This is a genomic window from Paraburkholderia silviterrae, from assembly GCF_004353915.1.
Classification (GTDB): Bacteria; Pseudomonadota; Gammaproteobacteria; order Burkholderiales; family Burkholderiaceae; genus Paraburkholderia; species Paraburkholderia silviterrae.
On sequence record NZ_SMRP01000001.1, the window covers coordinates 647,672 to 689,297 of the forward strand.

The following is a 41,626-nucleotide window of genomic DNA, read 5'->3' on the forward strand; positions in this document are numbered from 1 at the left end:
GCCCCACAGACACGCGATACCGGCCGCGATACATGCGAACGGGTTCGCGCCCGACGAGCCCGACAGACGCACCGTCGAGGTCGAAGCGTTCTGCTCGTGGTCGGCGTGCAGGATCAGGATGCGGTCGAGTGCGCGCACGAGCACGTCGTTGACCTTGTACTCTTCGCACGGGTTCGAGAACATCATGTGCATGAAGTTCGCGCTGTACGAGAGCTCGTTGCGCGGGTACACGAACGGCTGGCCGATCGAGTACTTGTACGCCATCGCCACCAGCGTCGGCAGCTTGGCGATCATGCGGATTGCCGAGATGTCGCGGTGACGCGGGTTATTGATGTCGAGCGAATCGTGGTAGAAGGCCGAGAGCGCGCCCACCGCGGCGACCAGAATCGCCATCGGGTGTGCGTCGCGGCGGAAGCCACGGAAGAAGAAGTGCATCTGCTCGTGCACCATCGTGTGCTGCGTGACGGTCTTCACGAACTCGTCCTTCTGGGCCTGGTTCGGCAGCTCGCCCTTCAGGAGCAGATAGCAGGTTTCGAGGAAGTCGGCGTTCTGCGCGAGGTTGTCGATCGGGTAGCCGCGGTAGAGCAGCTCGCCCTTGTCCCCGTCGATGTACGTGATCGCCGAGTTGCATGCCGCCGTCGACATGAAGCCCGGGTCATACGTGAACTTGCCGGTCTGACCGTACAGTTTGCGGATGTCGATCACGTCCGGGCCCATCGAGCCCTTGTAGATCGGCAGTTCGACGCTCGGCGAATTGTCGCTGAACGATAGCGTGGCTTTTACATCAGACGGGGTCATAGCACATCCTCAATCGAAGATAAACACGGGATTCGATAGTGTCGTCCGGCGCGGTGGCCTGCCGCTCATGCAACTGCAGCAACAGCGGCAACAGCGGGCACCGCCGCATCTCAGACGTTGCGAAGCAGCTCCAGCACCCGCTTCACGTCCGGGTCGGCAAGTTCGCCTTCTGGTTCCTTGCGGGCAAGCAGCAAGTCCATCAGGTCGTTATCGCTCAGCTCGAGCAGGCGCGTGAGAGCGCCCACGTCGGCGTCGCTGAGGTCATGCTCGTAGCGGTCGAAAAAACGCTCGAAAATCAGGTCGTTTTCGAGCAGACCGCGCCGCGCGCGCCAGCGAAGGCGCGCGCGGCGATGGGGATCAGACTGATGTGATTCCATTTCGCCAATTTCGATAGCGCAACATCAAACCGCGCGGCGAACCATCAGTTCCTTGATCTTGCCGATCGCCTTCGTCGGGTTCAGGCCCTTCGGGCAGACGTCGACGCAGTTCATGATCGTGTGGCAACGGAACAGACGGTACGGGTCTTCGAGATTGTCCAGACGCTCGCCCGTGGCTTCGTCGCGGCTGTCCGCGATGAAGCGGTAAGCCTGCAGCAGACCTGCCGGGCCGACGAACTTGTCCGGGTTCCACCAGAAGCTCGGGCACGACGTCGAGCAGCTCGCGCACAGAATACACTCGTACAAACCGTCGAGCTCGTCACGCTGCTCGGGCGACTGCAGACGCTCCTTCTCGGGCGGCGGCGTGTCGTTAATCAGGTACGGCTTGATCGAGTGGTACTGGTTGAAGAACTGCGTGAAGTCGCAGATCAGGTCGCGCACGACGGGCAGGCCCGGCAGCGGACGCAGCACGATCTTCGCCGGCAGGTCGTTCAGGTTCGTCAGGCACGCGAGACCGTTCTTGCCGTTGATGTTCATGGCGTCCGAGCCGCACACGCCTTCACGGCACGAACGGCGGAACGACAGCGTCTCGTCCAGTTCCTTGAGCTTGACCAGCGCGTCGAGCAGCATGCGCTCGTGCGTGATTTCCAGCTCGTACGACTGCATGCGCGGCGCCGCGTCCTTGTCCGGATCGTAGCGGTAGACTTCAAAAATTCGTTTGGCCATTTCCGATTCCTTTTGACTGGCTTTGCCTTAGAACGTACGCGCCTTGGGCGGCACGGACTCGACGGTCAGCGGTTGCATGTGAACCGGCTTGTAGTCGAGACGGTCGCCCTCGCTGAACCACAGCGTATGGCGCAGCCAGTTTTCATCGTCGCGGTGCTCGAAGTCGCTTTGAGCGTGCGCACCACGGCTTTCCTTGCGGGCTTCAGCCGAAACCATCGTTGCGCGCGCAACTTCAACCAGGTTCGCCACTTCGAGCGCTTCGACGCGCGCCGTGTTGAACACCTTCGACTTGTCCTTCAGGTGGATGTGCTTCGCGCGTTCGGCAACTTCGGCGATTTCCTTCACGCCTTCAGCCAGCAGCGCCGAGGTGCGGAACACGCCCGCGTGCTTCTGCATCGTGCCGCGGATGTCGTTCGCCACGCTCTGCGCGTACTCGCCCGAGGTCGACTTGTCGAGCTCGGCCAGACGTGCGAGCGAGAAGTCGCCTGCATCGGCCGGCAGCGGCTTGTGATCGCGCTGTTCCTTCACGTGCTTGACGATGTGGTTGCCGGCCGCACGGCCGAACACCACGAGGTCGAGCAGCGAGTTCGTGCCCAGACGGTTTGCGCCGTGCACCGAGACGCACGAGCATTCGCCCACGGCGTAGAAGCCGTTGATCGGGTCTTCGTGGCCTTTCGACGTGCCCACGACCTGGCCGTGGATGTTCGTCGGGATGCCGCCCATCTGGTAGTGGATGGTCGGCACGACCGGGATCGGCTCCTTGATGCAGTCCACGTTCGCGAACTTAAGCGCGATTTCGCGGATCGACGGCAGACGCTTCATGATCGTCTCGGCGCCGATGTGCGAGAGGTCGAGCAGCACGTGGTCCTTGTGCGGACCCACGCCACGGCCTTCCTTGATTTCCTGGTCCATCGAGCGCGAGACGAAGTCGCGCGGCGCGAGGTCCTTGAGCGTAGGCGCGTAACGCTCCATGAAGCGCTCGCCGTTCGAGTTACGCAGAATGCCGCCTTCGCCGCGCACGCCTTCGGTGATCAGCACGCCCGCGCCGGCCACGCCGGTCGGGTGGAACTGCCAGAACTCCATGTCCTGCAGCGCGATGCCCGAGCGGGCCGCCATGCCGAGGCCGTCACCGGTGTTGATGAACGCGTTGGTGGATGCCGCGAAGATCCGGCCTGCGCCGCCCGTGGCGAACAGCGTGGTCTTGCCTTCGAGGATGTAGACGTCGCCCGTCTCCATTTCCAGCGCGGTCACGCCGAGCACGTCGCCTTCGGCGTCGCGGATCAGGTCGAGCGCCATCCATTCGACGAAGAACGTGGTCTTCGCCTCGACGTTCTGCTGATACAGCGTGTGCAGCAGCGCGTGGCCGGTACGGTCAGCAGCAGCACAGGCGCGCTGAACCGGCTTTTCGCCGTAGTTGGCCGTGTGGCCGCCGAACGGACGCTGGTAAATCGTGCCGTCAGCGTTGCGGTCGAACGGCATGCCCATGTGTTCGAGCTCGTACACGGCGTTCGGCGCTTCACGGCACATGAACTCGATCGCGTCCTGGTCGCCGAGCCAGTCGGAGCCCTTGATCGTGTCGTAGAAGTGATAGTGCCAGTTGTCTTCGCTCATGTTGCCGAGCGAGGCGCCGATGCCGCCTTGGGCAGCGACCGTGTGCGAACGCGTCGGGAACACCTTCGAGAGCACGCAGACCGACAGGCCCGCACGCGCCAGTTGCAGCGACGCGCGCATCCCCGAGCCGCCCGCGCCGACGATGACCACGTCGAACTTGCGACGCGGCAGAGAATTCTTGATTGCAGCCATTCTTTTACACTCTCCAGAGAATCTGAGCGGCGTAGCCGAGGCTGCCCAGCAGCCAGGCGATCGTCAGCACGTCCAGCACGATGCGCAGGCCGACCGGCTTGATGTAGTCCATCCAGATATCGCGCACGCCAACCCACGCGTGATAGAACAGCGCGACCAGCATGACGAACGTCGCGAGCTTCATCCACTGTGCGGAGAAGATCGAGGCCCAGCCGTCGTACGAAAAATCGTGCGCGCCGAAGAAGAGCGCGAGCAGCACGATCGTGTAGATCGCCATGATCACGGCGGTGGCGCGCTGGGCCATCCAGTCGCGCAGGCCGTAGTGAGCGCCAACGACGAGGCGCTTCGGACCGATACCGTTTTTAGCCGACATTATTAGAACGCTCCGAAGAGTTTGGCCGCGAAAGCGATCGTGAGGATCGTGGAGATGACAACGACGACGATCGAGGTCGACTTGCCTTTTTCTTTGCTCACGAGGTCATGGCTGAAGTCCATGAACAGGTGGCGCACGCCAGCGCAGAAGTGGAAGAGGAACGCCCATCCGAGGACCAGCACGATGAGCTTGACAATGATGTTGGAGAGGAAGCCCTTGAAGACCTCGAAGCTGAGTTCCGAGGTGAGGCTCTGATCAAACAGGAACAACAGGAAAGGCAGGAACAGGAACAACAGCACACCGCTGATGCGGTGGCCGATCGATACGCGACCTGCCAGAGGCAGGCGGTATGCGAACAAGATCTGCCCAAGCCCGATGTTCCGGTATTCCGGCCTCGGTTTTTTTGCGGCTTCTGCCATGCTAGACCCCTACTATGTGTTAACACTAATACGCGATTTTAGCGCCTTTTCATATCGCGCTGCAGCGAAATCCGCCTCTGGAACCGCGGATGCGCGCGCGATGCAAGCGCCTCGGAAGTGCCCGCGCGCCTCGCGCGGGCAGCACTTCAACTCAAGTCATTCTGATAGTAGTACCCGGTTGTGACATACCAACCGCGACGCACTTCGACCGGGCGGTCTCCATAGGTATAGGACACGCGCTCGACGGAAAGCAATGGGAAACCCGCGGGAACATTGAGCAGGTCGGCCACGGAGGGGTCGGCTGCAACGGCGCGAATCTTCTCGCTCGCCCGGATCATGCGCGTGCCGAAGTCCGCTTCGAACATGGCGTAGAGCGGCCCCTTGTATTCGGCGAGCCGCTCGGCCGTGAGGCCGCGGAACACGCCGCCGGGCAGCCAGATTTCGTCGAGCACCGTGCTCTCGCTGTCGAACTGCAAGAGCCGCTTGATGAGCACCACCGGGTCGGCGGGTTTAAGATCCAGTTGTCGCGCGATTTCGGCCGAGGCGCGCAGGCGCCGGCACTCGAGCAGCTTGCTTACGTGCGGATGCTCCGCGCCGTCATCCGCCAGCAATCTCAGGAAGCGAAACTGGGCGCGCTCTTCGTTGTGCGTTGCAACAAACGTGCCCTTGCCCTGACGGCGCACCAGCAGATTCTCGGCGGCCAGTTCGTCGATCGCCTTGCGCACGGTCCCCTGGCTCACCTTATAGCGGGCGGCCAGTTCGACTTCGCTGGGGATAATTTCGCCGGGCTTCCATTCGCCGGACACGAGGCTCTGTGTAATGAGCCCCTTGATCTGCTGATAGAGCGGACTGAAGGTAGGAGACGTGGCAGTCGCGGGAGTGGACGCGGACGCGCGGGCCCCGCTCTCAGGAGCGGAGGAATTCGCGGAGGAATTCGCATTGCTGACCGGGTTCGCACTCATGGCGCGCATTTCAACATAAAGCCCCCCGGAAATCTACCCTTTTGGCAGCAATAGATATGTCTTATATAAGACATAAGATACTGTTGACTTTGCCCTTCCCGGCTCCTACACTGCCGATCGAGCAAGGGTTTGCGGGCGACTTGAAGGGTCTGCCGGCAGCATCCACCTCGTGGCGGAATGCGCCGCAGGGCCGCCTTGGCAATCATGCTGTTCCTCCAGGATGTTCCCTACCCGGGCGGCCGCTTCCCATTGCTTTGTCGCACAGGTTAAATGGCGATCCCGCCTCCTGGGCGCGCGGCGCGAAGCCCACAAGGCCTCGCACGCCCGCCCGGAAAAAGGATCGCCGGATTCACCAACGCTTCGTGTAACGCCCATATAGAATGGCGTTTTACTCTGGCGTCTAACGCATCTTCCTGGAGATTTTCAATGGCTAAGCCCGCAAAGCGCGTTGCCGTCACCGGCGCCGCAGGTCAGATCGCTTACTCCCTGCTGTTCCGCATCGCGAACGGCGACCTGCTCGGCAAGGATCAGCCCGTCATCCTGCAACTGCTCGACCTGCCGCAAGCGCAAGCCGCCGTCAAGGGTGTCGTCATGGAACTGGACGACTGCGCATTCCCGCTGCTCGCGGGCGTGGTCATCACCGACGACCCGAAGGTCGCGTTCAAGGACGCCGACGTCGCCCTGCTGGTTGGCGCACGTCCCCGTTCGAAGGGCATGGAGCGCAAGGACCTGCTCTCTGCCAACGCCGAAATCTTCACGGTTCAGGGCAAGGCGCTGAACGACGTCGCCAGCCGCGACGTGAAGGTGCTGGTCGTCGGCAACCCGGCCAACACGAACGCCTACATCGCGATGAAGTCGGCTCCGGATCTGCCCAAGAAGAATTTCACGGCCATGCTGCGTCTGGACCACAACCGCGCGCTCTCGCAACTGGCCGCCAAGTCGGGCAAGCCGGTCGCTGCGATCGAGAAGCTCGCCGTGTGGGGCAACCATTCGCCCACGATGTACCCCGACTTCCGTTTCGCCACCGTCGACGGCCAGTCGCTGAACGCGCTGATCAACGACGACGAATGGAACCGCGACACCTTCATCCCGACCGTCGGCAAGCGCGGCGCGGCGATCATCGAAGCGCGCGGCCTGTCGTCGGCGGCATCGGCTGCCAACGCAGCGATCGACCACGTGCGTGACTGGGTCCTCGGCACGAACGGCAAGTGGGTCACGATGGGCATCCCGTCGGACGGCTCGTACGGCATCCCCGAAGACATCGTCTACGGCGTGCCGGTGACCTGCGAAAACGGCGAGTACAAGCGCATCGAAGGCCTCGAGATCGACGCATTCTCGCGCGAGAAGATGGACGGCACGCTCAACGAGCTGCTCGAAGAGCGCGACGGCGTCGCTCACCTGCTCGGCAAGTAAGCCCTGTCAGGACAACCGGGACTCCGTAGCAGCGCGGCGGGTTCCGGTTTTTGCGCGTCGAGGTCTTCCTGAAGTCTTCTCGAAGGTCTCTGACGCGCATGTGCGCGAGCGCCGCGGCCCAAGGCCGCACGTCTCGCGCCTGAATGCAGGCCGCCTGACCGCAGGCCGCCTGATTCGCACGCGCCTTGGGGCCTCCGCCCACCACCTGGCTTACGCACCAGGACGCGTCCGAATCAGTTTCCACCTCCAGAACTCGAGCCCCAAGCCCGAAGATGCGCGCCATCACCGCCGCCGAAGTGCTGTTTGAGGGCGAAGCGCCGCCCACCCTCCTGCCCGTGTGCGATCACTACGCCGGCAGCGAGAAGCTGATGCTCAAATCGCTCGCGCTGCAGCAGCAGCTCGGCCCGGTATTCGACATCACGCTCGACTGCGAAGACGGCGCCCAGGTCGGCCGCGAGGCCGAGCACGCGGCGCTCGTCGCGTCGCTGCTCGGCGGCGAGCACGACCGCTTCGGGCGCGTGGGCGTGCGCATTCACGACTTTCATCATCCGCACTGGCGCGACGACGTGCGTCTCATCCTGCGCGCCGCGAAGCGCGCGCCGGCCTACATCACGCTGCCGAAGATCCGCGCCGTGGGCGACGCCGCCGAAATGACAGCGTTCATCGAGGCCACGCGCGTCGAGATGGGTATCGACAAGCCCATTCCCGTGCAGCTGCTAGTCGAAACGCACGGCGCGCTCGCACGGGCGTTCGACCTCGCCGCGCTGCGCGGCGTGGAGGCGCTCAGCTTCGGCCTGATGGACTTCGTCTCCGCGCACGACGGCGCGATTCCCGACACCGCGATGCGCTCGCCGGGCCAGTTCGATCACCCGCTCGTGCGCCGCGCAAAGCTCGAAATCGCCGCGGCCTGCCATGCGTTCGGCAAGGTCCCGTCACACAACGTCAGCACGGAAGTGCGCGACATGGAAGTCGTCGCGAACGACGCGCGCCGCGCCCGCAATGAGTTCGGCTACACGCGCATGTGGAGCATCCACCCGGCGCAGATTCCGGTGATCGTGGCCGCCTTCGCGCCGCGCGACGATGAAATCGCCATCGCCGCCGAGATCCTGCTGGCCGCGCAAGCCGCGCAATGGGGTCCGACGCGCCACGGCGACACGCTGCACGACCGCGCGAGCTACCGTTACTACTGGTCCGTGCTGCGCCGCGCGCACACGACGGGGCGCGCCGTCCCCGCCGAAGCCGCGCCGCTGTTCACGTCGGGCGTCGATACGCACGGCGTCGATACGCCTCGCGGTGGCACGCCAGACGCTCAGGCGCAAGGGGCAACTTCATGAATAGCAAGCGGATTCTTTTCAAACGGTAAAAAACTGAGTCTGTACCGACAAATAGGTGAAAATAGCGTCCGCTGCGTGCTTTCGGGGCGCGCGCAGTGCACCTGGCGGCTGCATCCGGCAGCCGCGCACTGATTAACCGATTTAGAGAGAGAAAGGTCCGACTCCATGAAGAAACTGCTGATCGCTACCGTTATCGGCGCGCTGTCCACGACGATGATGCTGGCAGCCACCGAAGCCGCCGCGCAAACCTCGACTGCCACCGCCAAGCCCAAGAAGCCTGCACCGAAGCATCGCATCATCAAGCGCAAGGCTAATCCGGCCAAGGAAGCGAAGGTCGATTCGGTCCCGGAAGGCTCGGAGCACTGGAGCTGCGCGGAAGGCATGGCCTTCGACCTGAAGGGCGACATGGCGCGTGACCAGATCGTCACCGTTCACTGGGCGAACAAGAACTACAACCTGCCGCGTCAGACCACGACGACGGGCGCCGACCGCTTCCACGACGCCGCAACCGGCCTCGACCTGGTCGTGATCCCGACCAAGGCCATGCTGTTCTCGGACAAGGACAGCTCGCGTCTGGCCGACGAGTGCAAGACTGTTGCAATGCAGCAAGGCGCGATGGCGCCGACCCAGGCCAACGCGCTGAACCGCAACGCCGCTCCGGCTGCGGGCGCGAGCGCCGCTTCCGGCCAGTAAGCGGGCCGCATCGGGGAGTCTCGATGTCCGCACACGTCGCCAACGTCAGGCCGCAACCGGATCAGGTACTGGTCGATATCGTCGACTACGTGCTGGGTTTCGAGGTCGACAGCGCGCTCGCGCTGTCGACGGCGCGCTACTGCCTGCTGGACACGCTCGGCTGCGGACTCGAGGCGCTCTCCTACCCCGCCTGCACCAAGCTGCTGGGACCGATCGTGCCGGGCACGATCGTCCCGCATGGCGCGAAGGTGCCGGGCACCTCATTCCAGCTCGATCCGGTTCAGGCCGCGTTCAACATCGGCGCGATGATCCGCTGGCTCGACTTCAACGACACCTGGCTGGCCGCAGAATGGGGCCATCCGTCGGACAACCTGGGCGGCATTCTCGCGACCGCCGACTGGCTCTCGCGCACGGCCGTAGCCCACAGTAAGACGCCGCTCACCATGAAGCACGTGCTCGAAGGCATGGTGAAGGCGCACGAGATCCAGGGCTGCATGGCGCTGGAGAACTCGTTCAACAAGGTCGGTCTCGACCACGTGCTGCTGGTGAAGCTCGCCTCGACCGCGGTGGTCGGGCAGATGCTCGGGCTCACGCGTGACGAACTGATCAACGCCGTCTCGCTCGCGATGGTCGACGGCCAGTCGCTGCGCACCTACCGCCACGCGCCCAATACCGGCTCGCGCAAGTCGTGGGCCGCCGGCGACGCCACCTCGCGCGCCGTGCGCCTCGCGCTCATCGCGAAAACGGGCGAAATGGGCTACCCCTCAGCGCTCACGGCGAAGACGTGGGGCTTCTACGACGTCTCGTTCAAGGGCCAGCCGTTCAAGTTCCAGCGTCCGTACGGCTCGTACGTGATGGAGAACGTGCTGTTCAAGATTTCGTTCCCCGCCGAATTCCACGCGCAGACCGCGGCCGAAGCCGCCATGACGCTGCACGGCATGCTCGCGCAGCGCGGCCTCACCGCACAGGACATCAAGCGGATCACCATTCGCACGCACGAAGCGGCGATCCGCATCATCGACAAGACCGGGCCGCTCGCGAACCCGGCCGACCGCGACCACTGCATCCAGTACATGGTGGCCGTGCCGCTCCTCTTCGGGCGCCTCACCGCCGCCGACTATGAAGACGACGTGGCGCAGGACCCGCGCATCGACGCGTTGCGCGCGAAGACGGTCTGCGTCGAAGAACCTCAGTTCACGAAGGATTACCACGACCCGGACAAGCGCTCGATCGCCAATGCGCTCAGCGTCGAACTCAACGACGGCACAACGCTCGAAGAAGTCGTAGTGGAGTACCCGATCGGTCACAAGCGGCGCCGGGACGAAGGCATCCCGCTGTTGATCGAAAAGTTCAGGAACAACCTTGCGCGCCGCTTCCCCGCGAAGCAGCAACAAGCGATACTCGATGTCTCGCTCGATGCGGCGCGGCTCGAAGCCATGCCGGTGAATGAGTACGTCGACTTGTACGTGATCTGAGCAATCAGGCATGCAGGCAATCAGGTAGTTGTAAAGCGTAATTTCCGCGATTAAACGAAGGAAAACACCATGGCCCACAACCTCCACAAAACGCTAAAGGAATTCGACAGCGGTTCCGGCAAAGGCAAGTTCTACTCGCTGCCGCACCTCGGCAAGCAGCTTGGCGTGAAGATCAATCGCCTGCCGGTCTCGATCCGCATCGTGCTCGAGTCCGTCCTGCGTAACTACGACGGCAAGAAGATCGCGGAAGAGCACATCGAGCAACTCGCGAACTGGAAGCCCACCGCTGCCCGCGTCGACGAAATCCCGTTCGTCGTCTCGCGCGTCGTGCTGCAGGACTTCACCGGCGTGCCGCTGCTCGCCGACATCGCGGCCATGCGCGGCGTCGCCAAGCAAATCGGCAAGAACCCGAAGGTCATCGAGCCGCTCGTGCCGGTGGACCTCGTGGTCGACCACTCGGTGCAAATCGACTACTTCCGCCAGAAGGACGCACTCGACCTGAACATGAAGCTGGAATTCCAGCGCAACAACGAGCGCTACCAGTTCATGAAGTGGGGCATGCAGGCGTTCGACACGTTCAAGGTCGTGCCGCCGGGCATCGGCATCGTCCACCAGGTGAACCTCGAGTACCTCGCACGCGGCGTGCACAAGAAGGCCGACGGCGCTGACACCGTCTACTACCCGGACACGCTCGTCGGCACGGACAGCCACACCACCATGATCAACGGCATCGGCGTGGTCGGCTGGGGCGTGGGCGGCATCGAAGCGGAAGCGGGCATGCTCGGCCAGCCGGTGTACTTCCTCACGCCGGACGTCGTGGGCGTGGAACTGAAGGGCAAGCTGCGCGAAGGCTGCACGGCCACCGACCTCGTGCTGACCATCACCGAAATGCTGCGCAAGGAGAAGGTCGTCGGCAAGTTCGTCGAGTTCTTCGGCGAAGGCACGGCCTCGCTCTCGCTGCCGGACCGCGCGACCATCGGCAACATGGCGCCGGAATACGGCGCGACCATGGGCTTCTTCCCGGTCGACGACAAGACCATCGACTACTTCAAGGGCACGGGCCGCACGGAAGCCGAAATCTCGGCGTTCGAGAACTACTTCAAGGCGCAGGAGCTCTACGGCATTCCGAAGGCCGGCGAGATCGACTACACGAAGACGCTCACGCTCGACCTCGCGACGGTCGCACCGTCGCTGGCCGGCCCGAAGCGCCCGCAAGACCGTATCGAAATCGGCCACGTGAAGTCGACCTTCACCGACCTGTTCTCGAAGCCGGTCGCGGAAAACGGCTTCAACAAGAAGGCCGACGACCTCACGGCCGAATACGCGGTGAGCGACAAGGTCAAGCTGCACAACGGCGATGTGCTGATCGCGGCCATCACGTCGTGCACGAACACGTCGAACCCGAGCGTGCTGCTGGCCGCCGGCCTGCTGGCGAAGAAGGCCGTGGAAGCGGGCCTCACGGTCGCGCCGCACATCAAGACCTCGCTCGCCCCGGGCTCGCGCATCGTCACGGAATACCTGACGAAGACGGGCCTCCTGCAGTACCTCTCGAAGCTCGGCTTCGAACTCGCGGCCTACGGCTGCACGACCTGTATCGGCAATGCCGGCGACCTCACGCCGGAGCTGAACGAGTCGATCACGAAGAACGACGTGGTCGCGGCGGCGGTGCTCTCGGGCAACCGCAACTTCGAAGCGCGCATCCACCCGAACATCCGTGCGAACTTCCTGGCCTCGCCGCCGCTGGTCGTCGCTTATGCGATCGCGGGCAACATCACGCGCGACCTGATGACCGAGCCGGTTGGCAAGGGCAAGGGCGGCCGCGACATCTACCTCGGCGACATCTGGCCGACCAGCGACGAAGTCAACGCGCTGCTCAAGTACGCGATGGACGCGGACGTCTACCAGAAGAACTACAGCCAGCTCACGAAGAAGGGCGACCTGTGGAGCAAGATCGAGGGCGAGGAAGGCCAGGTCTACGACTGGCCGAAGTCGACCTATATCGCCGAGCCGCCGTTCTTCGGCACGGACTTCTCGATGACGCCGTCGTCGACGGTGGCTGAGGTCAAGGGCGCGCGCGCACTGGGCATCTTCGGCGACTCGGTCACGACCGACCACATCAGCCCGGCTGGCTCGATCAAGGAAGACTCGCCCGCAGGCAAGTGGCTCAAGGCCAACGGCGTGCAGAAGGCCGACTTCAACAGCTACGGCTCGCGCCGCGGCAACCACGACGTCATGATGCGCGGCACGTTCGCGAACGTGCGCATCAAGAACCTGATGATCCCGGCGAAGGCCGACGGCACGCGCATCGAAGGCGGCCTGACGATCCATCAGCCGAGCGGCGAACAGCTGTCGATTTACGACGCCGCGATGAAGTACATCGACGCCGGCACGCCCACGATGGTGTTCGCGGGCGAAGAGTACGGCACGGGCTCGTCGCGTGACTGGGCGGCCAAGGGCACGCAACTGCTCGGCGTGAAGGCCGTGGTCGCACGCAGCTTCGAGCGCATCCACCGCTCGAACCTCGTCGGCATGGGTGTTCTGCCGCTGCAGTTCAAGGGCTCGGACAGCGTGCAATCGCTCGGCCTGACCGGCGACGAAACGTTCGACATCGAAGGCCTGACGGACGACTTCAAGCCGCAACAGGATCTGACGCTCGTGATCCACCACAAGGACGGCAAGGACGAGCGCATCCAGGTGCTGCTGCGCATCGACACGCCGATCGAAGTCGACTACTACAAGCACGGCGGTATCCTGCCGTTCGTGCTGCGCTCGCTGCTCGCAGCGTAAGCAGGCAGTTTTGCAGGTACTGCATCCGGCAACGGATGCAGTCACACTTGGAGCCCGGCGCAAGTCGGGCTTTTTTTCGCTTCTGCGCGGGCTCTTCGTAGACCGGCGTGGCTAATTGACCTTGCCGGGCCCGTCCCCTACACTGCAATCCCTTTTGCCTTGCCAAGGCTTGCCGCCTTGCCAACGAAAGGAACCTCCATGCTCAGCCTCGCCACGCTTGCTCTTTTCTCCGGCGCCTGTCTCGCGCTGACGATGACACCCGGACCGGATATGCTGCTGATCGCCTCCAGAAGCGTCAGCCAGGGGCGTGCCGCAGGTTTCGCTTCACTTGCGGGCATCCAGGCCGGCACGTACTGCCACGCTATGGCGGCTGCGTTTGGCCTTTCCGAACTGTTTCTGGCCGTTCCCGTGGCCTATGACATCGTCCGGCTCGCCGGCGCTGCGTACCTGCTCTATCTCGCGTGGCGGACCTTCCGGGCGCAACCCGTTGCGACCTCAGCGGCGCCCGCCGGACGTCGCTTTACGTTGGGAAGCATTTTTCGGCAGGGCCTGCTCACCAACCTCCTCAATCCGAAGATGGCGCTCTTCGTCCTCGCGCTGTTTCCGCAATTCGTCCACCCGGAGCGAGGCGCCGTCGCCCTGCAGATCATGGTTCTGGCAACTGTGCTCAATCTGATCGGCTTCGTGGTCAATGGCGCGGTGATCGTGTTCGCGAGCCGGTTCAGCCAGCGATTGCGCGGAGGGCGTCGAGCGTCGCGCCTCCCGCAGTATCTGCTCGGGTCGGTTTTTGCCGGCTTGGCGCTCCGGCTGGCGCTGATGGGCCGCCGGTAATTTTTTTCACATTGCGGCGGATTTTTGACAGGCGTAAGGTAGCTTTGCCTCTTGAGAACAGGCGAGCCTTATGACCCCGGCCGACGGACACCGTCCCGACCGGGGTTTTTTCTGTGTGCTGCCTGGGGGAAGCTTGAAAATGAACGCGGCGCAAGACCTGCTGCGCCGCGATGTATTCGAAATATGACGGATCACCGAATGAGGAGTTCGGCATCGCTCCAGCCAGAGCTAGACCCGTCATGAAACGTATTATCGGCCCTGGCGGCCGATACGTCATTAGCGCAAGCCGCAAGAAACCATTACGTAAACTGTCAGATTTAGGGAATTGTAATGTCCGCGGCGGCGGGGCACGCGGCCAGGCGGCCGGCGTTGTGGCCGGCGTTGTGGCCACGATAACCGCCCGGATCCGCTAACATGGCGCTAACATCACGCTTTTGCCCCCACCGCACCGCCCGCTTTGCCCACTTACACCCTTGCCTCAACCGTCAGCGCGGAGCTCGAGATCCGCAAGAGCCGCTTCATCGGCCTCGCGATTCCGGTCGAGGACCGCGAAGCGGCCATGGCCGAACTGCGCCGCCTGCGCGACGAGCACCCCACCGCCACGCACGTCTGCTGGGCGCTGCTCGCGGGCGGCCAGTCCGGCATGTCCGACGACGGCGAGCCTTCCGGCACGGCGGGCCGCCCCATCCTCGAAGTGCTGCGTCATCATGACCTCGATGGCGTGCTGGCCGCGGTGGTGCGCTACTACGGAGGCGTCAAGCTCGGCGCGGGCGGGCTCGTGCGCGCCTATACCGACGCCATCGCGAGCGCACTGCAGGACGCGCCGCGCGTGGAGCGCATCGCCCAGGCGCGCCTGACCGTGGAGGTCAGCTATGCCGACGAAACGCGCGTGCGGCACTGGATCGAGCAGGAGCGGCACACGCTTGCCGACAGCCGCTACACGATGACCGTGCGGCTGACGATCCAGCTTCCCGTCACCGCCCTCGATGCCGCGCGCGATACGCTGCGCGATCTCACGCAAGGACGCGCGGGCTTTCCCGAGTACGAGTGAGGCGGCACGCGCCGCTCGCTGCGTCCCTCGCGCATACATCGGCTTAGCCGCGCCAATACGCAAAAAAAAACCGCCGTATGGCAACGGCGGTTAACAGGGGACGTGAAGAACAACCGCGAATCGACTATCGAATCGACCCGACGCATCCATCATGGCGATACAAAATTAAGGCAAACTTAAACGCGCGTAAAGGAGCGAGAAACTTGCGCAGCGAGGCATGACGCGCACGCGCTGAAAGCGCAGAATCCCCCGATCGCTATAATCGATTCGAGTCTGCACGCGAGCCGCATAGCGCTGTGAATTCCAGTGAATCCGGGCGCTTCCCGATGAATCCATTGAATCCATTACGCAGCGCCATGCGGCCCGCCATCAACGGGGAAGGCCGTCATGATTTTCGATCGTTTAAGGGAAGGTGCAGGTCCCGAACGACGCCATCGCGTCTGGAGCAAACTGCGCATCTTCGTTGCCGCGCTCGGCACGCTCGGCTCAGCCACCGGCATCGCCATCGCCGTGACAGGGCTCGTGGAATTCGACCACGCCAAGGTGATCAGGGGTGTCGCCGTGATCCTCGTCTGCACCGTGGTGTACGTCTCGATCCTCGTACGCGACCGCAATCGCGTCGACTAAAGCGTGAAGGCGCATCGCGCGCCGCTTCACTGCGCGCGAGCACGCTCATCGCCGTTGCGCCTACGGCTGTTGCATCCACATCGTCAGCACGATTGAATGAATTGTGCCATTGCGGCGCGCGGGCCTGATCCTCGTGTTCGCCCCGCACGCGCCCTGCTGCCGGGTACGCCGCAGCATCTTCCCCTTACGCAAGAACCGGAACCTCGACGACACTGCGATAGTGGTCGTATACGCGCTCACGCTCTTCGCTCGCGAGCTGGCGCTTCTCCACAAGCTTGAGCATGCGATGGCGGTCGGCACCGAGCGTCGCGTAGTAGCGCTCCGCGTGCAGGCGCCGAAAGCGCAGATAGAAGTCGGGGCCGGGCAGGCCCGAAGCGGTCGCAAGCAACGACGCGTAGTCGGCCACGCGCGGCTCGCACAGCGCCGCCGCCGCGGCTTCGAGTTTTTCGTAGCGCGTCTGCAGCGGCACGCTCTGTGCGAACAGCGCATGGAATGCGGCATAGGGTACGAGGCCGCGTCGGCTCGCCGCGCGCCGCAGCAGACGCCCAACCTTTTCATCGAGTTCTTTGTTCATGCGTGTATATTTTCTAGCGGATCGTCAATCGGTTCGCCAAGCGGGCCACAGGCCGGTTCGCATCAAGAGGCGCGGTGAAGCAAAACCAGCAAGCCCATTCGATCCGAATCGAGTTGAATCGAATTATCAAAACGATTCATGCAAATTCGGAAAAGGCATTCTGCCCAAAATTACCGATTCGCTCTCGCCAGGTGCCGCAATACCGGGCGAAAAACGACGATTGCAAACATTCAATGTGCTGTGCCAGCCACGCATCATGGCCTGAATGAACAACATTCACGGGCATTGTTAAGCGATTTGGATAGGTTTTTTTTGCCGATAGTCCAGGATAATCCGTAAGTCAAGCAGACTATTTTTCCGCTAGCTATACACATTCCCTACAAAAACAATTATTAATATCCGCTGCGGAATGCCAGAAGCAGTCCGCACGCGCCCCGTGTGGGCGCGTTGTTTCGCCGTCCGCAACGGCCCGGCATCAAGCGAATGCCTGTGGGGCCGTGGCAAGCGAGAAGACCCGCATGCACTGAAAGGGTTGACAGGAGCGGCGCATCCGCGAGCCGCATGACCGGAATCTTTCGTTGACGAGTGATCACATGCTTACCAGAACCGAGAATTTGCCGAGCGTCGCGCGCAGGATGGCGGCCGGCCAGATGTTAGTCGAAGGCGCGACGGTTCATGCCGTGGCCGACTCCCTGCACCTGTCCGCCCAGACGGTGCGTCGCTACAAGTCGATCGTCGAGGGCGGCGGTCTCGACGCGCTGCAGCAGATGAGCGTGGGCGGCCGGCCTTCGGTGCTCGACAAGGCCGCACTGGGCTGGATCGCGAGCGCGCTGCACGGCTCCGCCCGCGACCATGGATTCCCGAGCGATGCGTGGACCAACAGCCGTGTGCGCGAGCTGATCGGCCGCCAGTTCGGCGTGCACTATTCGCGCGTCTATACCTGGCAGATCGTCTCGAATCTCGGCCTCGGCCATCGCCTGTCGAAGTCGGCGCGCTGAAAGCGCCGACGCCTCAAGCCACCCGGCTGCCGCGCGGCTTTCAGCGCTTCCCGTGCTCCCTCACGGCTTCACGACGCCCCACGGGCGCCGTGAAGCATCGCGCGCGCGTGCCTTGCGCCTGCAGGCGGCCCGCGAGGGGCCGGCACGCGGGCGGTTCCTGGCGTACTGCCGCTCCGCTCTCCTGTCTCCCGGCCGCGTGGCGCTACGCGGCCTCGCCGGTCCATTGCCCGGCCTGGACCTGGTTGCGGCCCGCTGCCTTGGCTTCGTAAAGCAGGGCGTCGGCGGCGGCGAGCAGCTTCGCGCCGCTATCTCCCACCGGCGGCTCGCAGCTCGCGCAGCCCACGCTCACCGTGACACGTCCGTAGCGCGAGCCGCTATGCGCGAGATTGGCCGTCTCGATGCGCCGCCGGATCTTGTCCGCGACCTTGCGCGCGCCCTGCAGCGCGGTGCCCGGCAGCAACACCGCGAACTCCTCGCCGCCGTAGCGCGCCGCCATGTCCGAGGTGCGCTGCGTGCCTGAGGCGATGCGCTCGGCCACGAGCATCAGCACTTCGTCGCCCGCGGCGTGGCCGTAGGTGTCGTTGAACAGCTTGAAGTGATCGACGTCGAAGAACAGCACCGAGAGCGGCGTTTGCTCGCGCGACGCCCGATGCCATTCGGCCACGAGCCGCTGATCCAGCGCGCGGCGGTTCGCGAGGCCCGTGAGCGGGTCGGTCACCGCGAGACGCTGCAATTCGCCTTCGGCGATGATCTTGTCGCGCAGTGCGAACGCCAGCACCCAGGACACCACCACCCAGGCGCCGCCGAAGAGCGTCGTCATCGCGAGCGCAAAGTACGCGCGGCGGCGCCAGGCCGCGAGGATGTCGTCGACGGCGGGCGCGACGCCCACGATGATGGGCGTGCTGCCCACGTGCGCGTAGGTGTAGACGCGCTCCACCCCGTCCGCTTCCGCGTGCGCCGTGAAGGTCCCCGCGTCGCGTTGCGAGATGATCTTGTAGTTGCGCCAGCTCGAGTAATCCGCGCCCACGCCGAGCGGCATGGGCGGCTTGCTCGCGAGCAGCGTGCCGTCCTGCATGATGATGAAGACGCCGCCGCGTCGCCCTATGTCGATCCGCTCGACGAGCTGCTGAAAATAGACGAGCCGCACGGCGACCAGCGCGACGCCCGCGAACGCGCCATCGGGCGCATCGATGCGCCGCGTAAGCGCGATCGAGAGCACGCCATGACGCAGGCGCGACGAATAGGGCTTCGAAATGAAGAGGCCCGCGTTCGGACTGTGCTGCTGCACGAGGAAATAATCGCGGTCCGCGAACGAGACGCCCGGCTCGTCGATGCCGCTCTGCGAGGCCGTGAGGCGCCCTTGCGCATCGAGCACGTACGCGCCGCCCAGGAACGAGGCGGCCGTCGCGCGATCGAACAGCACGCGCTCGCGCAGCGCCCGCGGCATCGCCCATGTTTCGGGCTGCTGCGCGGCCGTCACGGCGGCGCGCAGCGAGAGGTCGTAGAGCTCGACATTGCGCGCAATGTCGCTGCTCACGAGACGCACGATGTTCTCCGAATTCTCGACCGCGTGACGCAGCTCTTCGGCGCGGCCCGCGTAGAGCGCCGTGTAGGTCAGGGCCGCCATCAACGTGGCGACGAGCGTGCCCGCCAGCCCCGCGAAGAACGGATTGCTGCCGATCAGACGCGTGGCGTCCTTGCCGCGCGCCACGATCCAGTGACGCACGCGCAGCCGCAGATGGGGTGCAAACACGCGCCGCGCGGAAGGTCCGGTGGAAGGCTCCCGAACAGGTTTGTGAACGCGGTCAGGCACGTAGGCAATCCTCCGACAATTGACCCGCGCGACGGCCATCGTGCTCCAGTCCCTGCGCTGTGGCACGGCATGCGCACTGGCGTCATCAATGCGTCATAGGCGCTTTGCATGATCGGAACCGTGGTATTCGCCGTCGCTTTCGGCGCCGTCCCTACTGCGCCATTCCCCGCCCTACCCGTTTGAGGAGACCGCTCGTCATGCCGGATCTTTCCCTGTCACCGCAGCCGGGCGCCGCGTCCACACGCGGGCGCAACGTGAGCCTGCTCGTCTTCCTGCTCATCATTGCCGCGGGCGCCGTCTACGTGGGCATGCATCTCGCCGACGACCTCTCGCCCGTGCGCCAGAGCTCCGCGCTGCCGTGGCTGCTGCTCGGCATCGCGCTCGTCATCGCGCTGGGCTTCGAATTCGTGAACGGCTTCCACGATACCGCGAATGCGGTCGCAACGGTCATCTACACGCACTCGCTCACGCCGAACCTCGCCGTGATCTGGTCCGGCACGTGGAACTTCCTCGGCGTGCTCACTTCCACCGGCGCGGTGGCGTTCGGCATCCTGCAACTGCTGCCCGTCGAGCTGATCCTGCAAGTGGGCAGCAGCGCGGGCTTCGCGATGGTCTTCGCACTCCTGATCGCGGCGATCATCTGGAATCTCGGCACGTGGTACTTCGGCCTGCCTTCGTCGAGCTCGCATACGCTGATTGGCTCGATCATCGGCGTGGGCCTGATGAACCAGCTCATGCACGGCGCGAACGGCACGAGCGGCGTGGACTGGAGCCAGGCAATCGGCGTGGGCAAGTCGCTCCTGTTCTCGCCGATCGTCGGCTTTCTCGCGTCCGCCCTACTGCTGCTCGTGCTCAAGGCGCTCGTGCACGTGCCCGCGCTCTATGCCGAGCCCAAGGGCAACGAGCCGCCGCCGTTCTGGATCCGCGCGCTCCTGATCCTCACGTGCACGGGCGTCTCGTTCGCGCACGGCTCCAACGACGGCCAGAAGGGCATGGGCCTCATCATGCTGATCCTGATCGGCACCGTGCCCACCGCCTATGCGCTCAACAAGGCCGTGACGGCGAGCGAGTCGCAGACCTTCATTGCGGTCTCGCAACAGGCCGCGCGCACGATCGAGAAGTACAGCAACGGCGTGGCCGCGCCCGCGGGTGGCACGAATGCCGTACGCGCCGAAGTCGAGCGCTACGTCAATACGCGCACGCTGACGCCACAAACGGTGCCCGCGCTCGCCGCGCTTTCGACGCAGGTGGGCCAGCAGGTGGGGGGCTATGGTTCGATGGCGGCGGTGCCGCAATCGGTGGTGGATAACGTGCGCAACAACATGTACCTGGTCTCCGAGGCCATCCGCCTGATGGAGAAGGCGAAGCAGCCCGCATTCTCCGAAGCCGATACCCGCGCGATCCACAACTTCCGCAACCAGATCGACCACGCGACGAAGTTCATCCCGACGTGGGTGAAGGTGGCCGTGGCGATCGCGCTGGGCCTCGGCACGATGGTGGGCTGGAAGCGCATCGTGGTGACGGTGGGCGAGCGCATCGGCAAGCAGCACCTGACCTATGGCCAGGGCGCCTGCGCGGAAGTCGTGGCGATGGCGACCATTGGCGCGGCCGACGTGTACGGCCTGCCGGTGTCGACCACGCACGTGCTGTCTTCGGGCGTGGCGGGCACGATGGCCGCGAACGGCTCGGGCCTCCAATGGAGCACGGTGCGCAGCCTCGTGCTCGCCTGGGTGCTCACGCTGCCCGCCTCGATCGCGCTGGCAGGCGCCCTGTACTGGGTGTTCCGGCACGTGTTCTGAAGCGCCGCGCCGGAGCTGGCGTGCGCGATCAAAATAGAAAAAGCCGCGCCCCTCGTCGTGGGGCGCGGCTTTTGCGTTGCCACTGCCGCCAATGCTGCGCGGCCAGCGTCAATAGACCTCCGGCACGAACATGTTCTCGGGCACCGGCTGGCGAATGTAGTCGGGATGGTGCACGCGCGAGGGCAGCGTCACGCTCGCATGCTCGACCTCGTGATACGGCACCTGGCTCAGCAGATGGTGAATGCAGTTCAGGCGCGCGCGCTTTTTGTCGACGCCCTGCACGACCCACCACGGCGCCTCGGGAATGTGCGAGCGCTGCAGCATGACTTCCTTCACATGCGTGTACTGCTCCCAGCGGCGGCGGCTTTCGAGGTCCATCGGCGAGAGCTTCCACTGCTTGAGCGGATCTTCGATACGGCTCTGGAAGCGCACTTCCTGCTCGTCGTCGGTGATCGAGAACCAGTACTTGACGATCTGGATCCCGCTCCTCACGAGCATCTTTTCGAACTCCGGCACCGAGCGGAAGAACTCCTCGTACTCCTCGTCGGTGCAGAAGTTCATCACGCGCTCGACGCCCGCGCGGTTGTACCAGCTGCGGTCGAACAGCACCATTTCGCCGCCCGCGGGCAGATGCTGCACGTAGCGCTGGAAATACCATTGCGTGCGCTCGCGGTTGTTCGGCGCGGGCAGCGCCGCCACGCGGCACATGCGCGGATTCAGACGCTGCGTGATGCGCTTGATGACGCCGCCCTTGCCCGCCGCGTCGCGGCCTTCGAAGATCACGACGAGCCGGTGGCCCGTGCTCACGATCCAGTCCTGCATCTTGACGAGCTCGCCCTGCAGCCGGATCAGCTCGCGGAAATAGACGCGGCGCAGCGCGCGCGCCTCGTCGCTGATCTCGAGGCCGCTTTCCTGGAGGCGGTCGTCGACCTCCATTTCGAGCTCTTCGTCGTAGGCGTCGATGAGCTCCTCGTCGAGCCGGCGGCGGCGATACCGCTCGGCGTCCTCGCCGGCTTCGGGGCCCGATTCAATGCCCGATTCGCGCCCGGCTCGCCCGGCACGGTCCAGTTCGTTCATGGCGACTTCTCCTCTTGCGATGAATGGCAACCCGCGCCGGGCGCGCTTCGGGAGCATCGAGCGCGGACGGTCACGGCCACGCGCCACTATCGGCGCTACGGGTGTCATTCATATTTCAAATGCATTGGCGCGCGCCGTGGCAACCAGCCCGCCGGGCGGTGCACCCCAATGGTTTCAGCCGCGGCTCAGGCCAGCGGCTTGGCGAAGCTCAGCTCGTGGCCGTCCGGATCGACGAGATGAAAATAGCGCTCGCCCCAAGGCGCGTCCTGCGGCGCGAATGCGGGCGTGAGACCCGCGGCCAGCGCCTGCGCGTAAAAGGCGTCCACGTCCGAGACGTAGAAGATCGCGCGCCCCCACCCGTCGACCTTGCCATGCGGCCCTTCGAGCAGATTCAGATAGCATGCGGCGGCCCCGGCCCCATCGCCCAGCACGAACGACGCAAACCCGGCAATCGCGGTGCTGGATTTATGCACGAAGCCGAGCACCTCGTAGAAGCGCACCGAACGCGCGATGTCGCTCACGGTGAGCGTGATGGCGCTCAGGGATTCGATACGTGCGGCGGGCGGGTTCATGGCCGAGCCTCCTTCTAATCGTGTTCTTGCGGGCGCCGCTCGACCTCCTTGGTCCGTCCCGGCCAGCAGCGCCCGTCTCTCCCGGCGACTTTAGCAGCCTTTGGGCGCAACGGGCTGCAACCGGCTCGTTTCCGCCGACTGCGGGTGCCGCTCAATATCGGTCATGCCGCCGCACACGAGGGCGCGCCGCGCACCGTCTCGCTGGTTGCGCCGCTGCACGTAGCGCTGATCCACAACAGAGACAGACCGGAGGGGCCCGTCTGGCGGGCCTGTAACAGACTTCGCGCAACGCAGGCGGTAGCGATCCAGCAACCCCGTGAAGTTGCGGACAGCGCCAAAGGCCTACCGACAGCGTCGTGAATGCCCTGCTGGCTGCTGTAGGTATTGCCATCCGTATCCATCGCCATGTTCCAGCGCCCAATCGCCACGTCGTTACCGAGACCCTGTATCTCCGAGACCGTGCCATGATCCAGTCCGAGGCAGTCCGTTGCCGCGTCCGATGACGCCAGCGTCGTAAAGGCGCCACTCGGCTGTTGCACCTGACTCGAAGCGGGCGCGGCAAACGCCGTGAAATTCCGGTTCTTCTGATAGGCCGCCGGCAAGCTCGGCACCACCACGACCGCCAGCGTGCCATTGCTGGCCGCTACCGGAGAGGCCGACCCGGAATAGGTAAAGTTACCGTCCGGTCTGCACGCGACCTGGGCGGATGGCTGTGAGGAGGGGGGCTCAGGCGGCGTGGTCGAAGACGGCGTTGCCGCGGATGACGCTGTCGCGCTGGACGTACTCCCGTCGCCGCCGCCACATGCGCTAAGCGCGGCGGCGATCAGCACAACGGCGAGACAGTTTCGACTGCTAATGGACTTCTGCATGACCAACCATGGCCATTCTCATGAGGCAACGCGATCGCCGTGAGCGAGGCATCGCCGCGTGAACGTGAACCGGTCGGTTCGGCGATACGATCGGACACGCTGCTCGTCGCCGCCAATACCTCGAGCGTGCGACAAACGCGTTCGCCCCGCGTTTTAAGGGACTTTTAAGCCGCGCTGCCTACTCTGGATTCGTCCGGCGCGCACCACGCGCTGGAGTCTCTGACCCATTGGAGGTAACAATGAAAGCACGCTCAACTCCGTGGATGGGCGCGGCCCTCTCGCTTGCCGCCGCGCTCGCGCTTGCGCTCGGCGCACCAGCCGCTTTCGCCGCGACCAGCGGCAGCTCTGGCACCACGGCCGCGCAGGCCGCCGCAGGCGTCCTGCCGCCGGCGCAGCACGCGGGCAGCATTTCCTACCTGTCCGGCGGCATCGGCAGCGACCAGTCTGCTGCATTCAAGGCCGCGATGACGCGCTACCCGCTCTCGCTCGAATTCGCGCGCGAATCGGCGAGCGGCAACGAATACCTCGCGAACGTGCCCGTGAAGATCTCCGACGCGCACGGCCAGCCGCTCCTCTCCACCCGCACCAACGGCCCGTTCATGCTCGTCACGCTGCCCAACGGCCACTACGTCGTGACGGCGAGCCACGACGGCAAGACGGTCCAGCGCGCCGTGGATATCGGCAAGACCTCGCACGCGCACGAAGCCTTCGTCTGGCCGATGTAACCCCGCATAATCCGGCACAATCCGGCGGCGCACGCCGCCACCGCGCCAGCCGCGCGTACGCCCCTGGCGGGCATCCCGCGCCGCACGCATTCGTACCATCTACGGCAACTCCGGCCCCGTTTGCGGCTATGATCGTGGTCTGCGGCCCGCAGGCGCGCCTGCGGGCACTCCTGCCCTGGCGCGCCCCGCGCACGGCCCACGTCTTCAACCCACACGCAGCGGTTTTCCCGGAGGAAGTCGAATGGCATTGGGGTGGCTCGTCGTACTTCCGTTCGTGGCCGCGGCGCTCGTTGCGCTCGCGGCCCGGCACGCCCGCGCGTTCTCAACATGGATCGCGTTCGCTGCGGCGCTGTTCGGCCTCGGGCTCCTGCTGAGCGAACGCGTAGGCATGCCCACGTACGGCGTCATGCAGTGGCGCCGCGAGTGGGTGCCCGAGATCGGCCTCGTGCTCTCGCTGCGCCTAGACGGTCTCTCGTTCATGTTCGCGCTGCTCGTGCTCGCGATCGGCCTGCTCGTCTTCATCTACGCGCGCTATTACCTGGCCGGCAGCGACACACTCCCGCGCCTCTATCTGCTGCTCCTGCTCTTCATGGGCGCGATGCTCGGCGTCGTGCTCTCGAACAACCTGCTGCTGCTCGTGATCTTCTGGGAGCTCACGAGCCTTGTCTCGTTCCTGCTGATCGGCTTCTGGCCTTCGCGGCCCGATGCGCGGCGCGGCGCGCGCATGGCGCTGACCATCACAGGCGCGGGCGGGCTCGCCCTGCTTGCGGCGGTGCTCCTGCTCGGCCACGTGTGCGGCAGCTTCGAGCTCAACGACGTGCTCGCGCAAACCAGCAAGATCCAGCACGACCCGCTCTTTCCCGCCATTTTGCTGCTGACGCTGTTCGCGGCGTTCACCAAGTCGGCGCAGTTCCCGTTCCAGTTCTGGCTGCCGCACGCCATGTCGGCGCCCACGCCGGTCTCCGCGTATCTGCATTCGGCGACGATGGTGAAGGCCGGCATCTTCCTGCTCGCCCGCCTCTACCCGGTCTTCGAGGGCACCGACTGGTGGGCCTATTCGGCCACGCTTGCCGGCCTCGTCACGCTCGTGGGCGGCGCCGCGATGGCGTTGTTCCAGCGCGATATCAAGGGCCTGCTCGCGTATTCGACCATCAGCCACCTCGGCCTCATCGTGCTGCTGTTCGGCCTCGACACGCAGCTCTCCACCGTGGCCGCGCTCTTTCACACGGTGAACCACGCGGTGTTCAAGGCCTCGCTCTTCATGGCCGCGGGCATCATCGACCATGAGACCGGCACGCGCGATCTGGGCCGCTTGCGCGGGCTCGGGAAATACATGCCGCACACGGCCGTGCTCGCGGGCGTGGCCTCGCTCGCGATGGCGGGCGTGCCGCTCCTGAACGGTTTTCTCTCGAAGGAAATGTTCTTCGGCGAGACGCTCGCACAGGGCATGTTCGGACCGCTGAACTGGGCCGTGCCGGTGATCGCGATCGTGGCCGCCGCGCTCTCCGTGGCTTACTCGCTGCGCTTCGTCTGGGGCGTGTTCTTCGACGGCCCCGCGCCGCGCGACCTCCCGCACTATCCGCCGCACGAGCCGCCGCGCTTCATGAAGCTGCCGGTCGAGATCCTCGTGGTGCTTTGTCTGCTGATCGGCCTCTTTCCGCAGTACACCATTGGCAGGCTGCTCGAATCGGCGGCATGGTTCACGCTCGGCGGCAAGGTGCCCGAGTACAGCCTGAGCCTGTGGCATGGCATCAACACGCCGCTCATCATGAGCGTGGTGTCGTTCGCGGCGGGCGCGCTCTTGTTCTTTCTGCGCCGCGACGCCTTCCGCCATCACCGCTCGATGCTCTCGGACATGAACGCGAGCGAAGGCTTCGACCGTCTCGTGCAGCGGCTCGAGAAAGGCGCGGCCGTGGTGGTGCGTGTGTTCGAGACGCGCTCGCTGCCCGACTATCTCGCGTGGATGATCGCCGCGATGATCGTCGTGCCGGGCACCGCGTTCGTCGTGCTCGGCGCATGGGGTGGCGACTTCGTGCGCCTGCCCATCGATCCAATCACGCTGTGCGGTCTCGTGCTGATGGCGCTGCTCGCCGTGGGCGTCGTGCTGGTGCGTGCGCACACGCTCTACGCGCTCGTGATGCTGAGCACCTGCGGCCTGCTGGTGACGCTAGCCTTCGCGCGCTTTTCCGCGCCCGATCTCGCGCTCACGCAGGTGTCCGTGGAAGTGGTGACGGTGCTCCTGCTCGTGCTGGCCATCTACTTCCTGCCCACCCTGCAGCCCGACATCGAGCCGATCCCCACGCGCGTGCGCAACGGCGCCCTCGCGCTCGCGGGCGGCGCGCTGATCGGCAGCGTGGCATACCAGGTCATGACGCGCCCGCCCGCCGAAGGCATCGCGCCGTACTTCCTCGCCAACGCCCTGCCCGGCAGCGGCGGCCACAACGTCGTGAACGTGATTCTCGTGGACTTCCGCGGCTTCGACACCATGGTCGAGGTCAGCGTGCTCGTGGTCGCCGGCCTCGCCGTGAAGGCGCTCTTGCGCGGCCTGCGCCTGAAGGCGCCCGACACCGGGCCGGGCGGCCTGCCGTGGTCGTCGCAATCGCACCCGCTGCTGCTCGCGATCCTCGCGCGCCTCATGCTGCCGCTCACCGCGCTCGTGGCCGTGTTCGTGTTCCTGCGCGGCCACAATCTGCCCGGCGGCGGCTTCATCGCCTCGCTCATCCTCTCGATCGCGCTGTTGCTCCAATACGTGGCGAGCGGCGTGCTGTGGGCCGAATCGCGCATGCGCATCAACTACCGCGCGCTCGCTGGGCTCGGCATTCTGGTTGCGGCCGCAACGGGTCTGGGCAGCCTCGCCTTCGGCCACGCGTTCCTCACGAGCGCGTTCGGACACCTGCATCTGCCGCTGATCGGCGAAATCGAGCTGAGCACGGCCATGCTGTTCGATCTCGGCGTGCTGGGCGCCGTGGTGGGCACGACGCTCACGATCGTTTCGCACCTGGGCGTGCGCGACAAGGACATGCAATCCGTGGAGAAGAGCTGATGGAAGCCGCCTTCGCCGCCGCAATCGGCGTGCTCTGCGCGTGCGGCATCTACCTGTTGCTGTGCGCGCGCGTGCTGCCCGTGATCCTCGGCATCACCCTGTTCTCGTATGCGATCAACCTGTTCCTGCTCGGCATGGGGCGGCTCGCCACCGGCAAGCCGCCCGTGATCGCGGGCGGCGCTCAATATGCCGATCCGGTGCCGCAGGCGCTCGTGCTCACGGCCATCGTGATCGGCTTTGCGATGACGGCCTTTACCGTGGTGCTCGCGCTGCGCTCGCTCGCGCTCACCGGCACCGATCACGTGGACGATCAGGTCGACGGGCAACCCAACGGCGGGGAGACGCGCGGCGCATGAATCACGCCCTTCTGCTCCCCATCCTGATCCCGCTCTTCGCGGCGGGCGCCATCGTCGCGCTGCCGTTGCGCGCCAAGCGCGTGCAGCGCGCGCTCAATGCGCTCGCGACGCTCGCGCTGCTGCCCGTCGCGTGCGTGCTGGCCGCGCGCGCGGCACAAGGCGGCATCGCGAGCTATGCGCTCGGCTCCTGGCCCGCGCCGTTCGGCATCGTGCTGCAGCTCGACCGGCTCTCCGCGCTCATGCTGCTCCTGACCGCCGTGCTCGCGTGCTGCTGCCTGCTGGGCACGTCGAGCGCCGATGCGCGGCGCGGACGCTACTTCCGCGCGCTGGTCCAGTTCGAGCTGATGGGCCTGAACGGCGCCTTCCTCGCGGGCGACATGTTCAACCTGTTCGTGTTCTTCGAGCTGCTGCTGATCGCCTCTTATGCGCTGCTGCTGCACGGCGGCGGCGCGCGGCGCGTGCGCAACGGGCTGCACTACCTGATCATGAATCTGGTGGGCTCGTCGTTCTTCCTGATCGCGCTGGGCGTGCTGTACGGCATTACCGGCACGCTGAACATGGCCGACATGGGCGAGCGCCTCGCGCATCTGAACGCCGGCTCGCTGCCGCTCGCGCAGTTCGCGGGCGCGACGCTCATGCTCGTGTTCGGCCTGAAGGCCGCCGTGTTTCCGATGTCGTTCTGGCTGCCCCAGGCGTACCGCAGCGCTATCGGCCCGGTGGCGGCGCTCTTCGCGATCATGACCAAGGTGGGCATCTACGCGATGCTGCGCTGCGACGCGCTGGTGTTCGGCGGCGGCAGCCCTGGCGGTGTGCTCGACACCTTCATGCACGACTGGGCATGGTGGCTCGCCATCGCGACCATCGCCTTCGGCGCGCTGGGCGCGCTCGCCGTGTCGAGCCTGAAGACCACCACGGGCTATCTCGTGCTCGTTTCGGTCGGACTCCTGATCGCGGCCGTCACGCAGCAGACGCCGCTCGCGTGGAGCGCGCTGCTCTACTACCTCATCAGCACGACGCTGTGCACGGGCGCGCTGTTCCTGCTCGCCGATACGCTGGAGCCCGAGCCCGCCGCCGCGCCGCATGCCGCGAACCCGGCCAGTGGCACCGAGCCCGCCTCGCTCGAAGCGCTCGACGACGCGGCGGCCGCGGCGATCGCGCCCGTACCGGACGGCGAAGCGGTCGCGCCTCTTGCCGTGGCGATGGCGATGGCGACAGCGGCGCCGGTCACGCGCGCGCTCGCGCTGGCGCTGGCGCCCGTGACCGCTGCAACCGCTGCCACGGCTGATGACGACCCCGCGCCGCAATTGGCGCGCAAGGAACACGCCCCCTGGCCTTCGAACACGGCCGCACTGCTCTATCTCGCCGCGGCAGTGGGCGCGGCGGGCCTGCCGCCGCTCTCCGGCTTTCTCGGCAAGGCCATGGTGCTCGCGGCCACGCCCACGCACGAGGCGGCCGTCCTGTGGCCTGCCGTGCTGATCTCGAGCCTGCTGTTGATCGTCGCGCTGAGCCGCACCGGCACGCGCCTCCTGTGGGCGGAGCCCGCCGCGCGCGCCGCCGCCTTCGCTCCCGCGCGCGCGCCCAAAGGCAGCGCGGCCAAGCTCGCGGCCTGCGCGCTGCTGCTCGGCTGCGTGGCGGCCGCCACGCTCGGCGCGGGGCCGCTGCGGCAGTATCTCGACGCCACCGCCGCGCAGCTCGTCGACCGCGCCGCCTATGTGCACGCGATCCTGCCCGCGCAAGACGCAGCGCCGGCAGCGGCGCCGGCCACGCCACCTACGCAGACGAACGGGAGCTGACGATGTTCAAAAGGCTCTTTCCGAACCCGTGGCTCACCGTCGTGCTGCTCGTCTGCTGGGTGCTGCTCATGAACGACGTTTCGCCCGGCAACCTGCTGCTGGGCGCCGTGCTCGGCACCGCGATCTCGTTCTGCGTGGGCAAAGGCTTGTGGCTCCAGCCGGTGCGCTTCGGCCGGCCGTGGCTGCTCGTGCGCCTGTTCGCGCACGTGCTGATCGACATCGTCGTGGCCAACGTGGAGGTCGCGCTGCTGGTGCTCGGCCCCACCAAGCGCCTGCGGCCCGCGTTTATCGAAGTCCCGCTCGACAGCACGCACGAAATCGCGCTCGCCGCGCTCATCAGCATCGTGTCGCTGAGCCCGGGCACGCTATGCGCCGAGCTCAGCGACGACCGCACGCGCCTCATCGTCCACGTGCTCGACCTCGGCGATGAAGCGGCGCTCGTCGCGCTCATCAAGTCCCGTTATGAAGCCCCGTTGATGGAGATCTTCGCATGCTAGCCATCGTGATCCCGGTCTCGTTCGTGATCCTCGGCATCGCGTTCCTGCTCACGCTCGTGCGCCTCGTGCGCGGCCCCTCGCTGCCCGACCGCATCGTCGCGCTCGACACGCTCAATGTGAACGCGATCGCGCTGATCGTCGTGTACGGCATCAGCCTGCGCTCGACCGTCTTCTTCGAGACCGCGCTGCTCATCGCGCTGATGGGGTTCGTTGGCACCGTTGCGCTCACGAAGTATCTGCAGCGCGGTGACATCATCGAACTCAATTGAAGGAGGCCAGCCGATGCAAACCGTCGTCGAAGCGATCGTGAGCGCCCTGCTGCTGATCGGCAGCCTGTTCACGCTGATCGGCGCGATCGGGCTCGTGCGCCTGCCCGACTTCTTCATGCGCCTGCACGGCCCCACCAAGTCGACGACGCTCGGCGTGGGCGGGATCGTGCTCGCTTCCGTGATCTACTTCAGCGCGCACAACAACTTCGCGAGCCTGCACGAGCTGCTGATACCCGCGTTCCTCTTTCTCACCGCGCCCATCAGCGCGCACATGCTCGCTAAGGCCGGCATCCAGCAGCGCGTGCCGCTCTCGGCAGGCACGCGCGGGCGCCCGCCCGCGACGGGTGCGTGCGCGGAGCATGGGGATACGCGCGAGATGAGCAATGCCGATGAGGGCGCGAACGACGGCGCGGCACTGAATCGGCACAAGCCGCAGCAAGGCGGTGCACCAGGCGCACAAGCCGCGCGTGCGGACGGCAAGCCCGCTCAGGATTCCTGATCAGACACCTGAACCGCTGCCTGATCGGGCGCGGCAGCCCCGCGCCCGCTCTTGTGCGCTTCGGCCAATACGTAGTCGATGAAGGTCGAAGCCGCACGCGTATGGTGGCGATTGGGCATGTACAGCATGTACATATGCGTGCCAAAGATGCTCAGGCGCCACGTATCGAGCGAAGTGACGACCTGGCCGTTGCGAATGTCGTCGTGCACCACGTAGTCGGGCACGATGCCCACACCGAGCCCCTCCAGTATCGATTGGCGCAGAAAAAGAAAGTTCTCTGAAATAATTGACGGCTCGAGCAGCACCTCGTGCCGATCCTCGCCCAGATACCCCGCAAGACGCAGTTGCCGCCCCACCACCGTCGCGGTAATGACGGGCGCGCGCGCGAGGTCCTCCAGCGTTTCGGGCATGCCGTGCTCCGCGGCCCATTGCGCCGATGCGCACGCGATATAGCGCACCCGCCCCATGTCGCGCGCCACGAGATTCTGCGGCGGCTCGTGCATCACGCGCACGGCGATGTCCACTTCGTCGCGCAGCAGATCTTCCACACGGTTCTCGAACATCACGTCGAGCACGATGCCCGGATACAGGCGCTTGAAGCGGATCAGCCATTCCGACATCACGAGCTGCCCATAGCCACTGGGCACCGAAAGGCGCACGCGCCCCAGCAGGCTTTGCCCGAGCGTGGAGACGGACTCGCGCGCCGCGAGCAGCGCGTTCTGGATCGCGCGCCCATGCTCGTAGAGCTTCAGGCCGATCTCGGTCGGCTCCACCCGTCGCGTGGTGCGCCGCACGAGTTGCAGCCCGATCGATTTTTCGAGGTGGTTGAGGTGGTAGCTCACGTTCGCGCGGCTCATCTTGAGGCGCCGCGCGGCCTCGCTCAGATTGCCCGCGTCGAGGATCTCCACCAGTAGGGTCAGCGCATTGACGTCCATGACCGGGCTCACTGTCAAATAATCTTTGACAGCATGTCAATGAACCATGGGATTGTCAATTAACGTTGGCATCCACACAATGAAACCCACATTGGAGAACCGCCATCCGGCCCGCCGCCTGCCGCGCCCATCGGGCATCGGCGCAACGGCAAGCGCTGATCGGCCCCCCTAAACAGGAGACACCCCCATGGCAATCGAAACGGCCGCTCCCGCCGCTTTTTCCCCCGTTACCCACGAACTGCGCGGCAAGGTGCTGCTCGTCACCGTCGACAATCCGCCCGTGAATGCCTTGGGCGTGGACGTGCGGCGCGGTCTCGCCGCCGCCATCGAGCATGCCGAAGCGGACGCGGCCGTGCAGGCCGTGCTGATCGTCGGCGCTGGGCGCAACTTCATCGCCGGCGCGGACATCCGCGAGTTCGGCAAGCCGCCGCAGCCGCCCGCGCTGCCCGACGTGCTCCACCGCATCGAGGCCTGCCACAAGCCCGTGATCGCGGCGATTCACGGCGCGGCGCTCGGCGGCGGCCTCGAAGTCGCGCTCGCCGCGCATTACCGGCTCGCGGTGGCCGGCGCGAAGCTCGGCCTGCCCGAAGTCCAGCTGGGCCTCTTGCCCGGCGCCGGCGGCACACAGCGCGCGCCGCGCCTGATCGGTGCTGGGGCTGCTCTCTCGCTGATGCTGAGCGGCCGCCACGTGGGCGCGCAGGAAGCGCTGAAGCTCGGTCTCGTCGACCGCGTGGGCGCCAGCGACGACATCCTCGCCGAAGGCCTCGCTTACGCACAGGAGTTGCTCGCCACGCACGCCCACGTGCGCCGCACGCGCGACGCGCAAGGGCTGGCCGACCGCGCGGCCGCGCAAGCCGCCATCGACGCCGCACGTACCGACACCGCGAAGAAGTCGCGCGGCCTGTTCTCGCCGTTGAAGATCGTCGATTGCGTGCAGGCCGCGCTCGACGAACCGTTCGAAGAAGGCCTGCGTTTCGAGCGCAAGCAGTTCCTCGCCTGCCTCGAAAGCCCGCAGCGCGCAGGCCTCGTGCACGCATTCTTCGCCGAGCGCGAAGTGCAGAAGGCCCCTGAAACGAAGAACGCCACGCCGCGCGCGATCGAAACCGTTGGTGTGATCGGCGGCGGCACGATGGGCGCGGGCATTGCCGTGGCCGTGCTCGACGCGGGCCTGTCCGTGACGATGATCGAGCGCGACGACGCCGCGCTCGCGCGCGGCCGTGCGCACGTGGAAAAAGTCTACGACGGCCTGATCGCCAAGGGCCGCATGAAGCCCGAAGCGAAGGCGCAGATCCTCGCGCGCTTGAACGGCAGCACCTCGTACGACGCGCTCGCGAACGTCGACCTCGTGATCGAGGCCGTATTCGAAGACATGGCCGTGAAGCAGGCCGTTTTCGCCGAGCTCGACCGCGTCTGCAAGCCGGGTGCGGTGCTCGCGACCAACACCTCGTATCTCGACATCGACGCCATCGCGGCCAGCATCGAGCGCCCGCAAGATGTGGTGGGCCTGCACTTCTTCTCGCCCGCGAACATCATGAAGCTGCTCGAAGTCGTGGTGCCGAAGGCGGTGAGCGCAGACGTGGTGGCCACCGCGTTCGAGCTGGCGAAGAAGCTGCGCAAGGTCGCCGTGCGCGCGGGCGTGTGCGACGGCTTCATCGGCAACCGCGTCCTCGCCGTGTACCGCACGGCCGCCGATCATCTGATGGAAGACGGCGCCTCGCCGTACCAGATCGACAAAGCCGTGCGCGAGTTCGGCTTCCCGATGGGCCCGTACCAGGTGGTCGATCTCGCGGGCGGCGACATCGGCTGGGCCACCCGCAAGCGCCGCGCGCCCACGCGCGACCCGAAGGCGCGTTACGTGCAAATTGCCGACCGCCTCTGCGAGCGCGGCTGGTTCGGCCAGAAGACGGGCCGTGGCTTCTATCTCTACCCCGAGGGCGTGCGCACCGGCACGCCCGATCCGGAAGTGGAAGCGATCATCGCCGCCGAGCGCGAGCGCGCCGGCATCACGCCGCGCACGTTCACCGACGAAGAGATCATCCGCCGCTACATGGCCGCGATGATCAACGAAGGCGCGAACGTGGTGCACGAGAAGATCGCGCTGCGTCCGCTCGACGTGGACATGACGTTCATCTATGGCTACGGCTTCCCGCGTTATCGCGGCGGCCCGATGAAGTACGCCGATACCGTTGGCCTCGCGAACGTGCTCGCCGACATCCGCGAATTTGCGAAGGAAGACCCGCAGTTCTGGCGCCCTTCGCCGCTGCTCGTCGAGCTGGTCGAGCGCGGCGCCGATTTCGCCAGCCTGAATCAAACCGCCTGAATATGGGCCTGAGCCCGCGCTCACGCCGGGGCAGCAAGGAGCAAGACACATGGATCTGAAATTCACCGCCGAAGAAGAAGCCTTCCGCAGCGAAGTGCTCGACTTCCTGCGCGAGCGCCTGCCGCAACACATGGCCGAAAAAGTGCGCAGCGGCAAGCACCTCACACGCGAGGACATGGCCGCATGGCACGCCATTCTCAACGAGAAGGGCTGGCTCGCGAATCACTGGCCGAAGGAATGCGGCGGCCCGGGCTGGAGCGCCGTGCAGAAGTTCATCTTCGAGAACGAATGCGCGATTGCGGGCGCGCCGCGCATCGTGCCGTTCGGCGTGAACATGCTCGGACCCGTGCTGATCAAGTACGGCAATGAGGCGCAAAAGCGCCACTGGCTGCCGCGCATTCTCGATGGCTCCGACTGGTGGTGTCAGGGCTATTCGGAGCCGGGTGCTGGCTCGGACCTCGCCTCGGTGCGCACGAGCGCCGTGCGCCAGGGCGACCACTATGTCGTGAACGGACAGAAAACGTGGACCACGCTCGGCCACTACGCGAACATGATCTTCTGTCTCGTGCGCACCGCCACCGACGTGCGCAAGCAGGAGGGCATCAGCTTTTTGCTGATCGACATGAACACGCCGGGCATCGAGGTGCGCCCGATCATCACGCTCGACGGCGAACATGAGGTGAACGAAGTGTTTTTCACCGACGTGCGCGTGCCGGTGGAGAACCTCGTCGGCGAGGAAAACAAGGGCTGGACCTACGCGAAATACCTGCTCACCTATGAACGCACCAATATCGCGGGCGTGGGCTTCTCGGTGGCGGCGCTCGCGCGCCTGAAGCGCGCCGCGCAGCATGTCACGCGCAACGGCAAGCCGCTCGCGCAAGACCCGCAGTTCGCGGCGCGCGTCGCCAAGGTCGAGATCGATCTCGAAAACATGAAAACCACGAACCTGCGCGTGATCGCGGCCGTGGCGGGCGGCGGCGTGCCGGGCGCGGAAAGCTCGATGCTCAAGATTCGCGGCACCGAGATCCGCCAGGAAATTTCCTCGCTGCTGCGCCGCGCGATGGGTCCGTATGCTGCGCCCTTCGTCGAGGAGGCGCTGCAAGAGGGCTACGAGGGCGAAGCCATCGGCCCCGATGAAGCCGCCAGCGCCGCCGCGCTCTATTTCAATAACCGCAAGCTGTCGATCTTCGGCGGCTCCAACGAGATCCAGAAGAACATCATCTCCAAGATGATTCTCGGTCTTTAAGAGGTCTTGCCATGAATTTCCAGCACACCGAAGACCGCCGCATGCTCGCGGACACGCTCAATCGCTTCATTGCCGAGCAATATGGTTTCGATGCACGCGATAAAATCGCGCGCTCCAGTGAGGGCTTCAGCGCCGACATGTGGCAGCGCTTCGCCGAGCTTGGCGTGATTGGCGCGCTGTTCGACGAGGCCGATGGCGGCTTCGGCGGCCAGGGCTTCGACGTGGCCGTGGTGTTCGAGTCGCTCGGGCGCGGCCTCGTGGTCGAGCCGTTCCTCGATACGCTGATCGCGGGCCGCGCGCTCGCGCATGCGGGTAGCGAGGCGCAGCGCGCGCGCATTGCGTCGTTCATCGACGGCTCGCAAATCGCCGTGCTTGCGCACGACGAGCCGGGCTCGCATTACGAAGCATCGCGCGTGAGCACACGCGCCGAAAAGAACGGCGACGGCTGGGTGCTGCAAGGCGCGAAAGGCGTCGTGCAGCATGCGGAACATGCCGACGTGCTGCTCGTTTCCGCACGCACCTCCGGTAGTGAATTCGACGAAGCGGGCATTTCGCTCTTCCTCGTGCCGCGCGATGCGAAGGGCGTGAGCGTGCGCGGCTATCGCAAGATCGACGGCGGACGCGCGGCGGAAGTGAAGCTCGACAACGTGACGCTCAGCGCCGACGCGCTTGTGGGCGCTCAAGGCGCGGGCTTCGCGACGCTCGAACATGCACGCGGCTACGGCCTGCTTGCGCTCGCTTCCGAAGCCGTGGGCGCGATGGAAGTCGCGCGTGATCACACGCTCGAATACCTGCGCACGCGCAAGCAGTTCGGCGTGCCCATCGGCAGCTTCCAGGCCCTGCAGCACCGCATGGCCGACGTGCTGCTCGAAATCGAGCAGGCACGCTCGGCGGTGATCAACGCGGCGGCGGCCATCGACGCGCCGCACGTCGCGCGCGAGCGCGCGCTCTCGGCGGCGAAGTACACGATCGGACGCATCGGCGCGCGCGTGGCCGAAGAAGCGATCCAGCTGCACGGCGGCATCGGCATGACCTGGGAGCTCCCGCTCGCGCATTACGCGAAGCGCCTCGTGATGATCGACCATCAGCTTGGCGACGAGGATCACCATCTCGCGCGCTACATCGCACTGGAAAGCGCTGCCGCATGATCGATGCGAAGGCGTGCCGCTGCATGGTTCATGCGGCGGCGCGCCTTCCATTTACAACGAACCAGGAGTGCCTGCTGATGCAGACCGACAACAAGAGCCTGCCGCTGGCGGGCGTACGCGTCCTCGATCTTTCGCGTGTGCTGGCCGGACCGTGGAGCGCGATGGTGCTCGGCGACCTCGGCGCCGAGGTCATCAAGGTCGAGCACCCCGATCGCGGCGACGACACGCGCGACTGGGGCGTGCGTGTCGGCAAGACCGAGACCGCGTACTTCAACAGCGTGAACCGCAACAAGCGCTCGATCACGCTCGATCTCCAGACGCCTGAAGGCCAGCAGATCGCGCGCGAGCTTGCGAAGACCAGCGACATCTTCATCCAGAATTTCAAGTTCGGCGGCGCCGACAAGCTGGGCCTTGGCTACGAAGCGCTGAGCGCGGAGAATCCGCGTCTGATCTATTGCTCGATTACCGGCTACGACCGCACCGGGCCCGAGGCGAAGCGCCCTGGCTACGACCTCGTGGTGCAAGGCGAAACGGGCCTGATGGCGCTGAACGGCGAAGCGGATCAGCCGCCGCTGAAATTCGGCGTGGCCGCCGTCGATCTGTTCACGGGCATGTATTCGGCGCAGGCGATGCTCGCCGCGCTCTACGAGCGCGAGCGCACCGGCCGCGGGCGCCACATCGAAATGGCGCTGTTCGACTGCGGCCTCATGATCACCGCTTACTACGGGCTCGAAGCGCTGCTGTTGGGCGAAGACCCGCCGCGCTACGGCAACGCGCATCCGTCCATCGTGCCTTATGGCGTGTTCGATGCGGCCGACGGCCCGCTCGTCATCACCGTGGGCAACAACGCCCAGTTCGAACGCTTTTGCCGCGAGGTGATCGGTCGCCACGACCTGGCCGACGACGCACGCTACAAGACCAACATCCTGCGCGGGCAGAACCGCGAGACGCTCGTGCCGGAGCTCACGCGCGAGCTGGGCAGCCGCCCCCGCAAGCTGTTGCTCGAACGTCTTGCGCAAGCGGGCATCCCGTGCGGCGAAGTGGCGGGCCTGCGCGAAGCGCTGCTCTCGCCGCGCGCTACGCAAGGTGGACTCGTCACGCAGCAGCCGCATCCAGACACGGAAAGCGGCACGACGCCGGTGCTCGCGCCGCCGTGGCGCTTCGACGGCGAACGCATGCCCGTGCGCCGCGCGCCACCGCAACTGGGTGAAGGCACGCGTGACGTGCTGCAATCGACGCTTGGGCTTTCGGCGGAAAAGCTCGCCGAGCTCAAGAGCAAAGGCGTCATTTGATCGGTTTGAAATCAGGTGGATCAGGAGGAGTGCTATGAAAATTCTCGTGCCCGTCAAGCGCGTGGTCGATTACAACGTCAAGGTTCGCGTGAAGTCCGATGGCACGGGCGTGGATATCGCGAACGTCAAGTTTTCGATGAATCCGTTCGATGAAATCGCTGTTGAGGAAGCGGTGCGATTGAAAGAAGCGGGCGTGGCGACGGAAGTCATCGCCGTGTCTGCCGGTGTCGCGCAGGCGCAGGAAACGCTGCGTACGGCGCTGGCCATTGGCGCGGACCGCGCCGTATTGATCGAATCGAATGAAGACCTGCAGCCGCTCGCCGTGGCGAAGCTTTTGAAAGCCCTTGTCGATAAGGAACAGCCTTCGCTGATCATTCTCGGCAAGCAGGCTATCGACGACGATTCGAACCAGACCGGCCAGATGCTCGCCGCTTTGACTGGTCTGCCCCAGGCAACGTTTGCTTCGAAAATCACCATCGCCGATGGCCGTGCCACGGTTGCGCGTGAAGTCGATGGTGGCGCGGAGACGCTTTCCCTGCAATTGCCCGCCGTGGTGACCACCGACCTTCGTTTGAACGAGCCGCGCTACGTCACGCTACCGAACATCATGAAGGCGAAGAAGAAGCCGCTGGAGACGGTCAAGCCCTCGGATTTGGGTGTTGATGTGACGCCGCGCCTGAAGACCCTGAGGGTTGCCGAGCCGCCCAAGCGCAGCGCGGGCGTGAAGGTCGCCGACGTGAATACGCTGGTCGAGAAGCTGAAGACCGAAGCCAAGGTGCTGTAAGGGGAGCAGAACAAAATGACGAATCTGGTGAATCTGGTTTTGGCCGAACACGACAACGCAACCATCAAGGCTGCGACGCTGAACACCGTGGCTGCCGCGCAGAAGATCGGCGGCGATGTGCACGTGCTGATCGCGGGCCACAACGCCCAGGCGGCCGCCGACGCAGCGGCGAAGATCGCTGGCGTTTCGAAGGTGCTGCTGGCCGATGCACCGCAACTCGAAGCGGGTCTGGCCGAGAATGTCGAAGCGACGGTTCTTGCGATCGCAAAGAACTACACGCACATCCTGGCTCCTGCAACCGCTGCGGGCAAGAACGTCACGCCGCGCATCGCTGCGAAGCTGGACGTGGCCCAGATCAGCGATATCACGGCAGTGGATTCGCCGGACACGTTCGAGCGCCCGATCTACGCGGGCAACGCGATTGCTACGGTTCAATCTCAAGACCCCATCAAGGTCATCACGGTGCGCACGACTGCATTCGATGCCGTCGCAGCCGTTGGCGGCAGCGCAGCGGTGGAGAAGCTCGAAGCGGCAGCGGACAGCGGCCTCACGCAATTCGTTGGCCGCGAAGTCACGAAACTCGACCGTCCGGAACTCACGAGCGCGAAGATCATCGTTTCGGGTGGCCGGGGTTTGGGCAGTGGCGAGAACTACACGAAGGTGCTGGAGCCACTCGCCGACAAGCTCAACGCCGCGCTTGGCGCCTCGCGTGCTGCCGTGGATGCGGGCTATGTGCCCAACGACTACCAGGTTGGCCAGACCGGCAAGATCGTTGCGCCGCAGTTGTATATCGCGGTGGGCATCTCGGGCGCGATCCAGCATCTCGCGGGCATGAAGGACTCGAAGGTGATCGTGGCGATCAACAAGGACGAAGAAGCGCCGATTTTCAGTGTCGCCGACTACGGCCTCGTGGGCGATCTGTTCACCGTCGCACCGGAGTTCACGCACGCACTCGCCTGACGAGGCACTTGCCGCAAGACGCGCATCGAGCATGTGTCCATCACGGGCCAGGCTCGATGCTCGATAAGCTGTAACGACAAGTGGGCCAACACCCACCCACCGCGCCGCCCACGGGCGGCGCGGCCAACTAATACAAATCACAGCAAAGCCAGCCAGTAAACGCATCAGGCACCCCGCGAGGGCGGCCCGGCCGCGCTCGCCCATCGCCTCGAAGGACACTGGCTGCGTTGAATGAGACACCGGAGACACCATGACCCCCCCCTCGATCGACACGATCAAGGCGCACCCCGAATACCGGCGGCTCGTCGCCGTGCGCCGGCGCTTCAGCTTCACGCTGACCGCGCTCATGATCGCCATTTACTATGGCTTCATCCTGATCGTCGCGCTCGCGCCGCATCGGCTCGCGCATCCGCTCTATGCGGGCGCCACCACCAGCGTCGGCATTGTCGTGGGCGTGGGCATCATCGCGGGCGCCATCGCGCTCACCGGTTTCTATGTGCTGCGCGCCAACCGCCGCTTCGATCCGGCCATGCGCACGCTCATTGCAAAGCTCCAGGGCGAGGTGCAGGCATGAAACCGAACCGCCTTCTCAGCGCACTCGCGCTCGCAGCCGCCAGCAGCTTCGCCCATGCCAATGTCGCGGGCGCGGCGGCGGCACCCATGCCCGCGCCGCAGCACAACCCCGTCGCCATCGGCATGTTCCTGCTGTTCGTGCTCGTGACGCTCGGCATCACGCAGTGGGCCGCGCGCCGCACGCGCACCGCGCGCGACTTCTACACGGGCGGCGGCGGCATCACCGGCTTGCAGAACGGGCTCGCGATTGCGGGCGACTACATGTCGGCGGCTTCGTTCCTGGGCCTCTCGGGCATGGTGTTCATCTTCGGATTCGACGGCCTGATCTACTCGATCGGCTTCCTCGTCGGCTGGCCGTTCGTGATGTTCCTGATCGCCGAGCCGCTGCGCAATCTCGGCAAGTTCACGTTCGCCGACGTGATCGCGTACCGCTTCGAGCAAGGCCCGATCCGCCTGATGACCTCGGCCAATTCTCTGATGGTCGTGATCTTTTACCTGGTTGTGCAGATGGTCGGAGCGGGCAAGCTCATCGAGCTGCTGTTCGGCCTGCCCTACTGGATTGCCGAGATCGTCGTGGGCGCGCTCATGGTGATCTACGTGTTCTTTGGCGGCATGAAGGCCACCACGTGGGTTCAGCTCATCAAGGCAGGGCTGCTGCTGTGCGGCGCGACCTTCATGGCCGTGCTCGCGCTCGCGCATTTCGGCTTCAGCCCAAATGAAATGTTCCGCCAGGCCGTCGACGTGCACCCGGGCGCCCTCTCAATCATGGCGCCGGGCAAGCTGATCCGCGATCCGCTGAATGCGCTCTCGCTCGGCATCGCGCTGATGTTCGGCACGGCCGGATTTCCGCACATCCTGATGCGCTTTTTCACGGTGCCCAACGCGAAAGAGGCGCGCAAGTCAGTGTTCTACGCGACAGGTTTTATCGGCTATTTCTATTTGCTCACGTTCGTGATCGGCTTCTCGGCGATCGCGCTGCTCGCACAGCATCCCGAGTTCTTCCGCGTCGACGCCGCGGGTCACTTCAACCTCACGACGGACCTGCTCGGCGGCTCCAACATGGTGGCCGTGAAGCTCGCGCAGGCAGTGGGCGGCAACCTCTTCTACGGCTTCATCGCGGCGGTCACGTTCGCCACGATTCTTGCCGTGGTAGCCGGCCTCACGCTTTCTGGCGCCACCACTGTGTCGCACGATCTCTACGCGAGCTGGCTCGCGCGTGGGCGCAAGAACGAGCAGCGTGAAATGCGTATCTCGCGCGTCGCGACGCTCGTGCTGAGCGCCGTTGCGATCGGGCTTGGCATCCTGTTCGAGCATGCGAACGTGGCGTTTCTTGTGGGGCTCGTGGCTGCGGTGGCGGCGAGCGCCAATTTTCCGGTGCTCGTTATGTCGATTTTTTGGAGTGGCATGACCACGCGTGGTGCGGTGGCGGGTGGCGCGCTCGGGCTCGTTTCTTCTGTACTGCTCACTGTGCTCTCGAAGTCGGTATGGGTTGATGTGCTCCATCGTGCGCACGCGCCCGTGTTTCTCGATAATCCCGCGCTGGTGTCCGTGCCGCTCGCGTTTTTCGGCATCTGGGTGGTGTCGCGTCTCGATACCAGTGCACGCGCACGTAAAGAGCGCGAGGCGTTCGCGGCGCAGGAGTTTTATGGGCAGACCGGGCTCCTGTCGATGGAGGTCGTGGAGCACTGAATGCCTGTGTTGAAATATTGATTGCTGGAGTTTGGTGCGGGTTGTTGGGTGTTGGTTGTTGGATGTTGGGTGTTGGCCTTTCCTTGTTTTCATGTCGGTATATTGGTGTTGCCCCTGTGCGGGGCG

38 protein-coding genes and 1 pseudogene are annotated in these 41,626 nt (G+C 65.3%); 26 read left to right on the forward strand and 13 right to left on the reverse strand.

Going from position 1 to position 41,626, the window contains the following annotated elements; all coding sequences use genetic code 11:
* The 7 genes from EYW47_RS41620 to EYW47_RS02845 all read right to left on the reverse strand — a co-directional run.
* A partial coding sequence (locus EYW47_RS41620; protein WP_276322923.1) for a citrate/2-methylcitrate synthase occupies positions 1-798 on the reverse strand: 798 nt, incomplete at its 3' end.
* A gap of 110 nt (positions 799-908) precedes the next feature.
* The gene (locus EYW47_RS02820; protein WP_133193347.1) at positions 909-1,175 is read right to left on the reverse strand and encodes an FAD assembly factor SdhE; all 267 of its coding nucleotides are present in this window, start codon (positions 1,173-1,175) and stop codon (positions 909-911) included.
* 24 nt (positions 1,176-1,199) lie between these two features.
* Positions 1,200-1,901, reverse strand: coding sequence for a succinate dehydrogenase iron-sulfur subunit (locus tag EYW47_RS02825; protein ID WP_133193348.1), 702 nt, complete (start codon positions 1,899-1,901; stop codon positions 1,200-1,202).
* A gap of 27 nt (positions 1,902-1,928) precedes the next feature.
* Positions 1,929-3,704 carry a succinate dehydrogenase flavoprotein subunit gene (gene sdhA, locus EYW47_RS02830; protein WP_133193349.1) on the reverse strand — a complete coding sequence of 592 codons (1,776 nt, stop codon included), beginning with the start codon at positions 3,702-3,704 and terminating at the stop codon, positions 1,929-1,931.
* 4 nt (positions 3,705-3,708) lie between these two features.
* Complete coding sequence (sdhD, locus tag EYW47_RS02835; RefSeq protein ID WP_133193350.1) at positions 3,709-4,077, reverse strand: succinate dehydrogenase, hydrophobic membrane anchor protein; 369 nt, start codon at positions 4,075-4,077, stop codon at positions 3,709-3,711.
* A gap of 2 nt (positions 4,078-4,079) precedes the next feature.
* Positions 4,080-4,496, reverse strand: coding sequence for a succinate dehydrogenase, cytochrome b556 subunit (gene sdhC, locus EYW47_RS02840; protein ID WP_133193351.1), 417 nt, complete (start codon positions 4,494-4,496; stop codon positions 4,080-4,082).
* A gap of 146 nt (positions 4,497-4,642) precedes the next feature.
* Positions 4,643-5,458: a GntR family transcriptional regulator gene (locus EYW47_RS02845; RefSeq protein ID WP_133193352.1), complete on the reverse strand. Its 816-nt coding sequence runs from the start codon at positions 5,456-5,458 to the stop codon at positions 4,643-4,645.
* Between the two features lie 426 nt (positions 5,459-5,884).
* Here EYW47_RS02845 and EYW47_RS02850 point away from each other — a divergent pair, with 426 nt between their 5' ends.
* The 8 genes from EYW47_RS02850 to EYW47_RS02885 all read left to right on the forward strand — a co-directional run bounded on the left by EYW47_RS02850 (position 5,885) and on the right by EYW47_RS02885 (position 15,669).
* Complete coding sequence (locus tag EYW47_RS02850) at positions 5,885-6,871, forward strand: malate dehydrogenase (RefSeq protein ID WP_133193353.1); 987 nt, start codon at positions 5,885-5,887, stop codon at positions 6,869-6,871.
* 272 nt (positions 6,872-7,143) lie between these two features.
* Positions 7,144-8,205, forward strand: a complete 1,062-nt coding sequence (locus tag EYW47_RS02855) for an HpcH/HpaI aldolase/citrate lyase family protein (protein WP_133193354.1) — start codon at positions 7,144-7,146, stop codon at positions 8,203-8,205.
* Between the two features lie 165 nt (positions 8,206-8,370).
* A complete protein-coding gene (locus tag EYW47_RS02860; protein WP_133193355.1) occupies positions 8,371-8,898 on the forward strand; it encodes a hypothetical protein in 528 nt (175 codons plus the stop codon).
* Positions 8,899-8,921: 23 nt separating this feature from the next.
* Complete coding sequence (locus tag EYW47_RS02865; protein ID WP_133193356.1) at positions 8,922-10,373, forward strand: bifunctional 2-methylcitrate dehydratase/aconitate hydratase; 1,452 nt, start codon at positions 8,922-8,924, stop codon at positions 10,371-10,373.
* Between the two features lie 69 nt (positions 10,374-10,442).
* Positions 10,443-13,160, forward strand: a complete 2,718-nt coding sequence (acnA, locus tag EYW47_RS02870; protein WP_133193357.1) for an aconitate hydratase AcnA — start codon at positions 10,443-10,445, stop codon at positions 13,158-13,160.
* A gap of 198 nt (positions 13,161-13,358) precedes the next feature.
* Positions 13,359-13,991 carry a LysE family translocator gene (locus EYW47_RS02875; protein ID WP_133193358.1) on the forward strand — a complete coding sequence of 211 codons (633 nt, stop codon included), beginning with the start codon at positions 13,359-13,361 and terminating at the stop codon, positions 13,989-13,991.
* A gap of 457 nt (positions 13,992-14,448) precedes the next feature.
* Positions 14,449-15,042 (forward strand): IMPACT family protein, encoded by a 594-nt coding sequence (locus tag EYW47_RS02880; RefSeq protein ID WP_133193359.1) that lies wholly within the window; start codon positions 14,449-14,451, stop codon positions 15,040-15,042.
* A gap of 387 nt (positions 15,043-15,429) precedes the next feature.
* Complete coding sequence (locus EYW47_RS02885; protein WP_043287656.1) at positions 15,430-15,669, forward strand: hypothetical protein; 240 nt, start codon at positions 15,430-15,432, stop codon at positions 15,667-15,669.
* A gap of 184 nt (positions 15,670-15,853) precedes the next feature.
* Here EYW47_RS02885 and EYW47_RS02890 read toward each other — a convergent pair whose 3' ends face one another.
* Positions 15,854-16,243, reverse strand: a complete 390-nt coding sequence (locus tag EYW47_RS02890) for a hypothetical protein (RefSeq protein ID WP_133193360.1) — start codon at positions 16,241-16,243, stop codon at positions 15,854-15,856.
* Between EYW47_RS02890 and EYW47_RS02895 the strand changes: the two genes are divergently transcribed.
* Both EYW47_RS02895 and EYW47_RS02900 read left to right on the forward strand, forming a co-directional pair.
* The gene (locus EYW47_RS02895) at positions 16,242-16,508 is read left to right on the forward strand and encodes a hypothetical protein (protein WP_133193361.1); all 267 of its coding nucleotides are present in this window, start codon (positions 16,242-16,244) and stop codon (positions 16,506-16,508) included. The two genes, EYW47_RS02890 and EYW47_RS02895, sit on opposite strands and share 2 nt — an antisense overlap.
* Positions 16,509-16,836: 328 nt before the next feature.
* The gene (locus EYW47_RS02900; protein WP_028221320.1) at positions 16,837-17,241 is read left to right on the forward strand and encodes a helix-turn-helix domain-containing protein; all 405 of its coding nucleotides are present in this window, start codon (positions 16,837-16,839) and stop codon (positions 17,239-17,241) included.
* 202 nt (positions 17,242-17,443) lie between these two features.
* Here the strand turns inward: EYW47_RS02900 and EYW47_RS02905 are convergent, their stop codons facing one another.
* Complete coding sequence (locus EYW47_RS02905) at positions 17,444-18,994, reverse strand: sensor domain-containing diguanylate cyclase (protein WP_240763504.1); 1,551 nt, start codon at positions 18,992-18,994, stop codon at positions 17,444-17,446.
* A gap of 257 nt (positions 18,995-19,251) precedes the next feature.
* Here EYW47_RS02905 and EYW47_RS02910 point away from each other — a divergent pair, with 257 nt between their 5' ends.
* Positions 19,252-20,853, forward strand: a complete 1,602-nt coding sequence (locus EYW47_RS02910) for an inorganic phosphate transporter (protein WP_133193363.1) — start codon at positions 19,252-19,254, stop codon at positions 20,851-20,853.
* 108 nt (positions 20,854-20,961) lie between these two features.
* On the opposite strand, the gene ppk2 is transcribed toward EYW47_RS02910, so the two are convergent.
* The 3 genes from ppk2 to EYW47_RS41625 form a co-directional block, all read right to left on the reverse strand.
* Positions 20,962-21,930 carry a polyphosphate kinase 2 gene (gene ppk2, locus EYW47_RS02915; protein WP_133193364.1) on the reverse strand — a complete coding sequence of 323 codons (969 nt, stop codon included), beginning with the start codon at positions 21,928-21,930 and terminating at the stop codon, positions 20,962-20,964.
* Positions 21,931-22,115: 185 nt separating this feature from the next.
* Entirely contained in the window at positions 22,116-22,502 is a 387-nt protein-coding gene (locus EYW47_RS02920) for a VOC family protein (RefSeq protein ID WP_133193365.1), read from the reverse strand.
* 161 nt (positions 22,503-22,663) lie between these two features.
* Positions 22,664-23,371: a hypothetical protein gene (locus EYW47_RS41625; RefSeq protein WP_240763505.1), complete on the reverse strand. Its 708-nt coding sequence runs from the start codon at positions 23,369-23,371 to the stop codon at positions 22,664-22,666.
* Between the two features lie 239 nt (positions 23,372-23,610).
* Here EYW47_RS41625 and EYW47_RS02930 point away from each other — a divergent pair, with 239 nt between their 5' ends.
* From EYW47_RS02930 to EYW47_RS41630, 7 genes and pseudogenes are all read left to right on the forward strand, one after another.
* Positions 23,611-24,096, forward strand: a complete 486-nt coding sequence (locus EYW47_RS02930; protein WP_133193366.1) for a carboxypeptidase regulatory-like domain-containing protein — start codon at positions 23,611-23,613, stop codon at positions 24,094-24,096.
* A gap of 241 nt (positions 24,097-24,337) precedes the next feature.
* On the forward strand, positions 24,338-27,139 hold the full coding sequence (locus EYW47_RS02935; protein ID WP_133193367.1) for a monovalent cation/H+ antiporter subunit A: 2,802 nt from the start codon (positions 24,338-24,340) through the stop codon (positions 27,137-27,139).
* Positions 27,139-27,495: a Na+/H+ antiporter subunit C gene (locus EYW47_RS02940; protein ID WP_133193368.1), complete on the forward strand. Its 357-nt coding sequence runs from the start codon at positions 27,139-27,141 to the stop codon at positions 27,493-27,495. Before EYW47_RS02935 ends, EYW47_RS02940 begins: the two co-directional genes overlap by 1 nt.
* Positions 27,492-29,288: a monovalent cation/H+ antiporter subunit D gene (locus tag EYW47_RS02945; RefSeq protein WP_133193369.1), complete on the forward strand. Its 1,797-nt coding sequence runs from the start codon at positions 27,492-27,494 to the stop codon at positions 29,286-29,288. Before EYW47_RS02940 ends, EYW47_RS02945 begins: the two co-directional genes overlap by 4 nt.
* A gap of 2 nt (positions 29,289-29,290) precedes the next feature.
* Positions 29,291-29,785 carry a Na+/H+ antiporter subunit E gene (locus tag EYW47_RS02950; protein WP_133193370.1) on the forward strand — a complete coding sequence of 165 codons (495 nt, stop codon included), beginning with the start codon at positions 29,291-29,293 and terminating at the stop codon, positions 29,783-29,785.
* Positions 29,779-30,054: a K+/H+ antiporter subunit F gene (locus EYW47_RS02955; protein ID WP_133193371.1), complete on the forward strand. Its 276-nt coding sequence runs from the start codon at positions 29,779-29,781 to the stop codon at positions 30,052-30,054. The genes EYW47_RS02950 and EYW47_RS02955 overlap by 7 nt, the downstream gene beginning before the upstream one ends.
* A 13-nt stretch (positions 30,055-30,067) precedes the next feature.
* Positions 30,068-30,388 (forward strand): annotated as a pseudogene (locus EYW47_RS41630) (Na+/H+ antiporter subunit G); the annotation flags it as partial.
* Positions 30,389-30,540: 152 nt separating this feature from the next.
* Here the strand turns inward: EYW47_RS41630 and EYW47_RS02965 are convergent.
* On the reverse strand, positions 30,541-31,488 hold the full coding sequence (locus EYW47_RS02965; protein ID WP_133193373.1) for a LysR family transcriptional regulator: 948 nt from the start codon (positions 31,486-31,488) through the stop codon (positions 30,541-30,543).
* Positions 31,489-31,675: 187 nt separating this feature from the next.
* Between EYW47_RS02965 and EYW47_RS02970 the strand changes: the two genes are divergently transcribed.
* From EYW47_RS02970 to EYW47_RS03005, 8 genes are all read left to right on the forward strand, one after another.
* Positions 31,676-33,808: an FAD-dependent oxidoreductase gene (locus tag EYW47_RS02970; protein WP_133193374.1), complete on the forward strand. Its 2,133-nt coding sequence runs from the start codon at positions 31,676-31,678 to the stop codon at positions 33,806-33,808.
* Between the two features lie 49 nt (positions 33,809-33,857).
* A complete protein-coding gene (locus EYW47_RS02975) occupies positions 33,858-35,054 on the forward strand; it encodes an acyl-CoA dehydrogenase family protein (RefSeq protein ID WP_133193375.1) in 1,197 nt (398 codons plus the stop codon).
* A gap of 11 nt (positions 35,055-35,065) precedes the next feature.
* A complete protein-coding gene (locus tag EYW47_RS02980; protein WP_133193376.1) occupies positions 35,066-36,202 on the forward strand; it encodes an acyl-CoA dehydrogenase family protein in 1,137 nt (378 codons plus the stop codon).
* Between the two features lie 77 nt (positions 36,203-36,279).
* Positions 36,280-37,494 (forward strand): CaiB/BaiF CoA transferase family protein, encoded by a 1,215-nt coding sequence (locus EYW47_RS02985; protein WP_133193377.1) that lies wholly within the window; start codon positions 36,280-36,282, stop codon positions 37,492-37,494.
* A gap of 34 nt (positions 37,495-37,528) precedes the next feature.
* Positions 37,529-38,278: an electron transfer flavoprotein subunit beta/FixA family protein gene (locus tag EYW47_RS02990; protein WP_133193378.1), complete on the forward strand. Its 750-nt coding sequence runs from the start codon at positions 37,529-37,531 to the stop codon at positions 38,276-38,278.
* Positions 38,279-38,302: 24 nt separating this feature from the next.
* Positions 38,303-39,238 carry an electron transfer flavoprotein subunit alpha/FixB family protein gene (locus EYW47_RS02995; RefSeq protein WP_133193611.1) on the forward strand — a complete coding sequence of 312 codons (936 nt, stop codon included), beginning with the start codon at positions 38,303-38,305 and terminating at the stop codon, positions 39,236-39,238.
* Between the two features lie 250 nt (positions 39,239-39,488).
* Positions 39,489-39,812: a DUF485 domain-containing protein gene (locus EYW47_RS03000; protein WP_133193379.1), complete on the forward strand. Its 324-nt coding sequence runs from the start codon at positions 39,489-39,491 to the stop codon at positions 39,810-39,812.
* The gene (locus EYW47_RS03005) at positions 39,809-41,500 is read left to right on the forward strand and encodes a cation acetate symporter (RefSeq protein WP_133193380.1); all 1,692 of its coding nucleotides are present in this window, start codon (positions 39,809-39,811) and stop codon (positions 41,498-41,500) included. Before EYW47_RS03000 ends, EYW47_RS03005 begins: the two co-directional genes overlap by 4 nt.
* Positions 41,501-41,626 lie beyond the last annotated feature (126 nt).

Bases quoted from the DNA above. Each gene is read 5' to 3' on its own strand.
- EYW47_RS02820 (WP_133193347.1), bottom strand. From the start codon at position 1,175: ATGGAATCACATCAGTCTGATCCCCATCGCCGCGCGCGCCTTCGCTGG.
- EYW47_RS02825 (WP_133193348.1), bottom strand. From the start codon at position 1,901: ATGGCCAAACGAATTTTTGAAGTCTACCGCTACGATCCGGACAAGGAC.
- sdhA (WP_133193349.1), bottom strand. From the start codon at position 3,704: ATGGCTGCAATCAAGAATTCTCTGCCGCGTCGCAAGTTCGACGTGGTC.
- sdhD (WP_133193350.1), bottom strand. From the start codon at position 4,077: ATGTCGGCTAAAAACGGTATCGGTCCGAAGCGCCTCGTCGTTGGCGCT.
- sdhC (WP_133193351.1), bottom strand. From the start codon at position 4,496: ATGGCAGAAGCCGCAAAAAAACCGAGGCCGGAATACCGGAACATCGGG.
- EYW47_RS02845 (WP_133193352.1), bottom strand. From the start codon at position 5,458: ATGAGTGCGAACCCGGTCAGCAATGCGAATTCCTCCGCGAATTCCTCC.
- EYW47_RS02850 (WP_133193353.1), top strand. From the start codon at position 5,885: ATGGCTAAGCCCGCAAAGCGCGTTGCCGTCACCGGCGCCGCAGGTCAG.
- EYW47_RS02855 (WP_133193354.1), top strand. From the start codon at position 7,144: ATGCGCGCCATCACCGCCGCCGAAGTGCTGTTTGAGGGCGAAGCGCCG.
- EYW47_RS02860 (WP_133193355.1), top strand. From the start codon at position 8,371: ATGAAGAAACTGCTGATCGCTACCGTTATCGGCGCGCTGTCCACGACG.
- EYW47_RS02865 (WP_133193356.1), top strand. From the start codon at position 8,922: ATGTCCGCACACGTCGCCAACGTCAGGCCGCAACCGGATCAGGTACTG.
- acnA (WP_133193357.1), top strand. From the start codon at position 10,443: ATGGCCCACAACCTCCACAAAACGCTAAAGGAATTCGACAGCGGTTCC.
- EYW47_RS02875 (WP_133193358.1), top strand. From the start codon at position 13,359: ATGCTCAGCCTCGCCACGCTTGCTCTTTTCTCCGGCGCCTGTCTCGCG.
- EYW47_RS02885 (WP_043287656.1), top strand. From the start codon at position 15,430: ATGATTTTCGATCGTTTAAGGGAAGGTGCAGGTCCCGAACGACGCCAT.
- EYW47_RS02895 (WP_133193361.1), top strand. From the start codon at position 16,242: ATGCGTGTATATTTTCTAGCGGATCGTCAATCGGTTCGCCAAGCGGGC.
- EYW47_RS02890 (WP_133193360.1), bottom strand. From the start codon at position 16,243: ATGAACAAAGAACTCGATGAAAAGGTTGGGCGTCTGCTGCGGCGCGCG.
- EYW47_RS02900 (WP_028221320.1), top strand. From the start codon at position 16,837: ATGCTTACCAGAACCGAGAATTTGCCGAGCGTCGCGCGCAGGATGGCG.
- EYW47_RS02910 (WP_133193363.1), top strand. From the start codon at position 19,252: ATGCCGGATCTTTCCCTGTCACCGCAGCCGGGCGCCGCGTCCACACGC.
- ppk2 (WP_133193364.1), bottom strand. From the start codon at position 21,930: ATGAACGAACTGGACCGTGCCGGGCGAGCCGGGCGCGAATCGGGCATT.
- EYW47_RS02920 (WP_133193365.1), bottom strand. From the start codon at position 22,502: ATGAACCCGCCCGCCGCACGTATCGAATCCCTGAGCGCCATCACGCTC.
- EYW47_RS41625 (WP_240763505.1), bottom strand. From the start codon at position 23,371: ATGCAGAAGTCCATTAGCAGTCGAAACTGTCTCGCCGTTGTGCTGATC.
- EYW47_RS02930 (WP_133193366.1), top strand. From the start codon at position 23,611: ATGAAAGCACGCTCAACTCCGTGGATGGGCGCGGCCCTCTCGCTTGCC.
- EYW47_RS02935 (WP_133193367.1), top strand. From the start codon at position 24,338: ATGGCATTGGGGTGGCTCGTCGTACTTCCGTTCGTGGCCGCGGCGCTC.
- EYW47_RS02940 (WP_133193368.1), top strand. From the start codon at position 27,139: ATGGAAGCCGCCTTCGCCGCCGCAATCGGCGTGCTCTGCGCGTGCGGC.
- EYW47_RS02945 (WP_133193369.1), top strand. From the start codon at position 27,492: ATGAATCACGCCCTTCTGCTCCCCATCCTGATCCCGCTCTTCGCGGCG.
- EYW47_RS02950 (WP_133193370.1), top strand. From the start codon at position 29,291: ATGTTCAAAAGGCTCTTTCCGAACCCGTGGCTCACCGTCGTGCTGCTC.
- EYW47_RS02955 (WP_133193371.1), top strand. From the start codon at position 29,779: ATGCTAGCCATCGTGATCCCGGTCTCGTTCGTGATCCTCGGCATCGCG.
- EYW47_RS02965 (WP_133193373.1), bottom strand. From the start codon at position 31,488: ATGGACGTCAATGCGCTGACCCTACTGGTGGAGATCCTCGACGCGGGC.
- EYW47_RS02970 (WP_133193374.1), top strand. From the start codon at position 31,676: ATGGCAATCGAAACGGCCGCTCCCGCCGCTTTTTCCCCCGTTACCCAC.
- EYW47_RS02975 (WP_133193375.1), top strand. From the start codon at position 33,858: ATGGATCTGAAATTCACCGCCGAAGAAGAAGCCTTCCGCAGCGAAGTG.
- EYW47_RS02980 (WP_133193376.1), top strand. From the start codon at position 35,066: ATGAATTTCCAGCACACCGAAGACCGCCGCATGCTCGCGGACACGCTC.
- EYW47_RS02985 (WP_133193377.1), top strand. From the start codon at position 36,280: ATGCAGACCGACAACAAGAGCCTGCCGCTGGCGGGCGTACGCGTCCTC.
- EYW47_RS02990 (WP_133193378.1), top strand. From the start codon at position 37,529: ATGAAAATTCTCGTGCCCGTCAAGCGCGTGGTCGATTACAACGTCAAG.
- EYW47_RS03000 (WP_133193379.1), top strand. From the start codon at position 39,489: ATGACCCCCCCCTCGATCGACACGATCAAGGCGCACCCCGAATACCGG.
- EYW47_RS03005 (WP_133193380.1), top strand. From the start codon at position 39,809: ATGAAACCGAACCGCCTTCTCAGCGCACTCGCGCTCGCAGCCGCCAGC.